The organism is Ruegeria sp. CK2 (assembly GCF_056536585.1).
This window is the reverse complement of record NZ_JBQFPW010000008.1, coordinates 1-57,671: the sequence shown is the minus strand read 5'-3', so window position 1 is coordinate 57,671 and position 57,671 is coordinate 1. Positions and strand designations below refer to the sequence as shown.

At 54.6% G+C, this 57,671-nt stretch carries 55 protein-coding genes; 32 read left to right on the top strand and 23 right to left on the bottom strand.

The features are described from left to right. Nucleotides 1–70: 70 nt before the first annotated feature. Entirely contained in the window at nt 71–1,558 is a 1,488-nt protein-coding gene (locus ACR0BU_RS13495; protein ID WP_480737840.1) for a cryptochrome/photolyase family protein, read from the top strand. Nucleotides 1,559–1,891: 333 nt separating this feature from the next. Here the strand turns inward: ACR0BU_RS13495 and ACR0BU_RS13490 are convergent, their stop codons facing one another. Next, nucleotides 1,892–2,200, bottom strand: a complete 309-nt coding sequence (locus ACR0BU_RS13490; protein WP_480737959.1) for a DMT family transporter — start codon at nt 2,198–2,200, stop codon at nt 1,892–1,894. A gap of 576 nt (nt 2,201–2,776) precedes the next feature. Beyond that, on the bottom strand, nt 2,777–3,724 hold the full coding sequence (locus ACR0BU_RS13485) for an SDR family oxidoreductase (protein ID WP_480737838.1): 948 nt from the start codon (nt 3,722–3,724) through the stop codon (nt 2,777–2,779). A gap of 169 nt (nt 3,725–3,893) precedes the next feature. On the opposite strand from ACR0BU_RS13485, the gene ACR0BU_RS13480 reads away from it, so the two are divergent. Beyond that, a complete protein-coding gene (locus tag ACR0BU_RS13480; RefSeq protein ID WP_299083053.1) occupies nt 3,894–4,787 on the top strand; it encodes an AraC family transcriptional regulator in 894 nt (297 codons plus the stop codon). Between the two features lie 307 nt (nt 4,788–5,094). Here the strand turns inward: ACR0BU_RS13480 and ACR0BU_RS13475 are convergent, their stop codons facing one another. Further along, a complete protein-coding gene (locus tag ACR0BU_RS13475; RefSeq protein WP_480737837.1) occupies nt 5,095–5,313 on the bottom strand; it encodes a hypothetical protein in 219 nt (72 codons plus the stop codon). A 105-nt stretch (nt 5,314–5,418) separates the two neighbouring features. Next, on the bottom strand, nt 5,419–6,036 hold the full coding sequence (locus ACR0BU_RS13470; protein WP_480737836.1) for a TetR/AcrR family transcriptional regulator: 618 nt from the start codon (nt 6,034–6,036) through the stop codon (nt 5,419–5,421). Nucleotides 6,037–6,223: 187 nt separating this feature from the next. On the opposite strand from ACR0BU_RS13470, the gene ACR0BU_RS13465 reads away from it, so the two are divergent. From ACR0BU_RS13465 to ACR0BU_RS13455, 3 genes are all read left to right on the top strand, one after another. Then, a complete protein-coding gene (locus tag ACR0BU_RS13465; protein WP_480737834.1) occupies nt 6,224–7,168 on the top strand; it encodes a homocysteine S-methyltransferase family protein in 945 nt (314 codons plus the stop codon). Nucleotides 7,169–7,204: 36 nt separating this feature from the next. After that, nucleotides 7,205–7,882 carry a hypothetical protein gene (locus ACR0BU_RS13460; RefSeq protein WP_480737833.1) on the top strand — a complete coding sequence of 226 codons (678 nt, stop codon included), beginning with the start codon at nt 7,205–7,207 and terminating at the stop codon, nt 7,880–7,882. Between the two features lie 69 nt (nt 7,883–7,951). Further along, nucleotides 7,952–8,560 carry a GNAT family N-acetyltransferase gene (locus tag ACR0BU_RS13455; protein ID WP_298934636.1) on the top strand — a complete coding sequence of 203 codons (609 nt, stop codon included), beginning with the start codon at nt 7,952–7,954 and terminating at the stop codon, nt 8,558–8,560. A 95-nt stretch (nt 8,561–8,655) separates the two neighbouring features. On the opposite strand, the gene ACR0BU_RS13450 is transcribed toward ACR0BU_RS13455, so the two are convergent. Continuing rightward, nucleotides 8,656–8,844, bottom strand: a complete 189-nt coding sequence (locus ACR0BU_RS13450) for a hypothetical protein (protein ID WP_480737831.1) — start codon at nt 8,842–8,844, stop codon at nt 8,656–8,658. 54 nt (nt 8,845–8,898) lie between these two features. On the opposite strand from ACR0BU_RS13450, the gene ACR0BU_RS13445 reads away from it, so the two are divergent. The 5 genes from ACR0BU_RS13445 to ACR0BU_RS13425 all read left to right on the top strand — a co-directional run bounded on the left by ACR0BU_RS13445 (nt 8,899) and on the right by ACR0BU_RS13425 (nt 13,908). Further along, on the top strand, nt 8,899–10,389 hold the full coding sequence (locus tag ACR0BU_RS13445) for a cytochrome-c peroxidase (RefSeq protein WP_480737830.1): 1,491 nt from the start codon (nt 8,899–8,901) through the stop codon (nt 10,387–10,389). A gap of 397 nt (nt 10,390–10,786) precedes the next feature. Continuing rightward, a complete protein-coding gene (locus tag ACR0BU_RS13440) occupies nt 10,787–11,038 on the top strand; it encodes a ParB N-terminal domain-containing protein (RefSeq protein WP_300074344.1) in 252 nt (83 codons plus the stop codon). A 378-nt stretch (nt 11,039–11,416) separates the two neighbouring features. Continuing rightward, entirely contained in the window at nt 11,417–11,815 is a 399-nt protein-coding gene (locus tag ACR0BU_RS13435; protein WP_300074341.1) for a hypothetical protein, read from the top strand. A 467-nt stretch (nt 11,816–12,282) separates the two neighbouring features. Then, on the top strand, nt 12,283–13,296 hold the full coding sequence (locus ACR0BU_RS13430) for an autotransporter domain-containing protein (protein WP_480737829.1): 1,014 nt from the start codon (nt 12,283–12,285) through the stop codon (nt 13,294–13,296). A 12-nt stretch (nt 13,297–13,308) separates the two neighbouring features. Further along, a complete protein-coding gene (locus tag ACR0BU_RS13425) occupies nt 13,309–13,908 on the top strand; it encodes a hypothetical protein (RefSeq protein ID WP_480737827.1) in 600 nt (199 codons plus the stop codon). Nucleotides 13,909–14,238: 330 nt separating this feature from the next. On the opposite strand, the gene ACR0BU_RS13420 is transcribed toward ACR0BU_RS13425, so the two are convergent. Then, nucleotides 14,239–15,273 carry an AraC family transcriptional regulator gene (locus ACR0BU_RS13420; protein WP_480737825.1) on the bottom strand — a complete coding sequence of 345 codons (1,035 nt, stop codon included), beginning with the start codon at nt 15,271–15,273 and terminating at the stop codon, nt 14,239–14,241. 491 nt (nt 15,274–15,764) lie between these two features. Here ACR0BU_RS13420 and ACR0BU_RS13415 point away from each other — a divergent pair, with 491 nt between their 5' ends. From ACR0BU_RS13415 to ACR0BU_RS13390, 6 genes are all read left to right on the top strand, one after another. After that, nucleotides 15,765–16,118, top strand: a complete 354-nt coding sequence (locus ACR0BU_RS13415; RefSeq protein ID WP_298934628.1) for a MerR family transcriptional regulator — start codon at nt 15,765–15,767, stop codon at nt 16,116–16,118. Then, entirely contained in the window at nt 16,115–16,714 is a 600-nt protein-coding gene (locus ACR0BU_RS13410; RefSeq protein WP_480737824.1) for a short chain dehydrogenase, read from the top strand. The genes ACR0BU_RS13415 and ACR0BU_RS13410 overlap by 4 nt, the downstream gene beginning before the upstream one ends. A 10-nt stretch (nt 16,715–16,724) precedes the next feature. Continuing rightward, nucleotides 16,725–17,432, top strand: coding sequence for a transporter substrate-binding domain-containing protein (locus ACR0BU_RS13405; RefSeq protein ID WP_299083076.1), 708 nt, complete (start codon nt 16,725–16,727; stop codon nt 17,430–17,432). A gap of 319 nt (nt 17,433–17,751) precedes the next feature. Then, complete coding sequence (locus tag ACR0BU_RS13400; protein ID WP_480737823.1) at nt 17,752–18,879, top strand: efflux RND transporter periplasmic adaptor subunit; 1,128 nt, start codon at nt 17,752–17,754, stop codon at nt 18,877–18,879. Between the two features lies 1 nt (nt 18,880). Continuing rightward, entirely contained in the window at nt 18,881–22,024 is a 3,144-nt protein-coding gene (locus ACR0BU_RS13395) for an efflux RND transporter permease subunit (protein ID WP_480737822.1), read from the top strand. 175 nt (nt 22,025–22,199) lie between these two features. Continuing rightward, the gene (locus ACR0BU_RS13390) at nt 22,200–23,810 is read left to right on the top strand and encodes an FAD-dependent oxidoreductase (protein ID WP_480737821.1); all 1,611 of its coding nucleotides are present in this window, start codon (nt 22,200–22,202) and stop codon (nt 23,808–23,810) included. A 140-nt stretch (nt 23,811–23,950) separates the two neighbouring features. Here ACR0BU_RS13390 and ACR0BU_RS13385 read toward each other — a convergent pair whose 3' ends face one another. Continuing rightward, nucleotides 23,951–24,853: a LysR family transcriptional regulator gene (locus ACR0BU_RS13385; protein ID WP_299083084.1), complete on the bottom strand. Its 903-nt coding sequence runs from the start codon at nt 24,851–24,853 to the stop codon at nt 23,951–23,953. 99 nt (nt 24,854–24,952) lie between these two features. On the opposite strand from ACR0BU_RS13385, the gene ACR0BU_RS13380 reads away from it, so the two are divergent. The 8 genes from ACR0BU_RS13380 to ACR0BU_RS13345 all read left to right on the top strand — a co-directional run bounded on the left by ACR0BU_RS13380 (nt 24,953) and on the right by ACR0BU_RS13345 (nt 29,742). Next, a complete protein-coding gene (locus ACR0BU_RS13380) occupies nt 24,953–25,261 on the top strand; it encodes a hypothetical protein (protein WP_480737820.1) in 309 nt (102 codons plus the stop codon). A 4-nt stretch (nt 25,262–25,265) separates the two neighbouring features. Continuing rightward, nucleotides 25,266–25,652, top strand: coding sequence for a YybH family protein (locus ACR0BU_RS13375; protein WP_480737819.1), 387 nt, complete (start codon nt 25,266–25,268; stop codon nt 25,650–25,652). Nucleotides 25,653–25,721: 69 nt separating this feature from the next. Further along, nucleotides 25,722–26,153 carry a DUF4440 domain-containing protein gene (locus tag ACR0BU_RS13370; RefSeq protein WP_298934619.1) on the top strand — a complete coding sequence of 144 codons (432 nt, stop codon included), beginning with the start codon at nt 25,722–25,724 and terminating at the stop codon, nt 26,151–26,153. A 27-nt stretch (nt 26,154–26,180) separates the two neighbouring features. Continuing rightward, entirely contained in the window at nt 26,181–26,567 is a 387-nt protein-coding gene (locus ACR0BU_RS13365) for a YybH family protein (protein ID WP_480737818.1), read from the top strand. Between the two features lie 24 nt (nt 26,568–26,591). After that, a complete protein-coding gene (locus ACR0BU_RS13360; RefSeq protein WP_480737817.1) occupies nt 26,592–27,542 on the top strand; it encodes a pyridoxamine 5'-phosphate oxidase family protein in 951 nt (316 codons plus the stop codon). A gap of 4 nt (nt 27,543–27,546) precedes the next feature. Further along, nucleotides 27,547–28,419 carry an NmrA family NAD(P)-binding protein gene (locus ACR0BU_RS13355; RefSeq protein ID WP_480737816.1) on the top strand — a complete coding sequence of 291 codons (873 nt, stop codon included), beginning with the start codon at nt 27,547–27,549 and terminating at the stop codon, nt 28,417–28,419. Between the two features lie 4 nt (nt 28,420–28,423). Then, nucleotides 28,424–29,047, top strand: a complete 624-nt coding sequence (locus ACR0BU_RS13350) for a glutathione S-transferase family protein (protein WP_298934615.1) — start codon at nt 28,424–28,426, stop codon at nt 29,045–29,047. A gap of 26 nt (nt 29,048–29,073) precedes the next feature. Then, complete coding sequence (locus ACR0BU_RS13345) at nt 29,074–29,742, top strand: DsbA family protein (RefSeq protein ID WP_480737815.1); 669 nt, start codon at nt 29,074–29,076, stop codon at nt 29,740–29,742. Nucleotides 29,743–29,859: 117 nt separating this feature from the next. On the opposite strand, the gene ACR0BU_RS13340 is transcribed toward ACR0BU_RS13345, so the two are convergent. The 4 genes from ACR0BU_RS13340 to ACR0BU_RS13325 are packed head-to-tail and all read right to left on the bottom strand — an operon-like array spanning nt 29,860 to nt 35,360. Continuing rightward, entirely contained in the window at nt 29,860–32,241 is a 2,382-nt protein-coding gene (locus ACR0BU_RS13340; protein WP_480737814.1) for a 1-deoxy-D-xylulose-5-phosphate synthase N-terminal domain-containing protein, read from the bottom strand. Nucleotides 32,242–32,264: 23 nt separating this feature from the next. After that, nucleotides 32,265–32,816: an OsmC family protein gene (locus tag ACR0BU_RS13335; protein WP_299083102.1), complete on the bottom strand. Its 552-nt coding sequence runs from the start codon at nt 32,814–32,816 to the stop codon at nt 32,265–32,267. Further along, nucleotides 32,816–34,132, bottom strand: coding sequence for a trans-sulfuration enzyme family protein (locus ACR0BU_RS13330; RefSeq protein ID WP_480737813.1), 1,317 nt, complete (start codon nt 34,130–34,132; stop codon nt 32,816–32,818). The genes ACR0BU_RS13335 and ACR0BU_RS13330 overlap by 1 nt, the downstream gene beginning before the upstream one ends. A 22-nt stretch (nt 34,133–34,154) precedes the next feature. Further along, a complete protein-coding gene (locus ACR0BU_RS13325) occupies nt 34,155–35,360 on the bottom strand; it encodes a methionine gamma-lyase (RefSeq protein ID WP_480737812.1) in 1,206 nt (401 codons plus the stop codon). 92 nt (nt 35,361–35,452) lie between these two features. Between ACR0BU_RS13325 and ACR0BU_RS13320 the strand changes: the two genes are divergently transcribed. Continuing rightward, nucleotides 35,453–35,932, top strand: coding sequence for an Lrp/AsnC family transcriptional regulator (locus tag ACR0BU_RS13320; RefSeq protein WP_480737811.1), 480 nt, complete (start codon nt 35,453–35,455; stop codon nt 35,930–35,932). Here the strand turns inward: ACR0BU_RS13320 and ACR0BU_RS13315 are convergent. Genes ACR0BU_RS13315 through dctP form a run of 8 tightly spaced genes read right to left on the bottom strand, consistent with a single transcriptional unit; the run spans nt 35,929 to nt 44,514 of the window. Next, nucleotides 35,929–36,618: a TetR/AcrR family transcriptional regulator gene (locus ACR0BU_RS13315; protein ID WP_480737810.1), complete on the bottom strand. Its 690-nt coding sequence runs from the start codon at nt 36,616–36,618 to the stop codon at nt 35,929–35,931. The two genes, ACR0BU_RS13320 and ACR0BU_RS13315, sit on opposite strands and share 4 nt — an antisense overlap. 28 nt (nt 36,619–36,646) lie before the next feature. Beyond that, complete coding sequence (locus tag ACR0BU_RS13310) at nt 36,647–37,255, bottom strand: hypothetical protein (RefSeq protein WP_480737809.1); 609 nt, start codon at nt 37,253–37,255, stop codon at nt 36,647–36,649. Then, a complete protein-coding gene (locus ACR0BU_RS13305) occupies nt 37,248–40,043 on the bottom strand; it encodes a 2Fe-2S iron-sulfur cluster-binding protein (RefSeq protein WP_480737808.1) in 2,796 nt (931 codons plus the stop codon). The genes ACR0BU_RS13310 and ACR0BU_RS13305 overlap by 8 nt, the downstream gene beginning before the upstream one ends. Next, nucleotides 40,040–40,306, bottom strand: coding sequence for a sarcosine oxidase subunit delta (locus ACR0BU_RS13300; protein WP_480737806.1), 267 nt, complete (start codon nt 40,304–40,306; stop codon nt 40,040–40,042). The genes ACR0BU_RS13305 and ACR0BU_RS13300 overlap by 4 nt, the downstream gene beginning before the upstream one ends. Before the next feature lie 14 nt (nt 40,307–40,320). Continuing rightward, complete coding sequence (locus tag ACR0BU_RS13295; protein ID WP_480737805.1) at nt 40,321–41,574, bottom strand: sarcosine oxidase subunit beta family protein; 1,254 nt, start codon at nt 41,572–41,574, stop codon at nt 40,321–40,323. A gap of 18 nt (nt 41,575–41,592) precedes the next feature. Next, nucleotides 41,593–42,882, bottom strand: a complete 1,290-nt coding sequence (locus ACR0BU_RS13290; protein ID WP_480737804.1) for a TRAP transporter large permease — start codon at nt 42,880–42,882, stop codon at nt 41,593–41,595. Next, nucleotides 42,882–43,463 carry a TRAP transporter small permease gene (locus ACR0BU_RS13285; RefSeq protein ID WP_480737803.1) on the bottom strand — a complete coding sequence of 194 codons (582 nt, stop codon included), beginning with the start codon at nt 43,461–43,463 and terminating at the stop codon, nt 42,882–42,884. The genes ACR0BU_RS13290 and ACR0BU_RS13285 overlap by 1 nt, the downstream gene beginning before the upstream one ends. 58 nt (nt 43,464–43,521) lie before the next feature. Beyond that, nucleotides 43,522–44,514, bottom strand: coding sequence for a TRAP transporter substrate-binding protein DctP (gene dctP, locus ACR0BU_RS13280; RefSeq protein WP_480737801.1), 993 nt, complete (start codon nt 44,512–44,514; stop codon nt 43,522–43,524). Nucleotides 44,515–45,168: 654 nt separating this feature from the next. Between dctP and ACR0BU_RS13275 the strand changes: the two genes are divergently transcribed. The 3 genes from ACR0BU_RS13275 to ACR0BU_RS13265 all read left to right on the top strand — a co-directional run bounded on the left by ACR0BU_RS13275 (nt 45,169) and on the right by ACR0BU_RS13265 (nt 48,758). Continuing rightward, entirely contained in the window at nt 45,169–46,125 is a 957-nt protein-coding gene (locus ACR0BU_RS13275; RefSeq protein ID WP_480737800.1) for a GlxA family transcriptional regulator, read from the top strand. An 801-nt stretch (nt 46,126–46,926) separates the two neighbouring features. Next, nucleotides 46,927–47,865 (top strand): alpha/beta fold hydrolase, encoded by a 939-nt coding sequence (locus ACR0BU_RS13270; protein ID WP_480737798.1) that lies wholly within the window; start codon nt 46,927–46,929, stop codon nt 47,863–47,865. A gap of 104 nt (nt 47,866–47,969) precedes the next feature. Then, a complete protein-coding gene (locus ACR0BU_RS13265; RefSeq protein ID WP_480737797.1) occupies nt 47,970–48,758 on the top strand; it encodes an MOSC domain-containing protein in 789 nt (262 codons plus the stop codon). Between the two features lie 60 nt (nt 48,759–48,818). Here the strand turns inward: ACR0BU_RS13265 and ACR0BU_RS13260 are convergent, their stop codons facing one another. Next, a complete protein-coding gene (locus ACR0BU_RS13260; RefSeq protein WP_480737796.1) occupies nt 48,819–49,715 on the bottom strand; it encodes a LysR family transcriptional regulator in 897 nt (298 codons plus the stop codon). Nucleotides 49,716–49,843: 128 nt separating this feature from the next. On the opposite strand from ACR0BU_RS13260, the gene ACR0BU_RS13255 reads away from it, so the two are divergent. Genes ACR0BU_RS13255 through ACR0BU_RS13245 form a run of 3 tightly spaced genes read left to right on the top strand, consistent with a single transcriptional unit; the run spans nt 49,844 to nt 52,656 of the window. Then, a complete protein-coding gene (locus ACR0BU_RS13255; RefSeq protein WP_480737795.1) occupies nt 49,844–50,320 on the top strand; it encodes a nuclear transport factor 2 family protein in 477 nt (158 codons plus the stop codon). 25 nt (nt 50,321–50,345) lie between these two features. Next, a complete protein-coding gene (locus tag ACR0BU_RS13250) occupies nt 50,346–50,969 on the top strand; it encodes a glutathione S-transferase family protein (RefSeq protein WP_480737794.1) in 624 nt (207 codons plus the stop codon). Between the two features lie 58 nt (nt 50,970–51,027). After that, entirely contained in the window at nt 51,028–52,656 is a 1,629-nt protein-coding gene (locus tag ACR0BU_RS13245) for an FAD-binding oxidoreductase (protein WP_480737793.1), read from the top strand. Nucleotides 52,657–53,538: 882 nt separating this feature from the next. On the opposite strand, the gene ACR0BU_RS13240 is transcribed toward ACR0BU_RS13245, so the two are convergent. From ACR0BU_RS13240 to ACR0BU_RS13230, 3 genes are all read right to left on the bottom strand, one after another. Further along, complete coding sequence (locus tag ACR0BU_RS13240; protein WP_366871117.1) at nt 53,539–53,688, bottom strand: molybdopterin-dependent oxidoreductase; 150 nt, start codon at nt 53,686–53,688, stop codon at nt 53,539–53,541. 971 nt (nt 53,689–54,659) lie between these two features. Then, nucleotides 54,660–55,553, bottom strand: a complete 894-nt coding sequence (locus ACR0BU_RS13235; RefSeq protein WP_480737792.1) for an SDR family oxidoreductase — start codon at nt 55,551–55,553, stop codon at nt 54,660–54,662. 22 nt (nt 55,554–55,575) lie between these two features. After that, on the bottom strand, nt 55,576–56,220 hold the full coding sequence (locus ACR0BU_RS13230) for a DsbA family protein (RefSeq protein WP_480737791.1): 645 nt from the start codon (nt 56,218–56,220) through the stop codon (nt 55,576–55,578). A 101-nt stretch (nt 56,221–56,321) separates the two neighbouring features. Between ACR0BU_RS13230 and ACR0BU_RS13225 the strand changes: the two genes are divergently transcribed. Then, on the top strand, nt 56,322–57,212 hold the full coding sequence (locus tag ACR0BU_RS13225) for a LysR family transcriptional regulator (RefSeq protein WP_480737790.1): 891 nt from the start codon (nt 56,322–56,324) through the stop codon (nt 57,210–57,212). Nucleotides 57,213–57,671: the final 459 nt, after the last annotated feature.

Here is a 57,671-nt window from a genome sequence, read left to right as displayed (position 1 = left end):
CTCCTGGCCAATCTTCGAAAAACGAAGGCCTTAGTCGGCCTGATACTTAAGTGAACGTGCGAGCCTAACCATGCCCTCAGCCACAATCCTACTGCCCAATCAGCTTTTCGCCGAGCATCCTGGTTTGGCAGAGCCTCCGGACCGGGTGGCTTTGTTTGAGGACCCGCTGTTTTTTGGCGATGCCCAATATCCGATGCGGATGCACAGACAAAAGCTCGGGCTCCATCGCGCTAGCATGGCGCGATACCATCAGGATTTGATCGCCAAGGGCATCAATGCCGAGATTTATCCCTATGAAATGCGAAAGGATGCGTGCCTGCGTATGTTTCGGCTGCTCGCCAGCGACGGGATTGAACGCGTGGTGATGGCAGACCCTGTTGATTTCATCGCGCAAAGGCGGTTGGAAAAGGCCGCGAGCGTTGTGGGCGTTACGTTAGACATACGCCCATCCCCCGGCTTTCTGAACGCGCGTGCCGATAACACAGCATGGATGAGGGGTCGAAAACGGTGGTTCATGGCCGAATTCTACAAAAGCCAACGCCGCCGCCTGGATGTGTTGATGAATGATGACCAACCGGTTGGTGGCCGGTGGAGCTTTGACGAGGACAACCGCAAAAAGGTTCCCAAAGCTTTGCTAAACAGCCTGCCTTGGGTTGATTGGCCAATGCCAGACGCGATTGACCGCGCGGCACAAGAGCAAGTACGCGAAGAGTTTCCAGACGCGTTGGGAGCGCTGGACGAGTTTTATTACCCGACGTCTCACAAAGCGGCTGGGGAGTGGTTGCAGCAATTCCTGGAACGGCGCTTTGACCGTTTCGGTGATTTTGAGGATGCCATCGTCGAAGGGGAAAGCTGGCTTTGGCACGCTGTTCTGACACCCGCCCTGAATGTCGGCCTGTTGACGCCAACGCAAGTAATTGCGGAGACACTTTCGTATGCGCAGGACCGAGATATCCCTCTCAACTCGGTCGAAGGCTTTGTCCGCCAGATCATTGGCTGGCGCGAGTTCATGCGTGCGACATATGAAGACCTCGGCGTACAGATGCGCACCTCCAATCACTGGGGCCACCGCCGCAGAATGCCGGCATCTTTCTATACCGGCACAACCGGTATCGACCCGATCGACGATACGATCCGACGCATTCTGAAAACCGGCTATTGCCACCATATCGAGCGCCTGATGGTCTTGGGCGGCTTCATGTTTCTTTGCGAGATTGACCCGGAAGAGGTCTATCGCTGGTTCATGGAGATGTTCGTGGACAGCTATGATTGGGTCATGGTCCCCAACGTCTATGCCATGAGCCAAAATGCCGACGGCGGGCTTATCACCACTAAACCCTATTTTTCCGGCTCAAATTACGTCCGGAAGATGAGCCATTGGGGTAATGGGCCTTGGGCGGAGGTCTGGGACGGGTTGTATTGGCGATTTATCTTTAAGCACCAGAATGACCTTGCCCGAAACCCGCGCTGGTCAATGATGTGCAGAACAGCTGCGCGGATGGATCCGGGTACAAAAGAGAAGCACCTGAATGCGGCCAACGCGTTTTTGGGTCAGTAGCTCTGAATGCTTGCTTTGCGCCCAATTTGAAGTTTTCGCCACTAGAGGGAACTTAAGGGGGCGACTAACAATGTCCGCTTTGGAGAATGCAGCGCTGCAGAGACCATTGACTGAGCGAACCGCGGCTTTGGGCCGTCGTGGATCGGCGAACACATGATAAGACATTGATTGCGCTGCCTCCGATATTCGGAGCGGTTTCCCCATGGACGAACCGGTGTTCACCCGTAGCGAATGACACCGAAGCGTCCAGATCGCATAAGTGAACTGACCATCACGACGCGGCTTAAGTGCACCTGCCGACGCATTAGGGTTCTAAGAGTGATCTTTGGCCCGTCACCCAACCATGCTGACAAAATATACCCCCGCTACCATCATCACCGCGCCAGCGATCTTAGCGAAAGTCAGTTGTTGTGGCACTATCCCGAAAACCCCGATCTGTCCAAATGCTAGACCCGCGAGGATCTGGCCCGTCACAACCAGCACGACGAACGCGCCCAATCCAATTCTCGGGATCAGGACGGACGATCCGATGATCAACCCAGCGCTCATTACGCCCGCGATCAGAAGAACCGGGGGATTTGCGTGAACTTCCCGAAATCCGCTAGTCGGCTGCCCGAGGAAAACGCGATAATCACGGAGGATACAAAGGCTATTGCGAAGAACGGTAGGTTTGCCAGAGGTGCCGAGCCCAGGATCTGAGCAGACTTAGAAATCATCGGAAAGTAAATTGCTACAATGGCGCCGAGCGCAAATCTGAGTGATAGGTTTTGCGGTGTTATGGACTGTCCCCCCAACAGTACGTTGTTTGCGATGCTCCGATCGTGGCGCAGTGCCGGATGTAATCACACACTGATCTAGACACGTCTTTTGCCGCAAGTGTTTACCGCTTAGCGATATCGCGACCTTGGGCCATAGATCACCTACCGCTGCAAGGGCCGTGGCTCAGTGGACAAAGAACATAGTTAAGTCGGCTATCGGATTGCGCCGTGCAGCGACCCGTAGTTCTGTCCGCAACGTGCCAATTCGCTAGATCGATAGCATTTCCGGGGCAGCGATTGTTGGGCATGCGGGCTGCGCTCGCAGTATATAGATTCATCGGCCAAAGGCGGCATCGGGCCGCCCTTTATGATCGATACTTCGGGGCTGATCCGGACGCTGCGAGATGGATAAATGTCCGTGGCTGCGAGCACTGCTAAGCACAACGCATCGGTGAGGCAATCAGAAGGCCCAGCTGAACCCCGTCGCCTCTTCCGACACATTCCAGAGCTTTGCCATGACCGTCTTATCATAAGCATGAGGATTTAGCGTGCCTTTCCCAACCGGTCCGCCCGTTTGCATCAACCCCGTGGGGCCATAGAGCGCACGCTGTTCCAACCCGTCCTCGGTCGCGCACATAATTTCTGGGTAAGCACCTTTCTCGGCGGTTTGAACCAGCGGCGTCTTACTCATAAGCCACCACGCCATCCGCGTCAGGACACCGCCACTCGTGCTGATCAATGATGTCGCGGAGGCGCCGGGGTGGCAAACGTAGACCTGGACACCCTTGCCTGTTCCCTCAAGGCGATCCTGCAACTCATAGGCAAACATCATCTGTGCCAGCTTACTCTGGCTGTAAACAGGGTTGGCGCTGTAGTTCTTGTCCCAATTCATGTCGTCAAACTGGATGGTTTTGATCCCCAAGTTGTAGCCCAGGCTGGCGACAACTACGATGCGGCCTTTACTGGCTTCGATCCTGTCAAACAACATCCCACAAAGCATGAAATGACCGTAGTGGTTCGTACCAAGCTGGCTTTCGAAACCATCAACGGTCAATTTCTGTGTTGGCACTTGTGCGATAGCTGCGTTGCAGATCAGCGCGTCGATTTGCGGAATAGTTTTGATCACCTCTTCTGCCGCAGCGCGCACGCTTGTAAGATCAGACAGATCCATACGCACAAAACTTACATCAGCATTTGCGCCAAACTCTGTTTTCAGTTCCTTGACAGCGGTGGTTGATTTGTCTGCGCTGCGGTTCAGCATCACCACCTTTGCGCGTTTTGACAGAAAGGTGCGCGCGGCCTGGAAACCAGCACCTGCGTTGGCACCGGTTATTACGTAGGTTTTGGCTGCGAGTGATCCGAGGCGCTCTGGCGTCCAACCTCTCGGTCCAAATGTTGTATCTGCCATGGTGTCTCTCCTTACAGCGCCGGTACGGTAGTTGCGCGGCGCATGTTGGTGTCTTAAAAATATACGTATCTCTCACCGACTCTCAAAAATAGGCTGGATCGTCGCGAATACTTGCCTGATTGTATCATTTGGGTTGTCAGTGTGGGTTCTGCCGAACTAGATTAGCCACATGTGCAAAGAACGTATCAAACAACTTATCGAGCGCCGCACTGATCAAGAGGGTTTGACGGAAACCGGCATTCAGGGCGTGCGCTTGTTTCGGGCGACAGAAGCAATCCCTTGTGTTCCGGCGGTGTATGAGCCCAGTGTCGTTGCCATCGTCAGCGGTTCTAAGGAGGCCGTTCTGGATGGCCACAGATACATCTACGACGACAGCCAATACTTGTGCTGCCCAATGTCGATGCCAGTGAAAGCCGGGACGCCTGCTGCATCAATTGATGACCCACTCTATGGTGTTTTCATTTCGTTGAGCCAGCGGGTCATGACGGAGCTGGCGCTAGAGATGGAAAATGTGGGCGGCGCACTCCCTACAGTCAAAGGTGGCTTGCGCGCGCAGGGGATCAGACTGGCAAAGTGGGATGAAGGTTTCTCCGATGCGCTGCTGAGGTTGTTGATGCTTGAGGCAAATCCAATGGACGCGGCAGTTCTTGGGGACGCCAGGTTGCGGGAACTCTACTATGCGATCCTTCAAGGCGAGGCGGGCAAGTTTGCTCGGCAGGCTTTTGGTGCCGGTAACGCCATTGCGCGATCCATCGCGCATGTGTCATCTCATTTGGATGCGCCCATTTCGATTGATGACATGGCGTCCCGTGCGGGCATGAGCCGCGCCGTGTTTCATCGCAAGTTCAAACAGGTCACAACAATGGCCCCGATCCAATTTGTGAAGTCAATGCGCCTCAACAACGCTGCCATGAAGATTGCAGCGGGCATGACCGTGAACGAAGCGGCAATCGACGTGGGGTATGTAAGCCCGTCTCAATTCAGTAGAGAGTTCAAGCGTATGTATGGGCAGTCACCACGGCAGTGGAGCAGCGGCCATCAGGTTGCGATTGGAAGTGCATGATCGGTGGCGATGTCTGCGCATTCTGTGAGTTCGCCCTGCAACAGATTTCGCGCCGACGGTGAACGTCTGCTATGCGGGCTGCAACCGCAGCATAGAGATGACATGGTCAACGGCGGCAATGGGCCGTTCCCATCCGAGCCAGGTAGGCCTGCCAGCAAGATGCTGCGCTTTTTCCGATGACCGCAGTGAGCCCGAGGCAGACATTGATGCCTCCTGAACTTACCCGATGACCTGCAGAAACTACCAGATGACTGATTAGAGCCCGAAGTTTCAGATGCTGCGTCTTTAACGAATGTTAGCTCTCGGACTACGCAGCGATTACTGTAAATTCGAGCAGCGCCAACACAGACCCTTTGCCCAGACGTGCTTTGGTTTCAATTGTCGCTTCTGACCTACGATCCTGCCCGTGTTCCAGGTTGGTCGAAGCGCGCGAATGGTAGGTAAGTTCGGTGTTTCCATGACTGGTCGTCCGATCCGCCATGCCCTTCCACGACAACAACCCGGCGTTGACAGATCGCCATATCACGAGATGGTGCGTTGCATTCGACGTCCGGAAGGAGCCCATATCTGCAAATGCTGTAATCCGAAGGAATGTCGGCTTTGGTTAGCCGATCGTTTTCGTCGGCAATGGTCAAGAGGGCTTTGGGGCAAACAGAAGTTTCAGATACGTCCTGAACAGCATGATCTGTTCGGACGCATTGTTGTGTTCTCGAAGAGCGCGCTGAAGCACTAGGCCGCCCTCGACGACCCCTGACACCATGTCTCCCAAGGCATCCATATTGACGAGTTCCCGGGGCTCATACACAGTAGCGATCTCTTCAAACATACCGCGAAAGCGCTTCCGCCACCCTAAGATAGCCTGGCGGTTAAGGTCGCGGACGCCTTCATCGAAGAGCCTGTCTTGATACGCTGTGGAGGCGATCACGCATCCGGGGTGACCGGTCGGCATTTCCTCAAGCATTTCAGCCAACAGTTTCAATCCGATCAACATACAGTGTAGCGGATCATCGTTCAGCTCTCGTGCCCGAGCGAACAAGTCATCATAAAGCGCTTCTTCTTTTTCGATGTACCGTTCCAGCATCGCGCGGGCCAAAGCGTTTTTGTCCTTGAAGTGATAGAAAAATCCACCGCGCGAAATCTCTGCTCCCGCAACTATCTCCTCGATTGAGGTTGCTTCAAACCCTTTGTCCAAAACAGCCGCCTCGGCGATATCGAGGATTCGGCTTCGCGTATCAACTTTTTGATCCACTGTCGGTCTCCCAGTGTACCGCGAGTCCAGTTGACTATACGTTGGCAGGTGGCGCGGCCGTCGAGTTTCGGTTTACCCCCTGAAATTACAGCAAAAACGGAAGTGACACAACCAGACCACGCGGCAACTATCAGCTGACCCGTTAGAAGAAGTATCCCCTTCTCATCAACGCACCAGGAGAGCTTCGATGCGTATTCAGACACTTAAGGAGGCCCGGCGCTTCTTCCTCTCTGACGGAGGACTAGAGACATTCCTGATCTTCGACAAAGGCTATGACCTGCCATGCTTCTCGGCAGCGGTTTTGTTGGAGACCGATCAGGGCCGCGCTGATCTGCGGGCATATTTCGAGCGGTTCATTGGAATCGCGAAGTCTTCCAGTCGCGGTTTCATCCTTGATGCGCCGACCTGGCGCGCGGGCACGGCTTGGGCGGGACCGCTTGGTCAGACGCTCAAAGACGTGATGGAGACCAATCAACGGGCTGTGTCCTTCGTGTCCAAACTTCGGGCGCAGCAAGAGACCGAAAGCTGCCCTATCCTTATCAACGGGCTCGTCGGACCGGCAGGAGATGCCTACGCGCCGGATACCCAGATTTCCCGGCAAGAAGCGCTGCTGATCCATGCGCCACAGATACATACACTTGGCAATGCCGGCGTCGACATGATCAGCGCCATGACACTCACCCATGCGGACGAAGCCGTTGGTATCGTGCAGGCAGCGAAGGAAATCGACACGCCCATTGTTGTCGCCTTCACATTGGAAACCGATGGGCACCTGCCGTCCGGCCAACCGCTTGGCGAAGCCATTGCAGAGGTCGATGCCGCGACAAATGGCGGGCCACTCTACTACATGATCAACTGCGCACACCCGGATCATTTCCGCGAGGTGCTGGATACCACGGCTGCGTGGGCCCTCCGCATTGGCGGGATCCGATCCAATGCATCACGACAAAGCCATGCCGAACTCGACGAAGCCGAGATCCTCGACAACGGCGATCCGGTGGAATTTGGCAATCTCAACGCGGAGCTTCTTTCGCGCCTTCCAAACATCCGGGTGCTTGGCGGATGTTGCGGCACCGACCACCGGCATGTGCGCTGCATAGCGGGTCATGACCACCCTCTGACCGCAGCCTGAATTCTCAACAACCAAACCTCCCTGAAAGGACTTATTATGTTCAAGACATTCATCACGTCCACCGCCATTGCGCTGTCTTCGGCAACCTTCGTCCGTGCCGAGGCCCCCATGGCCTTTGACGTGGCCGAAGACCACACCCGCATTCATATGGCGGCTGCTCCTGTGCATGAAAATGGCATGCCGGCGCATGGCAACGCCTTTGTCAGCCAAGGCTATATCTATCCCGAAGGCACCTTGGCTGACGGCACCATGGGTGTCCTCGAAGATGGCAGTCCCGCTTTCCCCGATCTCATTCTGGGGACATGGACGTGCGACGGATATTTCGTCGGAGAGGGTGGCAACGCCACCACAGGCGCCTGGATCATCAGCCGTCAGACCTTCGCGTTCAACGATGGTGCAACCGTCGTAACGCAAGGAGCCGAGATCGCCGATATCGGTCAGCCAAACTTGCGCCCGGTTACAGGGGCAACCGGCGAGTTTGCTGGCATCGAGGGCGGACTGATCCAGACAACGCTGGGGTTCAACGACTACTGGGGACTGAGCGCGACTTACATCTTCGAAGCGGCCGCTATTGACCAATCAAATACTCAGGACGCTGCGTTCCGCAGCAATAGCCATCAATCGATACCGGTCGACGAAAACGACCACCTGGAATGGGATTCCGGTGCTCCGGTCGGTCCAATCTTTGGCGAGCGCATCGTCCCGTCAACGTGACCCGTGGTGCAAATGGTCGGGCGGTACCATTGCCCGACCCGACACCCAAAAGTCTATAAGGAAAGAACGATGAACACGCAGAACACACCTTTGATCCGGCAAGCAGAGGCTTCGGATGCGGAAAGCCTCGCCAAACTTATCAACCTCGCGGGGGAAGGCATCCCGAATTGGCTTTGGGCCCGCGCCTGTGTCGAAGGGCAAACACCGCTCGAAATCGGTATTGAGCGCGCTAGGCGCACAATCGGCGGCTTTTCCTACACTAATGCGCTGGTTGCAGAGTCTCACGGATATCCGATCGGCATGGTGCTGAGCTATCCAATTACCGAAGCGCCAACTGAGAACCCTGACGATCTGCCAGCACCCATTGCCCCCTTTGTTGCGCTCGAAAAGCTGTCGGTGAACACTTGGTTCATCAACGCGCTGGCTGTACTCGCCGAAGGGCAAAACCAAGGCTTTGGATCACTGCTTTTAGCTTCGGCAGAGCATAAAGCGCGTGCCAATGGGTTCAATACGATAAGTATTCAGGTCTATGCACAGAACTCAGGCGCGATGCGGCTTTATGAACGATTTGGCTACTCGCGAGTGGCAAGCAACCCCGTGCGCCTACACCCAAGCCCGCCCTACTACACCGGCGACGTTCTCTTGCTGATGAAGCCCCTCGAAGGCCCTGCTGCCTGACATGGTGTTCAGACCTTTCCGAAAGATGTAATCATGACATCCTACTGCGCGTTCTCTCCGCTGCCGGTGCCAGTTTCACACTGGGTAGCGTACCGCTAAAACAGTTCGCTGACACCGGTGTAGGCTATGTCCTGCTTCTCGCCATTTTCACGCTTGGGGTTGGCAATCTGGTCTATGTCCGCCTGCTCGCGCACGGTCTCGGAGAAGGCGCTGTCTGTCCTTGGGGCGGTGTTCTTTGGAGAACGTCTATGGCTACCGCAATTGGCGTGGTTTGGACTCGCCATTGCCAGCATCTGGCTCTTTTCACAAGCGCGTTGAAAATTCACTGAGTAAGCAAAATGAACTTTCGACCTCCAACCCTGATTATTGCTGCCGCACTTTCTGGTAGCTTGTTGCCCGCAGTTCTGGCCGATGCTTCCAATGAATCGAGCGAGGACGGCATATCCTTGCCGCTACCTTTGACGGACCAGGATTTTCTCTATGACAGCGCGCCCGATCCAACGCTCGTCGAGCTTGGGCGCAACCTCTTTTTCGATCCAATCCTGTCCGGCAACCGCAACATCTCTTGTGGCACGTGCCATGATCCTGCGTTCGGATCAGGCGACGGCCTGGCGCTTGGCATCGGAGAGGGTGGTGTTGGTGCGGGGCCGGAGCGCGTAACGGTTGACCCGATTACCGGGCGGGTACCCCGCAATGCGCAACCGCTCTGGAACATCGGAGCACGCAGTTATGTATCGCTATTTCATGACGGGCGCGTTGAAGCGCTGGACCGCGACGATGCTACCGGTGCGATCCGAAACCCGGCCGGATCGGATTTACCCACTGACATTTTCGACCCGTTGGCCGCACAGGCTTTCTTTCCAGTCACCTCACCGATCGAAATGGCTGGTCAACATGGTGAGAACCCGATTGCCAATGCCGCGCAACATGAGGACCGGCGCGAGATTTGGAGCATACTGGCGGGCCGCGTCGCCGCAACGCCCGAATTTTTGGACATGCTGCGTGGCGCGTTCGCAGAGATCAAGACAACTGAAGACGTCACCTACAGCCATATCGCAAAGGCCCTTGCAGCCTTTCAGACAATAGCATTCCGATCAGACGAAAGTCCTTTTGATGCCGTTTTGCGCACGGGTGATCTGTCTGCGCTGCCAACGAAAGCACAACAGGGTCTGAGTCTCTTCTTCGGGACAGCAGGGTGTTCAAGCTGCCACAGCGGCCCCTTGCTAACCGATCATCAATTTCATGCTATTGCAGTCCCGCAGATAGGGCCCGGCAAAGGGCATGGCGGCGACATGACCTATCTCGCGACAACTGGCTTACCGAGCCGCGCAGAAGATGAAGGGCGCTTTCGCATAACGGAGAATTCCTCAGACCTCTTTGCCTTCCGTACGCCGTCCTTACGCAATGTCGCACTGACAGGCCCGTGGGGGCACAGCGGCGCTTACAGTTCTTTGGAGGACATGGTGCGCCACCATCTCAATCCGGTTGCAAGTTTCGCGGCCTTCAACCCTTCTGATGTCGCGCTTCCGCCTATTGAGCACGTCCAACGCATTGCCGCGCGCGGCTCCCAGTTTCGCTTTGAACCGTTGGAAGTTGCTCGACGCCATGCATTTGACCTGCGGGACACATGGGTGATGGCTTCCCCTCAATTGCGCCGACGGATTGTCGACTCCAACAGGCTTGCGCCTATCGAACTCACCTGCGAAGAAATCGACGAACTCGTTGCGTTTCTTCATGCACTAACGGACCCGACGGCCGTGGACCGAAGCGAGATGATCCCAAATCGAGTACCTTCCGGTCTGCCGCCACAGCCAGCAGCAAGAGACTGAGATGGAACTCGAAGACATCATTCTTTTCGTGAGGGACGAAGCGACCGCGTGATCAATGGTGCAAGTGATAGGCATTGCCAATCGTGACCATTGACTCGATTGCCACAAACGACAAGTGCGTCCGCTCTGTGGTCATCTGACAACGTGAACACCGCTTAGGTGCGGTCAATGTCCGCTATACAGGCTGCGAAAGCAGCATCGAGACTACGTGTCGGATGTCGGATTTGGGCCGTTCACCAAGACGTCCTCTACCTGATTAAATCTCGGCAATTTACGAACTCATGACCACTATACGTAGCCTGTTAGCTAATGGCTCCATGAGACATGGTTTAGAAATCTGTGGATGTCATGGCTCGAGTGCTTGCCTAAATGTTGCGGTCTGGTGCACGTTGACGTCATGCCTGTAAAAGAGAAATTTGCCATTGCTGACGTTCGCATTCCAGTCAAACGCAAGAAAACTCTGGACCCGACCAAAGTCGATGACATTGCTTACGATATACTAGAAAACGGCCAAACCACGCCCATCCGTTTGCGCGCCGATAAAGGCGGCGGTTACATTCTTGTCGAAGGATATCACCGGCTAGAAGCCTTGCGCGCCATTGGTGAAGATGAAGTCGAAGGATATTTGGTTCACGCTCAGTTGCACTGAATGTGTCCAAATATCAGGTTTCATTCGGAAAATATAACCACTTGATATGCTGATCGTGAAAGTCCGCTCTGCGGAAGCTGCACTGCGTCGCAGCGAATTCAACGACTGAACCCTTTCTGTTGATGCTGCATTTTGCCCCAATGTCGGCTGTTTGCAGTGTGTCCGCGTCTAAGCAATCAGCTTACGTCAGTGTTCGAATTTCTAGGGGTAGCTCATAACTGGGGCCACCCCGCTTATCGAACGCAAAGCGAACCGGCGCTAAAGTGATGACTTTTCTCAAAACCTTGACCTGTCAGCGCAATAAATCTGAGCTGCGGCTTGCCAAATTGATTGCACACACAGCGTTTCAGACACGCTTAGCTGAAAAGGAACCAAACGATGAAAAAAGTACTGATTGCCTCCGCCACAGTGTTCGCGATTGTCGCAAGTGCAGGGATGTCCATGGCCGGCCCGTTGCGGGATCAAGGCCAGCGTGGGTTTGGGCAGAAAGTCCACGCTTCGGCCTCACAAGCAATTGGCCACGCCAGTGAAAAAGCCAAGGCCCACCAGACCACTTATATGACCGGCTCTGGCACCCATTCGACGTCAAAATACAATCTGGGCCAAAAGAACCAGTCCTCGGCACAGCAGACTGGCGCATATGGCGCGAGCGGGGGCTCGCAAGCCCCCAATGTGGTCGTGATCCCGATTCAGCAAGACGGCAGCTACACATTGGTCATTGGCAAGTCGTCGGGTTCGGATCTGACCCCATACCCACGCCTCAACTACTACTGGTAAACCTGTGTTCATCACGGCAGGTCTTGTCAAAGAAAACGTGACCTGCCGCCATCAACCGCCAGGCCCCGGATAAAAACTCCGGGTCCTGGCTGCACTGACCTCACGACGACGATGGGTCAGCGGGTTTTTCTCGGGCCAGCCTGCACTGACATCAACCATGGTCTAAGCCAGTTGGTCGGTACGGATGGTTCATTGCCGTTGTGGTGAAAGACATACCGAGGCCTGCATTTTGGGGGTTACGAGCCGACCGTGAGCATTGCCGTCACGCGTATTCGGAGGGTGGTTTTCGCGACGCCAATGCTTGCCTGACAGAGGCCGCCCTGCTGCAATAGATGCTGCGAACCGGGGCGAACTTGATGCTTTTTCTCAAAACCTTGACGTGCCAGCGCAATCAATTTGAGCAGCAGATTGCCAAATTGATTGCACACACAGCGTGACAAACACGCATAGCTGAAAGGCGCGAGAAGATGAAAAAGGCAATGGTTGCATCCGCTACAGTGTTCGCGCTTGTTGCAAGTGCTGGGATCTGCATGGCCGGCCCGTCGCGTGGCCTCGGCCAACGCGGGTATGCACAGGATGTTCGCTCATCTGTTTCGCAAGCACGCAACCACACTGCGACGCAAAGCAACGGTTCCAAAGCCTTCACCGTCAGCCAGGCGCTGACTGACTTGCCGACAACCGCAGGACCATTGTTCTGGGTTGAGGCCGAAGGTGAACGCGACAGCTATGATGTCGGTGAAGGCGAGATGACGACGAACAGCGGCAGTCTGCGATATGGCGCGAATTTGCCTTTCGGTGAGGTCGCGGGCGGACAGCTGTTTGGCGGATTGGAGTTTGGCATCGGCAGCCTGTCATCGGACGTCGGCACCAGCTTGGCCAGCGCCAATATCTCGGCCGACGCTTACGACGCAACCCTGAGCGCGCTATGGGTAGCGGACAGTCGATTTTACATCGATGGGCAGCTTCGTTATGGGTATTTCAACGGCGAGATACGTCCGAATGGCGGGGACGCCGTGGATGCCGACGGCAGTGGGTATGAGGTATCTGTTGAAGTTGGTAAGCCCTTCACGTTGCTGAACGAATGGACTCTCACCCCGCAAATGCAGCTCATTTACAGCGATATTTACATGGACGATGTTCAGGATCGCGTCGGGGGCGGTCGGATCGGATCCCTGGTGGAAGGTGATACGTTGATGGCTCGGGTCGGACTGCGCGCTGAACGTGCCTTTGCATACAATTCGATACTGTATGGTCAAGTCGATTTCTACCATACGTTCGACACCGCGACTTCGGTTGTGTTTGGGCAAAATACAGTGTTCACCGAGCGCGGTCAGAACACTGCGTCCCTCAGCATTGGTGGCGATCTCGCCCTGTCCGATCGCTCGTGGCTCTATGGTGAGATCACTACTGAAACCGGATTGGGAAGCAACTCGGACAGCCACACCTTCAGCTGGAACATCGGTGTAGAGATCCAGTTCTGAGGCGTTTGGCGTTTGACCCGAAACGAAACGGGTTCGGGCGTTCCTTTGATGAGTTTTCTCAAAACCTTGACCTGCCATCGCAATAAATCTGAGCCGCTGAATGCCAATTTGAATGCACATACAGCGTTTCAAACGTGTTCAACCGAAAGGGACCAAGAAATGAAAAAGACATTGATTACATCCGTCACCGCCTTCGCCATTGTTCTGAGTGCTGGAACGTCCATCGCCGGCCCGTTGCGCGACCACGGCCAACGTGGGTTTGCGCGTGACATTCGCTCATCAGTTTCGCAAGCACGTAACCACGCTGATGGGATGGCCTATACCCACCGAGCCACAAAAAGGCCTGCTGATGTTGCAGTCGGTGAGCAGCCCACGGCTCTTTCGTCAGCGCCTGTCCAAGGATACCCCAAGGTAGACTCCGACTTCCTTCTAAATCGGTTGGGTCTGGTTTGGTTCAATCTTGCAATGGTGAACTATCCGTATCCAGCCAATTTCTATGCCAATCTCCCCAGATCAGGGATTGTCGCTGAATCGTTTAAAAATGAATTTCAGAACACGGCCGATGACGCCAGAGCACAATGCAGCGTCACCCCCGGCTGCCCGCTGAACTGACGTCTTCGCGACCCCAACATGTTCAACCAAAAAGGAACCAAACGATGAAAAAAGTAATGATTACATCCGCTACTGTGTTCGCACTTGTCGTCAGTGCTGGAATGTCCGTGGCGCACCCATCGGGTGGATACGACCAACAAACCGAAAAACTGTCTGGCACCGGCTTCCAGGTGACATCAGAGTTTTCGAATTCCGACCCCTGTGATTCATGCACTGATGCCTGGTCTTAAACTTTAACAGCGGATGCTTTGGGCTGCGTTTCAGTTGATGAGCATCCGCTTTCTTGCCCGAGCTTTCAGTGTCAACCGATCTGCACATCCTGAGATCACCCTAAACGGTTCGAACACTACCCGGAGATTGGCCCGTCCAGGTCTTGTAGGCATTGGTAAACGCAGCTTGATCAGAATAACCGAGCGCAAAAGCGATCTCAGACAGACTCAGCTTGGGGTCATCAAGATACTGCTCTGCCAGCCTTGCCCGAATGTCCTTTAGCAGTTGTTTGTAGGTTGTGCCTTCTTTGGCAAGTTTGCGTCCAAGTGTACTGATACTCATCCCGAGCATCTTCGCGATATCATCTTGTGTTGGAGCACTAAAAGACAGTCGCGAAGTTATTTCGCCCTGCACCAAAGAACTTGTTTCACCGATGACTGGCGGTAAATCCTTCATCAAAGTTTGCACATGTTTTTCAAGGTGCAATAACAATGCAGGGTCCGTATCTTTGATCGGAACGTTCATAACAGCCTTGTCAAACAGGATACCTGGAACTCTTTGACCTTGCTTGATATTGACAGACAAGGCACCGGAGATTTGAGATTGCCTGTCTTCGCTCAATTGATGCGGAAATCGTATCTCTAGGACTGGCAGGGGCGTCTCGGCTGCGATTTGAAGACTGGTTAAAAAGGCAGAGATTCGGAACTCATTATGAGCGCCATCAGAGCGCATCAGCTGGGCGGCAGAATCGACTTCCAAAAACATACCAAGTTCTTCCTCATAGAATGACAGTTTGGCAAAACCCCGCGCCAGGCGCGCGTAGGTCACAGCCTTTTCGATTGCCTCGCCAACGGTTGGAGAGTTCAAAACGACATAGCTGAGAAGTGTTGTTTTTCTGGGATTGAAGGTCATTCCCGCCGAGATCGCAAATAGGGGATCGCCGGTCTCTTCAGTGGCTAGCTCCAGGAGTCGGATCTCATTCCGAACATCTATGAAATTCGGGGGAGCTTCGTGAATATCGATGGGTAGATTTGCAGACCTCAGAAGCGCAACAACATCTGAACCACGGTTTTCCAGAAGCTTGGCTATGTGATGCACACCAAAACCTGGAACATTCCAAGAATTACTATCAGAATTCACTTTGTTCTCATTCATGCAGAAATGTCGCCCGAAATTGAAGCAGCCCGCTCAATTGAGGCGCTTTGTGTGCTGAGCGATAATAGACAGGGTACAAAAGCGATGCCAAGCAATCGTTTAGTTGTTACCGGAAGGGGTTGCGAATGCGGCTGTTCACGCCTGCAATCTAAATAGCTCTCACTGGTTAAGTGCAGGTTCTTGGTGGGTTCGAACGCCAGCACCTTGTCCACAAAGACTGTTGCGCAGAACAGACACTACCAACTTCGGCTGGCTCCAATCGGTGACATTCGAACACGCTCAGCGAAAGCGTGCTTTGTTCGCGATTTATGAGTTCGAGCGGCTTCAGATTTTGCATACGCGGCGAATGTCGGCAATGCGGGCTGCGACCGCAGCATCTTGATCCATTGGCCAACGGCAGGAATGGGCTGGCGACGAGTGTTTTCGCAAATTACTTCTTGACCTTGAGTTACTCGAGGCCGGTATCTGCCTTGTCGAAGGAGTAAAATGTCATGCGCATCGCGGAGGCCGCGTCTCGGTCGGGGCTCAAGATAGATACGATCCGTTACTACGAAGCGGAGGGGTTAGTTCCCAACGTGGCACGGGGGCCGGACGGGCAACGGCGTTTTTCGTCTGAGAATGTTGATTGGCTGACCCTGCTATACTGGCTGCGCGAAACAGGTATGCCGATGAAAGTGATGCAGCGGTTCGCGGCGCTTTATGCGCAAGGGGATGAGACCATCCCGGATCGTAAGGATATCTTGCTTGATCATTCCGGACTCTTGGCAAAGCGGCGCAACGATCTTGATCGATGTGACGAAATTCTCTCAAGAAAGCTCGAAATCTATGAGGAGTATCTGAGATGAAAATCGTTCTCGTTGGTGCATCTGGCGATGTGGGGCAGGCCGCCTTGGCAGAGCTTTCGCAGCGACATGACGTCGTTTCCGTTGGCCGTAGCACGGGCGACGTGAAGGTCGATATCTCCGACAGTGGCTCTATCGAAGCAATGTATGACGAGATCGGAGTATTCGATGCACTCGTCTCAACCGCGGGCAGCGTGTGCTTTGCGTCGCTGTCTGAGCAGACGGAAGCGTCTCTCAAAATGGGTCTCGAGAATAAGGTCATGGGACAGATCAACCTGGTCCTTTCGGGTTTGGGACGGATTTCGGACAACGGGTCGTTCACGTTGACCAGTGGCGTCCTGGATCGTGATCCGGTTGTCTGGGGAACTGGTGCTGCCTTGGCAAATGGTGCCTTGGCCGGGTTCGCGACAAGTGCTGCGATCGAAACGCCGCGTGGTTTGCGGATCAACGTGGTCAGCCCGGGTCTGCTTGACGTCTCTGAACAGCGCTACGGTGCGCTATTTCCAGGTCATGAACGGGTTTCGTCGGACCGCGTCGGACGGGCTTTTGCCAAATGCGTTGAGGGCGCGATCACTGGCCAGGTCGTGATTGTTCAGTGAGGGTTTCAGAGTGAAGGTCGCATATCTTATTGAACCACCGTTTAACTATCTGGACAACACCGGAGCAGTAACGGGCTGCGACATCGCGCTTGCACGGTATGTCTTTAACCAACTTTGCATCAGCAACGTGGAATTCATCGAGACCGAGTTCGCTGAGCTGCTGCCGGGCCTCGCACGCGGTGACTGGCAGATGACAACGGGCTTATTCGCGTCACGTGAGCGGAAGCAACGTGCTTTATTCAGCAGACCAATCTGGGTCTTGCCTGATGGATTGCTTGTCCGGGCAGAGGATGCGACCGGCATAACCGGATACCTTAGCGTGGCCACCGCCGGTGATCTGAAACTCGCGGTCATACGGGACCAATTGCAACATGAAACCGCCCTCGAACTTGGAGTCCCACCGGAACAGATCCCTGAATTCGAAACCTACGCTGATGCGGCTAGGGCGGTTCAAGATGGCCATGTTACTGCGTTTGCCAGCGTCTGCCGGGCCCACGAGGGCTTCCTCCAGGAACGATGTGTTCGAGACCTCGATGTGGTTGAGGTGCCACCATGCGAGAAACCACCGGGCTTTGGCTGCTTTGGTTTCGCACGAACGGCAACTGACCTCAGAGACCGAGTGAACCAGGTTCTCAACCAGTTTATTGGCGGATCAGAACATCGACAATTGATGAGAGAGTTTGGATTTTCAGGCGATGAAATTAAACGTCTCGTATGATCTGGCAAAAGGCGAAGTCTATATTGCCATCGTTGCGTTGTCGGACACACGTGCATCTACTTGATGTAGCTGCCTACTGGGAATGTCCGTCAAGCGGGCGCAATCGCAGTGTCTTAAAGGTCAGTTGGATGTCCAATATGTGCCGAAACCTATACTCCACCAACCGCAGGCAAATTAGTCATCTACTGCTGGAATTAGCCCAAAGATTGAGCAAACCGATCATTAACATCAAACGAACTAGACCCGACATGTTGAACTGCTCTAGAGTGTTCGACGGCAGATTTGACCATAGTTCACCGTCAATCTCGGGGGCACAAACATGAACAACAGAGTTTTTCCCATCGCCACTGTCCTTTTGATCGCACTCTCTGACGTTCTTACGGCTCAGCAGGGTCCTCCACCCGTCACAGTTGCAAAACCGGTTGTGAAGTCAATAGTGGAAGATGATGAATTTGTTGGTCGTTTTGGCGCTGCGGCTGATGTAGATATTCGCGCGCGGGTTTCCGGTTTTCTTGACCAGGTGCACTTCAAAGACGGAAGTCTCGTTGAAGAGGGTCAGTTGCTTTTTACGATCGACCAGCGTCAGTTTCGCACTGCTTTGCGACAAGCCCGGGCGCAGATCAGCATTGCTGAAGCTACAAGCGCCTTCACAACCGATCAGCTCGAACGAGCCGAAACTCTGATTAAGAACGGAAACATCGCGGAGAGTGTGGTCGACCAACGTCGCGAAGCCTTTCTCGCTGCACAAGGCGCGTTGGAACAAGCGCGCGCTGCCCTGGAACTCGCCGAGCTTGATTTGGAGTATTCTGAGATCCGTGCCCCAATGTCTGGGCGTATCGACCAAGCCCGGATTGACCCTGGGAACCTCGTAACGGCCCAAGACACCTTGTTAACATCGATTGTTTCCACCGACCCTATCTATTTCTATTTCGATATCGATGAACGTTACTTCCTGGCGTATGCGCGGGATGCGCGTGCACGGGGTTCTGTTTTGCAAGAAGGTGCGGACAGCCTTGAGGTTCGTGTCACGGTTGCTGACCGCAGCATACCCCCTCAGGTCGGAATCCTCGATTTCTCGGAGAACCGAATTGATGATGAAACGGGCACCATGCGCGTGCGCGCTGTTCTGCCAAACCCGGATGAGCTTTTGACACCTGGCTTGTTCGGGCGTGTGAATGTTCCGGGGTCGCTTCCCTATGAGGGCATCTTGATCCCAGATGAGGCGATCGCTTCGGATCAAAATCGAAGGCTTGTGATGACAGTGGATGCCCAAGGCAATGTCACCCCGAAGCAAATCCGGCCGGGGCCAAGGATAGATGGCTATCGTGTCGTCCGCGAAGGTTTGGATGGTTCGGAGACGCTTGTGATCGAAGGTCTAGTTCGCGCCCGCCCAGGCAGTGTTGTCACCGCAGAGATGGTCGAGCTGCCACTAGTCGCAGAAAACTGATATGGGACGTTTCTTTGTCACCCGCCCCATCTTTGCGATCGTGGTCGCGGTCGTAACGACTATTGTGGGATTGCTCGCGTATTTCGAACTACCCGTCGAGCAATATCCGGAAATCGCACCGCCATCGATTGTGGTCAGGGCGAGTTATCCCGGAGCGGATGCAGAAACAATTGCCGCCACGGTGGCGACACCGCTTGAACAAGAGATCAACGGTGTTGAAGGTATGCTCTACATGTCGTCTTATTCGACGGCAGACGGCAGTATGTCGCTGACGATCACGTTCGAACTGGGTACCAATCTCGACGCTGCCCAAGTTCTTGTCCAAAACCGCGTTGCCATTGCAGAACCGCGCTTGCCGCAAGAAGTCAGAGCGCTCGGCGTCACGACCAATAAGTCTTCACCTGACCTGATGATGGTGATCCACATGCTGTCGCCGGATGAAACTTTCGACCAGCTCTATGTGTCCAACTACGCCCGCTCGCGGGTAAGGGACCGCCTTGTGCGCCTTGATGGTGTCGGTGATCTGATTATCTTCGGTGAGCGAGAGTTTTCGGCGCGCGTGTGGCTGGATCCGGATCGGCTTGGCTCTCTCGGATTGACGTCAGGAGACGTTGTCGCGGCGCTGCGCGAACAGAATGTTCAGGTTTCAGGCGGTTCGCTTGGATCACCTCCCAATGCGACGGACAGCGCCTTTCAGGTGACACTTACAACACAAGGCCGGTTGGAAGATCCGCGCGAATTCGGTCGTGTTATTGTCAAGTCGACCGATGACGGGCGCGTCGTGCGGGTGAGGGATGTGGCGCGGGTTGAAATCGGAGCGCGGTCTTACGTGACCAACTCTTACCTGAACAACAAACCAGCCGTCGCGCTTGGGATTTTCCAGCGACCGGGCTCGAACGCGTTGGCGTCGGCGGATGAGATCCTGGCCGTGGTTGAGGAACTATCACAGGATTTCCCGGCCGGGCTTGAGTATCAGGTGGTCTACAACCCCACGGAATTTATCGAAGCCTCGGTGAACGCAGTCTATCGAACACTGTTTGAAGCCGTATTGCTGGTCGTTGTCGTGATCGTTGTTTTTTTGCAGAGCTGGCGGACGGCAATCATACCGTTGATCGCCATTCCGGTATCACTTATCGGGACATTTGCCGTGATGCTGGCACTTGGGTACTCGCTGAACTTGCTGACGCTCTTTGGGCTCATTCTGGCGATCGGAATCGTCGTGGATGATGCGATTGTTGTGGTCGAAAATGTCGAACGAAACATCAAAAATGGCATGTCTCCCAGGGATGCTTCTGCGCGCACAATGGACGAGGTCCAAAATGCGATCCTAGGGACGACACTGGTATTGATCGCCGTCTTCGTGCCAGCCGCGCTGGTGCCAGGCATCACTGGCCAATTCTACCGGCAATTTGCTGTCACGATTTCCGTCGCGACGGTGATCTCAACCATCAATTCGCTCAGCCTTTCACCAGCCATGGCTGCCGTGATCCTAAAGCCAAATGTAGGTGTTCCAACAAGAAACCCTCTGGCATTTGTCACCGACCCGCTCAGCAATGGATTCAACAAGGGGTTTGATGCGATGGCGTTCGCCTATGGTCGCAGTGTGCGCACATTGGCCAGTTCAAGTGGGATGCGAAGCATGGTTTTGCTGGTATTTGCCGGATTGATTGGCGGAACATACTGGATCACGACTAAGGTGCCGACCGGATTCATCCCGGAAGCGGACCAGGGGTACGCCATCGTTGTGGTGCAACTACCAGACGGAGCAGCACTGGACCGGACCGACGATATCATCAAACAAGCGACCGAGATTGCATTGGAAACACCCGGGGTTACAAATGCCGTGGCGTTTGCGGGCTTTTCAGGAGCGACCTTTACCAACGCGAGCAATCAGGGTGTAATTTTCACCACGTTCGAAAGCTTTGAAAATCGCCAAAAAAGCGGGCTCACTGCAGGTGCTATTGTGGGCCAGCTTTTTGGTCGGATGCAGTCCCTGCGCGAAGCCTTCATCATCGCCATCGCACCTCCGGCGGTTCGTGGGGTTGGCACTGGTGGAGGGTTCAAGCTGCAGCTTCAGGACCTTGAAAGCGCGGATATGTCCCGGGTGCTACAATCCGCTTACTCCGTTATGGGCAGCGCAAGCCAGTCGGACAAGGTGCAGGGCGTGTTCACGACCTTTTCTTCCGGATCGCCCCAGCTCTATCTCGAGATCAATCGCGTTCGGGCGCAAATGCTCAATGTCCCCATTGGAGAGGTATTCGAAGCGCTCTCAATAAACCTCGGTTCAGCCTATGTGAACGACTTCAATGCCTTTGGGCGTCTGTTTCAGGTGCGTGCGCAGGCGGATGAGCCGTTCCGCCTAAGCCAGAGTGATATTCGAAGTCTGCGGGTCCGCTCTGCGACGGGTGCGTTGGTTCCATTAGGGACCTTGGTCACGGTTCGCGAAACTGCAGGCCCGGCCTTGGTGCAACGCTACAATCAGCAGGTGTCGGTTCCGGTACAGGGGTCGCCAGCGCCCGGCGTCTCGACGGGCCAGGCATTGCTGGAAATGGAAAACCTCGCCGAAGCCGTCATGCCACCCGGTTTGGACTATGAGTGGACCGAACTCGCCTTGCAGGAACGCAACCAGGGCGACACGGCGGCCTATATTTTTGCCTTTTCGGTGCTGTTTGCGTTCCTATTTCTGGCGGCGCTATACGAAAGCTGGGCGCTCCCAGTTGTCATTATCCTAATTGTCCCACTCGCCGTGTTGGGCGCGATGCTGGGGGTGATGTTTCGAGGGATGGATAACAACATCCTGACACAAGTGGGGTTGATTGTTCTGGTAGGCCTTGCGGCTAAGAATGCGATCCTAATCGTGGAATTCGCCAAGCAAGCGCAGGAGGAACGCGGTTTGACAGCTATTGATGCCGCCGTCGAAGCCAGCCAATTGCGCCTGCGTCCGATATTAATGACGGCTTTTGCATTCATACTTGGAGTTCTGCCCTTGATGATCGCAGTCGGTCCCGGTTCAGAGATGCGGCAGGCTCTTGGAACAACCGTGTTCTTTGGCATGTCGGGTGTGACTTTGCTGGGGCTGTTCTTCACACCTGTTTTCTATGTTGCCCTGCGCACCGTTTTCCCAGGTCGACAAGTGACGGTGTGAACTTACCGCATCGCGACAGCCTCTTTGGCGTAGCGCAAGGATGTTCGTATTTGCGCATCAGCATACATATCGCCAGCGGATCTAAGACCAAAGAAATGGCGCCAATGGAACAAGTGAAAATCTCGAACTGACTGCTAGTTAATGCCAAAGACCCATTTTCTTAGGAGAGCCTGACATGGAAAGCCTGGCGGCCGATCTTCGCGAAATGACGCGAACACCATTGCATCAGAGCCACGTAGAAACGTTGAAAGCGTTAGGCACTGAAGTGAGTTTCGAAGCGGGTCAAATGATCGCCGAGGCTGGTGATCCAATGGACCAGTTCATCTACATTGTCGAAGGCCGGGTAGAAGTGATTGATCCGCACACTCGGGAGGCCTATTTGCCGACGTCTCTTGGGCCGACCCAGTTTCTGGGAGAGATCGCGTTTCTCAGTGGTGGGGTGTACTCGCTGCCGATGCGTGCACGCGAAAGCACGCGTGCCATCTCTGTTCCGCGTGAGAAAATGCTGGACGCAATGTCTCGCATTCCAGAAATGTCCGATATCATCATCACTGTTTTTTCTGCGCGTCGCCGACGTCAGATCGAAGACAACGACAGCTCTCTGAAGCTGATCGGTGCAAACCTGAACCGCAACATCCGGCAAATCGAGGAGTTTGCAATTCGAAACAAGATCCCGTTCCAGACGATGGATTTAGGTTCTGAGGACGCCAGTGATGTTGCGAGAAGCTGCCACCTGACGGGGCACCAACCGGCGGTAATCTTTGGCGACAGCTTGGTTGTTGACGATCCGACTCCGGCCAAGGTCGCACGATTACTTGGTCTTGAGCAATCGTACGATTGTCGCGAGGTCATAGATGTTTTGATTGTGGGAGGTGGTCCGGCCGGAGTAGCGGCCGCGGTCTACGCCGGCGCCGAAGGGCTGTCTGCAATTGTTGTAGAAGACCTTGCAGTCGGTGGCCAGGCAGGTACATCTAGCCGGATCGAGAATTACATGGGTTTCCCTACAGGGATTTCAGGCGCAGACCTTGTATGGCGCGGTGAAGTCCAAGCTGTGAAGTTTGGCACCCGATTTGTCCGCCCGAAGCAGGCCACCCAACTGCAACCGGAATCTGACGGAGTATTTTGTGTAACGCTGGATGATGGACAAAAGCTGCGAACACGCTCTGTTGTAGTCGCCACGGGGGTGCAGTACCGGCGTCTGCCGCTGCAAAGGTTGAAAGATTTTGAAGGCTTGGGCATCTACTATGCGGCGACCGAAATGGAAGCGCGTTATTGCAAGGGCACGGATGTGGTCGTGGTGGGAGGAGGCAACTCTGCCGGGCAGGCAGCGATGTATCTGTCGCGATCGGCAAAACATGTCCATGTGCTGGTGCGAGGAGAGAGCTTAGCGGCGTCGATGTCCGATTACCTGCTGTCAAGGTTAGAGGCCGACCCGGCGGTCACCATCCACTACAACTCCCAGCTAAAGACACTTATCGGGGACGAAGCGATGTCCAGTGTCATCATTGAGCGTAACGGATCAGACTGGCAACTCGACTGCAGCGCCGCCTTTGTAATGGTCGGGGCTGCACCCAACACTGAGTGGCTATCGCAAAGCTGCCAACTGGACTCGCGCGGCTTTGTGGTTACGGGTAATGAGGCCGGTGCGGGATCATCTTTTGCAACTTCCTGTCCCGGGGTTTTTGCCGTAGGCGATGTTCGCGCAGGGTCGGTCAAGCGCGTGGCCTCTGCTGTGGGGGAAGGATCGGTGGTGATATCTCAAGCTTGGGATTACCTGCAAATCTGAACATGGTGATGTTCTTCTGACCAGTTCCGTTGCCTCGTAGCGGAACATAGCCCGTCGTATGCCCGCAGCTTTCAGCGGCTATTCGATAGGCGCTGGCTCAAGTCCGAATACTTTGTGGCTGACGAGGTTTCTCTCGCCGTCTACTGCAAGCGAGTTTGGGTCTTGGCTAGATCTATGAACGCACGCAACCGACGCGGCATATGACGCTTGCTCTGATAGTTAATCGAGTAGCGGGGCATAGGTGCAAGATGTTTGCCCAAAACCTTCACAAGATCACCATTGGCAACGTAAGGTGCTGCAATCTCACCATAGACATAGGCGAGGCCTAGCCCATGGGCTGCGTAACTCAGCAGCGAACGCATGTCATTTGCCACCATCCTTGGTTTGGGCTGCATAACATAGGCTCCTTCTGGGCCTGTGAATCCCCAAGGAGCAAGCTGGTCGCCGCGACCGAAGGCGTAACAGATCGTGTCGTGAGCCAAAACATCACTCGGGTGCCTTGGCGTGCCGCGTTCATTGAGATAGCTGCGCGACGCAGCGATCGTCATGTTGAGTTCTGGCCCAACAGGTAATGCGTGTGTATCTGCGGCCATCATAGTCTGCGACCTTATCGCCGCATCGATGCCCGAGGTCAGAAGATCCACCTTTTTATCATCATATATGACTTCGACCCGGACGGTCGGATAGGTTGCGGCGAACTCTGCAAGTAAATCGTCAAGAAAGAATGGGCCTGCGCTATACGGCGCTGAAAGGCGCAGTGTGCCGCTTACCTGGTCTTTTTCTTCGTCCAGAGCGCTAAGTGCGCCTTCGAGATCCGTGACGGCCGGGAGGCTGCGTGCGTAAAGCTGCTCGCCGATTGGGGTCAAGGCAACTGATCGGGTTGATCGTTCAAACAGACGTACACCAAGCCGATCCTCGAAGCGTTGGATGGCCTCACTCACTGATGCAGGTGCTTGGTGCAGATGTTCAGCTGCGGCGCGGAATCCGCCGCGGCGTGCAACTTCGACAAAGACGCGGACTTCTCCGAAATTGTTCTGGCTCATTGCTCGATAATCCGATCAGAGTGTCAGGCAAATAGGCGGTTATCCTTACGATATCAGCGGATTAAGTTCTCCACAAGCCAGAGAAGCAGGGAACCTTCCATGACCATGATCACCGAGATTTTCGTTCTCAAGATGAAAGAGGGAGCTGAGGTTGATGCCATCCGCGAGGCCGCACGCGCTGACTTTGTAGCGCTTGAGGGCGTCACATCCTGGGAAACGCTGGTTACGACCGACCCGTCGCGTGACACGCTTTACGCTGACATTTTCACCTTCCCGGATCACGAGACGGCAAAGCGCGTGAGGCCCCAATTTGCCGAACGCCCTGCGACCAAGGCGTTCCTTGGCCAGATCGAAGAGATGATCGTTGGCCAGTTTTTGACAATCCATCAACCAAAAACACCGGAGTAAGACCATGACTGAACGTGAAGAAATCCAAGCCGCAATCAACGAATGGAACGAAGGCCTCGACAGTGGCGACATCGAGCGGATGGTAGCTTCCTGTCACCCAGACGTCATGACGGTCAATGAACTCCAGCCCGTGACCGTTGGTACTCAGGCGATCCGTGACAAATACAATCCGCGCATCGCTGCTGCAGAAATCACCTCCGGCTACGACATCGAAGACCTGCAGTTTTACGGCGACACGGCAATCGTGTCTGGTCGCTTCTACGGCACCATGAAGATGCGCGATACCGGCGAAGTCAAAAAACCAGAAGGTCGGTTGGTGCTTGGATACAAACGCGATGAAACCGGCGCGTGGAAGATGTTCCTCGACATTGACAACAACGGCCCCGAATAAACCACGCTGGCCGCGTCGAACCCGGCGTGGTCTCTTCTCTGTCCCTTCAACATCTTGCAGGAGACCAACATGTCCACGCTCGAAATCGTCACCAAAGAGATCGTCGATCTGCATGAATTCTTCACCGAATGGTTCAACGGGACAGCTGACCGTGATCAGCTTGGATCACAGTTCTTGTCGCGCCTGGACGAAAATGTCGTGTTCATCCCACCAGAAGGTCACATCCTGACCGGAGAGATGCTGAAAGGCGGGTTCGATAGAGACTTTGGGACGAACAAGGATTTCCGTATTCAAATCCGCGACGTGACCATCCGACGGGAAGTCGGGGATCTGGTGATGGCCACCTACACCGAATGGCAGGTGGGCGCCACGCAATCCGAGCGCGAGAATGCCCGTGTCACCAGCGTCTTGATGAAGATGACCAGCCCCGTCACTTGGCTGCACATCCAGGAAACTTGGCTCCCCGACAGTGCGCGCGACGTTGGCTCTTTCGACTTCTGATCACTCATCAACAGGACAATCTTCAACATGACCCAACATATTGCAAAACGCCCCCGCGACATCGCCGATTGTGTCAGCGCCTATCTTCAAGAAGGCGATCTTGAGGGCATCACGTCGCTCTTTCACCCTGACTGTCAGATCTTCTTTCCACCGGACCAGCCACCACTCATGGGGGTAGAGGGCGCGCGGAAGGCCTTTGAAGGTTTCCTGGACCTGAAACCAGAGATCAAGAGCGATGTCTTCTGCGAGGTGATCAATGGCGATGTGGCCATGTTGCGCGCCAACTGGAGGGTGATCGGGCCCGATGGAACGGTCATGGCCGAAGGACAATCCATGGAAGTTGCGAAAAAACTAGAAAATGGAGGCTGGGGCTACTTGATCGACTGCCCGAACGGCCCGCCCACAGTTTCTTGATCCACGCAAGCCCAGAGGTTTTCCATGACCAACAAGCATTTCCACGCTGGTGAACTGCGCCTGCAAAACCATGCCGGCATGCGCGCGAAAATCGACGTGATGACGCAGCATTTGATGCGAGACTTCATACCGGATCAGCATCGTGAGTTTTTTGAGGAGCTGGAATATATCTTCTTGGGAACTGTGGATCAACGGGGTCTGGCGCACGCCTCCATCGTCACTGGGTCAGTTGGGTTTGCTTCCTCTCCAGACCCCAAGACGCTGATTGTCAGAACGGGCCCTCGCCAAGACATTCGCGCATTTGATGCGTTGGATATCGGCCAGCCAGTCGGCGTCTTGGGGCTTGACCTATCAAACCGCCGACGCAATCGGATGCATGGCCGAATTTCTGCCATTGACGAGATGTCGATCAACATCAACGTCGTGCAGAGCTACGGCAATTGCCCTAAATACATCAACCTCCGTGAAATTGCCGAACGTAATCAATCATCCGGACGCATCGGGATCACACATACCGCCATGTTGGCACCTGTTGATGCTGACCTGATCATAAACGCGGACACCTTCTTCATTGCGTCTTATTTACGGGATGGATCGAACGCGCCTTACGAAGGTGTCGACGTAAACCATCGCGGCGGTCAAGCAGGCTTTATTTCAGTGGATACAGCCTCTCAGATTACGATCCCCGACTACAAGGGCAATGACCTTTACAACACCTTTGGCAATCTTCTTTTGAACCCAAAAGCAGCGCTTCTATTCGTGGATTTTGAGACCGGGGATCAGCTGCATATTCATGGGAGCGCAAGCCTCGTTGAAGACGCTGATGAGGTCTCACGTTTTCCTGGCGCGCAAAAACTTCTGCGTATCGAGGTGACTGGTGTCACACGAAAGACGGCCAGCACAGCACTTATTTGGCGGTTCATCGAAGCATCGCCGGTTAGCCCTGAACTCAGGCCACGGCCCCAGGGGGACTGAACCCATGACACACAGGATTCTTGCCTATGGCGCAAATGGTTCACAGATGGCGGCCGGCACTCAGGCATCGGTCGATGCGGGTCACCAGGTGCGGGCCTTTACCTGCTCTACGAATGGCGCAGAACGCTGGCAAGCCGCAGGCGTCAATGCTGTCACAGGCGATATGAGTGATCTGGACGCGCTGCGTCGCGCGAGCGAGGGGCAGGATGCCTTATTTCTGCGCGTACCGCTCATCACGGACCCGAATGATGATCGCAATATCTATGGATTTAATGCTCTGCAGGCCGCGAAAGAAGCGGGCACTGAACGGGTTGTTTGGAACACGGGCGGACCGATCATGGACCCATCATCGGAGACCGAGACCGGCGCTGTTGTGCTGCGTGCCCTGCAGGAAGGCGACTTTTCCTTTCTTGGGCTGGCGCCGATTACTTACATGGAGAATCTGCTTGGGCCTTGGACTGTCAAGGGAATCACGCAGGGTAAGCTGCCATATCCGACACCGAGCCGTTTCAAGATGCAATGGGGCGCAGCTGCCGATTTTGGCCGCTTAGCAGATAGGGCCCTCCAAAGCGATCTTCCCAACGAGGTTTTGCCTCTTGGTGGACCTGCAGCCCTGGATGTTGAGGAGCTCGCTGATATCATGGGGGAGGTGCTCGGGCGTAGCCTTGCATACGATGTCATGACGGCACCAGAGTTCGCGCGTCAGCTTGGCGTGCTGGCGGGAGCTCATGTCGCGGGCATGTATGGCGGCGTGCAGGCCAATCCAGATCAATTCCAGCCCGATCCCTCGCATATTGAAACGCGGTTCAACCTGAAACTGACATCTTTTGCGGACTGGGTGTCAGATCATCGCAACCACTTCACCCAACAAGGATAATCTGATGAAGCTATACACACACCCTCTGTCTGGTCATGCCCATCGGGCAACTGCCATGCTTTCGCTACTGAACGTTGATCATGAGGTCGTCGTTGTGGATCTGCAAAGCGGCGCGCATAAGCAACCTGACTATCTGAATATCAGCCCTATGGGTCAGGTTCCTGCGCTGGTGGATGGAGATGTGGTTCTGCGGGATTCCACGTCTATCCTGACCTATCTGGCGTTAAAGCACGACGCCGACCGCACATGGTTACCCGCAGACCCGGCCATTGCGGCGCAGGTTCAGGAATGGCTGACCACCAGTGTCAAAGAAGTATTCGAAGGCCCGTGTGGTGCACGCATCTCCAAATTCTTCGGCGCGCCTATTGATTATGACGGAGCGGTTGAGAAGACACACAACTTGATGAGAATCATGTTCGAACCGCGTCTTGCGCATAACGACTGGCTGGCAGGTGATGCACCGACTATCGCGGATGTGGCCAACTACGGTTACATCGCTGCGGTCGAGGAAGCAGGCGTATCGCTGGCTGACTATCCGAATGCCCGTGCATGGCTTGCTCGGATCGAAGCTCTGGACGGATTCGTGAGAATCCAGTCCGTCGCCGAAATCATGGGTTCATCCGCTTGAATCTGTCCCGGAGCAAAGGATTTGCCATGAGCAAGATCAAGATCATTTACGGACATGACACCCTGTGCGGATGGTGTTTTGGCTTTACGCCGACGCTTGATGCTTTCGTGAAGTCGCATCCTGATGTCGAAATCGATATCGTTCCCGGCGGTCTGGTCAAAGGGAACCGGGTTGGAAGCTACGCTGATATGGCTGAATACATCGCCGAGGCAGAGATCAAAATGACGCGCGTGACAGGGCGCGCAATCGGTCAACCGTTCCGCGATATGTTGCAACAAGAGGACGCACCTCTCAGCATCTCGGCTCCGCCCAGCCACGCCATCCTGCAAATGAAGGACCTGGCCCCGGACCGGGCATTGGAATTTGCACATATCCTGCAAGACGAGCACTTCCTGAACGGAAAGGATCTAAACCTCGCTGCAACATATGACGAGATATGTGAGGCTTATGGCTTCCCCAAACTTGATACGGACGCGATCGTTATTGCCACCGAGGAAACACCCGTCGTCGATGAGAGTTATGCATTGTCAGCGTCGTTAGGAATTCAGTCTTATCCGACGATCCTCATCTTCTCCGAGGACGACACGTTGCTTGGCCAGATCAACTCTGAATATGAGTCAGAGGCGTTCCGTGCGCGGTTCGAGCAGATCGTCAAGACAGCTGCGGTTAGTGAAATGGGTAATGTTTCGAGCTAATTCGGCGTTCAGCAAGCCTTGAAGCCGTCTGTCGTGGCCGCGGTTGGGCCACGACAGGTCTGCTTCACAAACGTTTCCCGTAGGAGAGCCGCGATCTGTCAAAGGACAACAGGCTCATCACATTGCAGCGTGAATTCGGATGTGACGACCTAGCGTCAACCCTTGCACCTTCTCCACAATCGAGCGGGCATCAATCCCATGGTGCTTGTAGAGATCGCCAATGGTTCCGGTTTGGCCAAAATGCTCGACCCCGAGCGAGATCGTCTGGTGCCCAGCGACTCCCCCAAGCCACGCAAGAGTGGCCGGGTGGCCGTCGATGGCGGTGACGATCTTGCAATGCGGTGGGAGCTCGCCCATCAGGGTTTCGGCATGGGAGCGGGCATGCGCGGTGCCACGTGAACGGGCCCGCTGCGCAGCAGTCCAGCCTGCGTTAAGCCGGTCCGCAGAGGTGACCGCAAGCACACCAACGTCACGCCGACCCTCACTGATGATACCCGCCGCCTTTATCGCTTCAGAAGCCACCGCCCCCTGATAGGCGATAACAACGTCGCAATTGGGCCCCGGCTTGCGCAACCAGTAGGCCCCATCGATGGCCCCCTGTCGAAAGGCGTCATCGTGCCGTTTTCCAGGCTGTTCGATAGGGTTGGTGGTCAGGCGCAGATAGACACTGCCGCCAGTCTCATCGCACAGCCATGTCCGTTCATCGGGATCGCCTTCGCCATCCCGCTGCATGTAGTCGAATGCCCATTCCATGATCACCGCCAGCTCATCAGCGAAACCCGGTTCAAATGCGGCCAGCCCGTCCTGGCTCATTCCGATGAGCGGCGTACCGATGGATTGGTGGGCACCGCCTTCGGGCGCAAGCGTCACGCCCGATGGCGTGCCCACGATCATGAAGCGCGCATCCTGATAGCAGGCATAGTTCATCGCATCGAGGCCACGGCACACGAAAGGGTCGTAAACCGTGCCGATGGGCAACAAACGTTTTCCAAACAGAGAATGTGAAAGACCAGCGGCCCCCAACAGCAGGAACAGGTTCATTTCAGCGATGCCAAGTTCGATATGCTGTCCTTCTGGCGTAAACGCCCATTTCGCTGTCGATGGAATACGGTGTTCAATGAAGGCATCCGCCTGTTCGGATCGAGCGAAAAGCTTGCGCCGGTTGACCCAGGAGGCAAGGCCCGTGGTCCCGGTCACGTCGGGTGATGTGGTCACGATACGCGTGGCAAGTTCGCTGTCGCCTTTCGACAGATCATCAAGGATCTTGCCAAAGGCCGCCTGGCTCGAGATTTCGCGATCACTGCTGAACTCGACGGCAGGCACCGGCACCTTTGCATCGCTGAACCTGCGCGGTCCATCCGCGAAGAACGGAACGGTCTTCATGAAACGCTCCAGATCGGCAGCATTTTCTACCCCCGCAAACCGCTCCCATTCCTGACCTTCGGTGACACCCATGTGCTTTTGCCATTCAGCAAACTGGGTTTTGTTCATCAGCCCACCGTGATTGTCTTTGTGGCCTGCGATGGGTGTGCCCCAGCCTTTGACCGTATAGGCAAGAAAACAGGTTGGGCGGTCGTGGTCGATGGCATCGAAAGTGTCGGCCATTGTCTCAACGCAGTTGCCGCCGAGGTTTTCCATCAATGCGGCCAGTTCGTCATCACTGCGCCGTTCTATCAGGGCGGAGACATCGCCTTGATCACCCAGATCATCCATGAGCCGTTCGCGCCATACAGCTCCGCCCATGAAGGTCAGGGCCGAGTATTCCTGGTTCGGGCAGGCATCGATCCAGTCACGAAGCTTCTCGCCACCCGGTTCCTCAAATGCAGCCCGCTGTAGTGCGCCGTGCTTGACGCTAACGACCTCCCAGCCAAAAGCGTCGAAGATTTTTTCGATGCGCTCAAACAGACCTTCACGAACAATCCCGTCGAGCGATTGCCGGTTGTAATCAATGATCCACCAGGTGTTGCGCAGGTCGTTTTTCCAACCTTCCTGTAAGGCCTCGTAGATGTTGCCTTCGTCTAATTCTGCATCGCCGACAAGCGCCACCATGCGGCCCATAGGGGAATCTTTGCCCCAGTCTTTTGCGGCGATATAGTCCTGAATAATCGAAGCGAATGAGGTAATTGCGACGCCCAAACCCACAGAACCGGTGGAGAAATCAACGTCGTCAATATCCTTGGTTCGCGAGGGGTAGCTCTGAACGCCGCCCAGACCCCGGAAATCTTCCAATTTTTCGCGGGTCTGGTTGCCCATCAGGTATTGGGCTGCATGGAAAACGGGTGAGGCATGGGGCTTGACGGCCACCCGGTCTTCTGGTCGCAGTGCGGAGAAGTAAAGCGCCGTCATGATCGACACCATCGAGGCGGATGATGCCTGATGCCCGCCGATCTTGATCCCGTCCACTTTGGGTCGGACGTGGTTAGCGTGATGGATCATCCAGTGTGAATGCCACAGCAGAAGCTGTTCGATGGTTTTCAGATGCGTACGCGAAGCGGTCATGGCAAAGCTCCCCATGTCGGGTATTAGTCTTCTATCTCTGTGGTGACGATCTCGCCAGACAGAGAGACTGGATTGATGATCGTTTGTGCGTTGGGGCTGTGTTCGACGGCCTTTTTGTGCAGCTCTTCGAACTGTTCCGGGGTGCCGTCGCCTGTCACGTGAATCGTATAGCGGATTTCCGGGAAGCCCACCGGCGCATTGGTGCCAAGACCCATGAAACCGCGCAGATCCAGCGTGCCGTCAAAGTCGATCTTGACCGATTCCAGTTGAATGCCTTCCGCCGTGGCACCAGCCACAAACGCAACCATCATGCAAGAGCCAAGGCCAGACAGGAGCAGTTCCTGTGGGTTGGGTCCATGGTTATTGCCCATCAGTTGACGCGGTTCATCCGCCTTCCAGGTAAAGGAGCGGCTGACTCTGTGTGGGCCAACCAACATCGGTTTGGTCGACGACCGGGCGCGTGTGCCGCTTTCCCAGTCGATCTCGATGCCATAGCTCATCAGGCCCTCTTCAGGATCGCCCGAAACTTCATTGACGAATTCGCTCAGGGCAGCGGTTGGGATAGAGTTGCGCATTAAGCAGCACCTTTCATGACAGAGATGGCGTTGAGAGCTTGATCAAAGTCGGCGATCAGATCGTTTGCGTCCTCGATTCCGACAGACAGGCGGACACAGCCGGGGAAGATGCCGATATCTGCGCGTTGGCGCGCCGTCATAGTAGCCTGCGAAGAGTTGAAGGGCAGGCTGATGAGGCTTTCAATGCCGCCTAGACTGGTTGCCTGTTTTGGCAGGCGCAGATGATCCATCAGGTCGAGAGCTGCTTGATCGCCACCTTTGACAAAGAATGTGACGTTGCCAGTGCCCATCTTCATTAATTCCTTGGCACGGGCATGATCGGGATGACTGGGCAGCATCGGGTAGAGCACTTTTTCCACTGCAGGATGTGTTTCCAGGAACTCAGCCAGCGCTGTCGCCGAGGCCTCGTGTGCCTTCATTCGAATGTCGAGCGTTTTGAGACCACGCTCCAGCAGGAAGCAGGCGTGCGGATCAAGCGAACCGCCATAGTTCAGCAGTCGTGGCCAGATCATGTCCACAAGCTTGCGCGGACCGCAGACCACCCCGGCAATGAGATCAGAGTGGCCATTGAGGTATTTCGACGCAGAATGCACCACCAGATCCACACCCAATTCCAGCGGCTTCATGACCGGGGGAGGAGCAAAGGTGCTATCAACGATCAAGCGCAGGTTATGACGCTTGGCGATCTCGACAAGTGCAGGTATGTCCACCACCTTCAGAACCGGGTTGGTGATCACTTCGAAATAGAGGATCTGGGTGTTGGGCTGGATCGCCGCTTCGATTGCTTCAAGATCATAGCTGTCCACCAAGGTGGCAGACATGCCAAGCGACGGGAATTCCTGATTAAAGAGGTTATAGGTGCCTCCATAAAGGTCGCTGGCTGCGACTACATGCGCACCTTTATCGACAAGAGCCATAACCGCGGCCGTGATTGCCGCCATACCTGAGCTGAACACGATCGCGCTTTCGGCGCCTTCGAGTGTTGCGAGTTTTTCCTGTACCGCCCATTGAGACGGGTTTCCGTAGCGGGTGTAGATGAAACGATCCCGGCCAAACCCTTCCTCGATGGATCCATAAGTTTCCTCGTGCAGGATGAAGGTCGAGGTCTGGTATATCGGTGTCCCTACGGCGCCGGTGCGGGGGTCGTCATGTGTGCCAGCATGAACAGCCTTGGTCGACATGCCCATGCCGTCCATCGGATGCGCATCCAGAAACGGTCCGGATTTGCGCGCGCGGTCCAGTTCGTCGATCCAGCCGCCTACTTTGCGTGTCGCAGCTTGGCTGGTTGCATCGCCATAAAGTGGTTTCTTAGTCATCTTATCCTCCAGTCAGGGCGTGCTATTCTGTTGCAATGGCGTTGTGTTGAGACAGGGCCGCCATCAAATCGTCGATCAGGTCGTCCAGGGTTTCCAACCCGACAGAGAGGCGAACGAGGCCTTCCGCAATACCGTGCTCCGCGCGTTCTTCAGGCGTGTATGTGGAGTGGGTCATGCTTGCGGGGTGTTGGATGAGGCTTTCCGCATCACCAAGGCTGACCGCTCGTTGAATGAGCTTCAGGCGGTTCATCATGGCGATACCGCCTTCCTTGCCGCCGACGACCTCAAATGGGATCATGCCGCCAAAGTCAGACATCTGACGACGTGCTAGATCAGCTTGCGGGAAACTGTCGAGACCCGGGTAGTGCACCATGGCCACCGCGGGATGGTCTTCGAGCATTTTCGCGATTTGCATCGCCGACCGACAATGCCGCTCGACCCGCAGTTCGAGCGTTTTCAATCCCCGCAAGAGCAACATCGCTGTGAAAGGGGACATGACCGAGCCCGTCATGTCTTTCAATCCTACCAGCCGGACATGTTTCATGTCTTCGGCGGAGCCCGCGATGAGACCAGCCACCAGATCTCCATGACCGCCCAGATATTTCGTGGCCGAATGCAGAACGATATCTGCGCCATGTTCGAGGGGACGCGTCAGTACAGGTGTCGCGTAAGTGTTGTCGATGACAACTTTCGCGCCGTTCGCTTGGGCGATCCGCGAGACCGCCTCGATGTCCACAAGACGGTTGTTGGGATTGGCCGGTGTTTCGAAATACACAATCCTTGTGCGGTCAGTAATCGTACTGGTCAGATTTGCGGGGTCGGTAAGATCTACGGGTGTGACCTTAACGTCGAACTTAGTCAGCCCGTGACTCAGGAAGGCAAACGTGCAGCCATAAAGCGTTTTGTCGATGATGACTTCATCGCCAGCCTCGACGAAGGTCCAAAAGACGGAAGTAATCGCACCCATGCCGGACGCAGTGGCCAGCCCGGCTTCGCCGCCTTCCAGGTTGGCGATGCGTTCTTCAAGCTGATCGAGTGTCGGGTTTGAGATGCGGCTATAGAAGTGTCCTTCCTGTTCTCCAGCGAACATCGCACCGCCAGCTTCAGCAGTGTCGAAAGTGAAGGTTGAGGTCAGATAGACGGGCGGGTTCAGCGACCCTTGGTGCTCTGAGGCGTCATACCCGTGATGGATGGCGCGTGTTGAAAAGCCAGCAATGTCTTTCTTCATGAGAAGCCCTCCTGATTGCATGGCACTTTAGGATAGATCGGAGGGCATTAGGTTGCTATCTTCGCCCTTGTAATAACTTCAGTTGGAATATTATGCCAAAACCAGCGAAAATAGACGCCACAGATCGCAAGATGATCCGAGCCTTGCAGGAGAACGGGAGAATAACGAATCTCGATCTGGCAGAAGCGGTCAACCTGTCACCGTCGCCCTGTTTGAGACGGCTTAGAAACCTCGAACAGAAAGAGGTAATCAGAGGTTACAGCATCGACGTTGACTCCGCAGCTTATGGTCTTCCGATCACTATTTTCGTCCGCGTGACATTAGATGGGCATACGGCAAGTGTTGTCGGTCTGTTCGAAGAAGAAATACGTAACATCCCGGAAGTTCTCGAATGCTACGTTATGACGGGGGCCGCCGACTACTTGTTGCGGGTTGTGGTCTCGGATCTCGAAGACTATGAGCGGTTCGTCCGGCAGCGCCTGCATAAAATTGGGCACATCAGGTCAATCGATACCAGTTTTGTCTACGGTATTGTGAAGAAAACGCAGGTTTTCCCTGAGCTTGATGTTTAGTCTACGGAAGACAAGGGACGACGCGCCATCCGGTCAGCCAGGCTTTCGCGGCGTGGAAACTCGGCCAGCGCACACCTTATCTCGTCTGGCGTTGTCAGATGTTTCAACCAGGTATCGCCAGCAATGATCTCTGCATAGTACGGGATTTGCATAAGCCGCTTGTCGGAATCTTCTTCAATTCGCATCGTGTAATAGCCGATCTGGTGATAGTACATCGTGCGCGCTCTCACCAACGCCGACATCGCGTCGTGACCAAATCCTTCGAAAACCCACTGATAGAGCGAAATCCGTTTATGATCGATAAATCGCAGGGTGCGCGCTGCCAGCTTTGATGTTTTGCTCCACTCCCGAACCGCCACATCAAGCGGGGCATCGAATTGGGGGCTCAGAACCCAGACATAGGCCAGTGCCAGATATTGGGCGCGGGGTTCATCAGCTGCCTCTTCAAGTGCTTCAAAAAAAGGGTGAACGTTGGTCGCTAACCAATCCTTCAGCAGAGCGCGGTACAGAGCATCTCGGTTTTTGAAGTGCCAATAAAAACTTCCGGGCGTCACTTTGAGCTTGCGCGCCAGCGGCTCTACTTTGACAGCCGAGATGCCACGTTTGATCAACACCTCCCGCGACGCTGAGATCCAGTCCTCTGCGGAAATAGACCCTGCCTTTGGTGCTCTTTTCTTGGCGCTCAATTAGGTTTCCAATCCATAAATCTGCTGACTAGCTTGCTTTCCTTTGACAAAGCCCATCGTAACGGGTCTCGTTAGCTAGGTCTTCGCGGGCTAATACCAAATCTGAAGCACTATCCAATGCTGAAACTTGCCGCCCGATCATTTCCCACACGGCTTCCAGTTGGGCAGCTCTAACATGCATTCGATAGCTCTGAGGTTGATTATGGCGATAGAGAAGCGTGCCAAACCCGTGCCAGAGCCGTGAAACTGAGGGCGATGGAGAGTCACCCACAAATTCCGTCCCTGTTGCGATCAGTCGTTCCGCATTTGGTCCGGCAAGGGATATCACCGCGTATGCCGCGCTGAAGTCTGAGACGGCTATGTTTCGGTCAGCATGCCATCCATCAGTCAAACACAGCCCGTTCACGACCAAAAGACGATCGCGTCTTTGACGCAATGCATAAACGTCCCCCACTGCAAGATCTGCTCCGCCTGCGGTCGCAGCATCCATGTCACAGGCCGCGAGGCAGTCGTTAAGCGCACCACTGATCACAGTTTGTCGTTTCAATGTAACAAAGCGGGCTTCGATGTTTTCTCCTGTCAATTCAGGGCGGGCATTACCCAAAGCCGGTGGCCATTTGTGGCGATCATCACGCATCGATCCGAACTCCTTCAATATCAAACGCACAAGAGGACGTTATTGTTGCATGGCGGGAACTGCCCATATGACTGATTTCTACCTTCTCACCCATGGCCGCCAAACCGCCGCTTACCAGAGCAAGTGCGATCGGGCGTTCCAATGCCACACTGTCGTGGCTCGACGTTACGTACCCTAGCGAACGCCGATCAGAACCTTGTCCCGTAACGATGTGCGCGCCGACAGGAAGCAAAGGTTCACCGTTGTCTACTGAGAGGCCTACCAACTGCTTGCGGTCCTCTCGGTTGGCATTATCGGTGTGAAGGCTCCGGTCACCAACAAAGGCAGCCGACTTGCGGAGGCGAGGGGCACCAAAGCCAAGGTCATGGGGCATTGTCTCACCTTCGGTGTCTTTGCCGACCAATATGTATCCTTTTTCGGCGCGCAATGCGATCAGCGCTTCTGCCCCTACAGGGCCAGCCCCATGAGGCTTGCCAACGGCGATAGCCCGTTGCCACAAACCTGAGACGGCGTTGTTGGGTACTGATATCTCGAAGCTGGTATCCCCGGTGAAGCTGACCCGCGCGACACGGGCCGGAGCACCTTCGAATGCGCCAAGTCTAAGTGACATATGTGCAAATTCTTCCAGCGTGTCCAAGACAGCCAGCTCTTCAACAATGGCGCGCGCCTTTGGCCCGGCTATCGTCACGGTGGACCAATTTTGCGAGGCATCATGGATATGGACACGATAGGGATCGAAACTGTCCTGCCGCCAGTGTTCGAGATGCGCCATAACCCCATCCGCATGTGATGATGAGCATGAGATGATGAAACGCGTGTCGTCCACACAAGCCATGACCCCATCGTCAAAGACAAGTCCGCAATCGGTCAGCATAAACCCATACCTGATGCGGCCCGGTTTCAGGTTAGACATTGTGTTGTAGTAGATGAAGTTCACAAAAGCACGCGCATCGGGGCCGATCACTTCGATTGCGCCGAGGGCCGAGCCATCCATGATCGCGGCCGCTGATCGGGCCATCTGACATTCACGCGTCACGGCGCTTTTTTCATCGTCCCCACCATACCAAGCAGGGCGCAGCCATCCGCCATATTCTCCAAGGGCGGCTCCAAGAGCGCGATGGTCAGGCTCAAGCGTCAATCGTTTGAGCGGCGCAACCTGTGTGTCGCGATGCGCACCTCGGTAGGCTTCAAGCGGAACGGGCACAAAAGGTGGGCGGAACGTGGTGGTTCCTACTTCCGGGATTTTCTGGCCCTTCAACTCAGCCATGGCTGCCAGCCCGGCGATGTTGGACGTCTTTCCCTGATCGCCTGCCATGCCTAGGGTGGTATAGCGTTTCAAATGCTCGACCGAGACCATGTTTTCGCGATGGGCCAACGCCACATCCTTGAGCGTGACATCGTGTTGGAAATCAATCCACTGACGCCCCTCAGTGTTGTTCGTATCGGGCAGCAGGGACGGGATGCTATAGATCCGGCGCTTGGGCGATGGAGCATTGAGGGCTGCGCTTCTCGCTTCCTCTTCAAGCGCGTCCCTTTCAAATGTTCCGTTCGCGGCGCCGATCACACGCATCCAATCCGGTCCGGTGGAGGGCACAAATGTCTGTCGACCGTCATCCCAGTCCAACTTCCCGCCTGCATGGCGCCAGAGATGAACCAACGGTGTGAGCCCGGCTGACGCCAGGATGGTATCGCAAGTGTGGGTGTGTCCGGCGAGTTGGAGACCTTTGATAGCCTGAGCCCCGATTGTTTTAGCTGCACCCGACTTCGGATCCAGCAAGTCCACATTTGCACCAGCGTTTTCCAGTTGTGCAGCCACATTTGCGGCGTCCGGGCGATTTGTCAGGATAGCAATCCGACGCCCGACCAGGATGCCATAGCGGGCAAGAAACTCCGCGCCTGCATCCAGTGACATTACACCAGGGCGGTCATTATCTGAAAAGGTGATAGGGCGGTCCACCGCGCCTGTGGCAACGATGACATTTTCAGGACGCAATTTTCGAACGACAGGCGCAACTCCAACCCCGCGATCCGTTAAGATCGAAACCGCCTGGTGATCATAGACGCCAATCGCAGTGGTATTGCTCAGAACCCGACCGCCGGCATCCTCAACCGCAGATAGCTGTTCATCAACCCAATAAGACGGCGCGTCAGCGGTGTCATTGGGATAGCGATAAGAGCTGCCGCCAAATTCGGGATGATCATCGATCATCAAGACCGACTTGCCAGCTTTGGCAGCGGTTCGCGCTGCCATAAGTCCAGCGGGCCCACCGCCTATGACAAGTGTTTCGCAGTGATCGTGCAATATGGTCGCTTCAAAGGTGTCCTGGACATCTGCGCCAAGCGTACCAATCCCGGCCATCTTCCGGATTATTGGTTCAAACAGGTGCCAGTCTGGCCACATGAATGTTTTGTAGTAGAATCCGGCAGGTAGGAACCTGTGTACGAAATCCAGCACACCTTTGAGGTCTTTCTGCGCCGTCGGCCAAGCGTTGACCGAGCGGACCACCATTCCTTCAATCAGTTGAGTTGTGGTCGCCTGACAGTTGGGATAGGCGATGCCGCCAAATTCAATATCGACAACCGCGTTCGGGTCGTCAAACCACGCGCCCCAAACACCGCGTGGCCGGTGGTATTTGAAGCTGCGGCCAAAGATGCGAACACCGGACGCCAGCAGTGCTGACGCGACGGTGTCACCTTGAACGCCATGATACGTTTTGCCATCAAAGCGAAAGCTGAGCGGCTTTGAGCGGTCGATGAACCCGCGCGTTTCGATGCGATGCCCGGTCATGCCACATCCTTCCGCATTGGTGTAGTATCCAAGACTTCCATCGTGGCGCTGTCGCGCTCCATGACGAAGTATTCCTGACAGGTTGTATGAACCCAGATCTCGCGGGTTGGACCCTTGGCGTTTTTGCAAAAAAACAGATAGTTGGCCCACTCTTTGTCGCTGACCTCTTGAGTGGTGTCAGGACGTGTTTTTCCGGCCTCGCCCGCGAAACGGAACTCTCGTTCGTCGCGAAGACCACAAAATGGACAGGGGAAGCGTTGCATTCATTTCTCTTTCTTCAGTGTGCAATGCCTGAACCAGCGGCCTCGTCCAGGAGGCGACCGGTGCGAAAACGATCGGGATCGAAGGGGCGGCTGGTATTGTGGTGTTGGCCGGTTGCAAGCAAATGGGCAAAGACGTATCCGCCACCCGGGATCGCCTTAAATCCACCCGTGCCCCAACCGCAGTTGATGTAGATACCCTTGGTGCCAGAAGGCCCTATGAGCGGCGAACTGTCCGGACTGACATCCACATTGCCCGCCCAGTGGCGAAGCAGTTTAACTTTGGCCAACGCGGGCGCCATCTCGATGATGCCGGACAAGACCGTCTCTTGCATTGGCGTATTGCCACGTTCGGCATAAGACGGGATACGATCCAACCCACCGCCAATGACCAGCCCACCCTTGTCGGACTGACTAAAATAGCTGCCTGTCATTGGTGAGAAGGCGACGGTATCCATCACCGGCTTGATCGCCTCGGTGACAAAGGCCTGAAGGGCATATGAATGGATGGGCAAGCTGTACCCGCCCATTTCGGCTAGCACCGAGGAATGGCCGGCAACGGCGACCCCAATTCGGTCAGATCGGATTTTTCCCAGCGTCGTCTCGACACCTTTGCAGACACCGCCCTCAATAAGAAAGCCGGTGACTTCGCAGTTCTGAATGATGTCAACGCCTTGCTGATCAGCTGCACGGGCATAGCCCCAGGCCACTGCATCGTGGCGCCCGGTGCCACCGCGCCCTTGATAGATTGCGCCATTGATCGGATAGCGGGCATCGCTGCGATAGTTCAGGATTGGCGCTTTCTTCTGCACGTCTTTGACGTCAAGTAGCTCGGCATCGACCCCATTGATCTGCATCGCGTTCACAGTGCGCGAAGCGATTTCCATCTCGGCCTCGGAATGGGTCAATACCATCATTCCGCGTTGCGAGAACATCACATTGTAATTGATGTCTCGCGAGAGTTTTTCATACAGCCTGACCGACAGATCATAGAGCTGGGTGCTTTCCGGATAGAAGTAATTCGACCGGATCACCGTCGTGTTTCGACCGGTATTGCCGCCCCCCAACCAACCTTTCTCGATCACGGCGACCTTACGCACACCGTGATTTTTGGCCAGATAGTAAGCGGTCGCCAGACCATGGCCGCCCCCACCAATGACTATTACATCGTAGGCGTCCTTGGGGGCTGGGCTCCGCCAGAGCGGAGCCCAGCCCTTGTGGCCCCGCAAACCCTCGCGAAAGACCGAAAATGCCGAATAGTGGCGCGACATTGTGTGTCCTTTGTGTTGTCAGCCCAGCAGAAGTTCCGGCAGCCACAATGCGACGCCGGGGATGAATGTCGTCAGAAGCAGGGTCGGCAACCACGCGAAGCCGATGAAGATCATGGTCGGACCAAGCATCTTCTGCACGGGTGCATCGGTGACGCGCGCGCCAAGAAACAGCAAAGGTGCTGTCGGTGGCGTGATGTTTCCCATGCCCAAGTTGACGCCAAGGATTGCGGCAAAATGGATCGGATCCACGCCGACACTTTTCGCGATTGGCAAAAGCAGCGTCGCACTCAGGATCAGGCCGCTGAAATCGTCCATGATCATGCCGATCAAGATCATTGTAAGATTGATCATCAGCAAAACCACAATCGGGTTTTCTGAGATCGAAAAGATCAAGTCCTCAGCCATACCGGGAATGTCTTCGAAGATCAGAAACCGGCTGACGATCAGAACCATGAAGATCATGACCATGACAACACCGATGGTGACACCGGATTCTTTCAGAGTTTCCAAGAATATTTTCCAGGTCAGGCCTTTGTAAACGAAAAAGCCGATTGGGATCGCATAGATCACCGCAACGCCTGCCGCTTCGGTTGGGGTCATAATACCACCGTAGATGCCACCCAGAATGATAATGGGCATCATCAGCGCCGGAAAAGCGACCAAGGTTTTGCGGCTGAAAGCAAGGATAAGCTGCTCGCGCTCTTCTGGTAATACAATATCGGTCTGCTTACGCATCATGATCAGGTTGATGATCACAAGCAGCGAGGCGACGATTATTCCAGGCACGACGGTAGCCAAAAAGCACTTGAGGACCGATTGCTGGGTGATCCAGGCATAGATCAGCTGCGCTGAGCTAGGCGGGATAAGAAGCCCTAGCGGGCTTGCCGCCACTAGAAGCGCCGCAGAGAACCCCTCAGGGTAGTTGGCTTTGCGCAAATGAGGCATCATGACCGAACCGATGCAGGTCAAGGTCGCAGCACCGCTGCCGGAGATGGCGCCAAACATGGCACTTGCGACCACGGACGCCCCGGACAGACCGCCCCGGATGCCGCCCAGCAGCATTTCGGCCAGATCGACGATCGGAGAAGCAATCTTGCCGTTCTTCATGATGTCGCCCGCAACAATGAAGAGAGGAATCACGAGGATCACGACCGTGTTCATTTTCCAATGGCCGGTTGGCAAGAAGCCCGACACATCGTGGCCACCGGTGTAAGCCAGAAAGATTAGAACGCCGCCAAAGGCGATTGGAACAGCAACACCCGCAAACAGCAGGGCGCAGATGAGTAATACTGAAATACCGATAACCATTATGGATGTCCCTTCCCAGGATTGCCGGTAATGCCGCTCTTATCCATCTGAGCAATCACGCCTGCAGTTCCGAATTTCAGAAGTACGTAGAGGTGGAGCGCGCTGTAAAAGGCCATGAACGAAAACCCGACGAATATCCCGAGCCGTGGGACAAAGAAGGGAATGCGCAAAGCAATCGTGGTTTGCCACTGGGGATACGAGGCGATCTCATCCCGTAGCATCAGGATCGCCCAATAAACCAGAAAACAGGTTACAACTAACTCAACCGAAGTGATGATGACCTTTCGCCACCAGACGATTGTTGGGTTGGTTAGCCAGCTTTCCAGAATATCGGCTTTGATCTGACTGTCTTCGTATGTGCCGACAGCGCTACCAAGAAAGAACAGCCAAAAGCACATTGGCATCAGCCACTCTTCATAGGCAAAGAGGTCGCTCTTCAACACGTAGCGAAGGAGCACGACCATGAAGAAGGTCAGTGCTAGGATGAAGGTCGAGAGCATCAGGAAGGCAGACTTTATCTTTATCAGCCGCCTGACGGTTTGCCCCAATTTGGGGGGGAGTTGATCGGCAAGTTCTATCACGGTAACCACTCCAGAATTGGCAAAGTGGGCCAAGGAGAAAGGCCCACGTCGCTGGGCTTCAATTGGCGGTCAGGCGGTCAAGAATGTCCTGTCCGACGACGTCCGCCACATTCGGCCACACGGTCGCCTGTATGTGCGCCTTAATGGCATCCCGCTCTTCTTGCGTGAATTCTACGATCTCCCAGTTCGCATCGACCAACTGATTCACAAAGCCCTGGCTGCGTTCCCAGGCCAGTCGGCTAATCTCTGCAGCAGCTGCGGCGGTTTCCTTTTCAACGACGGCACGCTGTTCATCATTCAGCTCATCATAGAAGCCCTGGTTGGCGTAGATCATCGTGCTTTCAATGAACGCATTGTAAGGAACATAAGTGTTGCCCACGTCGCTGGCCGCAAAGGTTGTGTAGGCCCATTCCGGCGTACAACAGATAGCACCATCAATGGTGCCGGCCTGTACGGCTGGGAACACTTCAGCCCAGTTCAGGGTTGTTACCTGATAACCCAGCTCTTCCATGGTTTGCTTCGCGATCTGTGAAGACCACGCGCGCACGTTCATTTCCTGGTTGCCCAAGCCGGTTGGGTCCGCAGGCCGCTCGGTTGCGATCATGCCGATCAGGCCCTCGCCAATGGTCGCTAGCGGCTGGATACCAAATGACGTCAGGATCTCTTCAAGAATTTGGTTATATGTAGAATTTGGATCGCCATAGACCGCATCCAGTTCTTCCTTGGTGGTGACAAGGAAGGGGAGGCTGTTGATCTCCAAGCGCGGATCTTTCTGCGCATAAACCGTGGCATGAACCATATCCACGTTGCCGCGTATGGCACTCTCGAGAAGCTCTTCACCGGACCCGAGCTGGCCCGCCGGGAAATATTTGACTTTGAGGCCGACACCGGCGTTTTCCATGTTCTCCGCCATTTGTTCTAGCACGGCGTTGCCGAAGTGTTCTGCAGGTACTGTACCAGCGATGCGAAGGCGCACATCTTGAGCAATAGCGGTTGATGCGGCCAGCGTCGCGGCGGCGGTCATCATCATCAGACGTGACGTGAAATTCATTTCTATTCTCCCGTGGTTTAAGAATTTGGCTAAACAGCAACTCTTGAACATAGGTTGCCCTATGGTCAAACACAGGGATGCAAATTACGCTATGGCAAGTATTAGTTTTTTCGCGGGCTTTGACACAAGTTGCGCTCGTAGAACGGATAGGGCTCCGAAATCCTGTCATTCTTGACTAGGTTATTGATAGAAAGAGCTATTCTCGAACGCGGGTGAAAATGCCGTTGGTACCGCGGGAGTCAGCGTCGCAATGGGTGAAAGTCCGTTTGCGGCGTCTCTTTCTTCCGAGAGCCCGAATCAATTGCGCGGCATTCAGGCGAGGTAGCCGGACGTCGAGATCTATGTTTCGCTTAGCAGGTTTTGGACAACTGGTCAGTCAGCATCAGGCGCATCAGACTCATCCGAGGTCTGGTGGCAGTCAATTTGATAAATCCAATAGCATAGCTGATTTGCTATAGTTTAGTTTTCAGGACTCAAAGCCGGCCACGGGATCTGATTGTGACCAGCCGAGTACAATTGGCTAAGAAATGACGAGTCTCAAAACGCTCCGAAGGCCTAAGCAGCATCATTACTTGCAACATGCTCAGCACAAAGACATATGAGCGTCGAACCCGGTTGATAACACCGATACTCATGCCCGCAATACTTTGAACGATGGATGAAGCTACAACAACATTTGAAATCTTTGTTCAGAATAAGTTTTCTGATCTCGAAGTGTCTTCGGTGGCAACTGTTCTATCAACAGCCAACCAGGTCTTGAATCGGAAATGCTTTCGTTGGGTTTTTGTATCGGACACACCGGGTTTGGTACAAAGTCGCAACGGGATGATCGTAAGGGCTGAACCGTCGGTTTTTGATCACAACCTGAAAGAATTTATGGTTGTCGTCGGTGGTGACCGAATAAATTCAAGTGCGTGGTCACCAAGGGCCAGAGCGATGCAACGAAGCAATCGTCATGTCGTGATGCTGTCAGAGGCGGCAACCGCATTTATTCGTGCCTATCGAAGTAGAAGCTTTTGCGCGACCACTCATTGGCGCGATGTTCAGATTTTGGAGGAATTGGGTGACTTTCCAAATGTATCGCTTCGATATGCTGAGGTCTCTGGAAGTCTAGTCACGTCGACAGGGGGAAACTACACAAGCGAGTTGGTCATTGATCTCATCGCCAGTAGTTTATCACACCAAGAAAAAGCGGAAATCGGCAGTCGTCTGGTTCTGCAATCGATCCGCGACAGAAGGTCCAAACAGCCCTGCGGTACAACCTATTTGATGAACGCGTTCGGTCCACAAATTCTTAGGGCTATTCGGATTATGGAAGATAACGTCGAATGCCCGATTTCGACACGAAATATCTCCATGAGGTTAGGATTGTCGGTTCGTCAGCTTGAGCGAGTGTTCACGAAATACACCGGAACTTCTCCAGGTCGATACTACAAAAAGATTCGGGTCGGGAGAGCACACAACCTTGTCACAGAAACCAACATGACACTGGTCGATGTCGCGCTGGCCACCGGTTTCGGATCTGTTGCAAGCTTAACCAGCGCGTATCGAACCGAATTTGGGAAAAGCCCGCGCGAGATACGAGTTAAGGGTGGGCACAGCTTAGAATAGGTATGATTTCAATCCTGTCCTGTCCTGTCCTGTCCTGTCCTGTCCTGTCCTGTCCGAACCTGCGGCTCAAATAAACAAAAAAGGCTGCGCGAACTATCGTTTAGCGCAGCCCGTTCCTGATTGAAGGAATTGGATGTTGACCTTTGCCGAAAGGTCTACCCAATGCCCACTCTCTGAGGATTACAACATCATGAGGGCGACGTTGCCGGCTACGACGGCGATTGTCAGCGTGATCATGATGGAAGCATCCTTAATAATTTTTACGCTGTTAGACATCTCGGTGACTCCGGGGTTTGCAGGTGTTTCTCAGGCGCAGCTAGACTTCATTTTGAGTCTGTAGAAGTGCCATTTTTGCATGCCTGATATGCAGTTTCGAGATAGAGGCCGCATTAGGCGAGCTGCAAAAAATGAAGCGTATTGAGTCGTAAGACTGGCGCGTGTCAAAGATTGAAAACACCCAAGACGCAGGTTCAAGACCTTCGGTTATTCACATATCACAAAGTAACAAAGTCAAGATTTGCTCAATTGTTTTGAAGTGAGGCGCCGCGTGAAGATCGTGGCTGTCAGATCTTCATCTGGTTTTCGGATGCGACTTAACAACACCAGTGTGATGATCGCCAAGCATATTGAGACAACCTTATTACCATCATTCAACAAATCAATGAATTTTGAAATACCAGAATTGTTTCAAGAAATAGCCTAAACTACGTCCTTTTGGCACGAAACACCACCTTTCCCGGTCTGCGCTCAAACACGATTTAGATGTGGCAGCAGACCACGACAAAACCACAGGAGACAACCATGAAACATCTACTGATCAGTGCTGCTGTTGCGGTTGCAAGTTTAAGCTTCACACCGGCGTCTGCTGATGATGTCCGTGTTGGCTATGAGACCGTCGACGGCGTCAAGATCTTCTATCGGGAGGCAGGGGACCCTGTCGATCCGGCCATCGTTTTGTTGCACGGATTTCCCAGCTCCTCTCATCAGTACCGAAAGCTGCTCGCCGAGCTGTCTGACGATTATTATCTGATCGCGCCTGATTATCCTGGGTTCGGGTCCAGCGACTTCCCGTCGCCCGACAGCTATAGCTATACGTTCGACAATATTGCGGAGACCGTAGACACTTTCCTTGAGCAGATGGGCGTCGACAATTTCTCGATGTATATGCAGGACTATGGCGCACCCGTTGGGTTTCGGATTGCTACAGCTAGTCCCGAAAAGATTGAAACGCTGATCATTCAGAATGGCAATGCCTATGCTGAGGGCGTTAATCTAGAGACCTGGGCCCCAGTGACCCATCTTTGGGAAAACGGGCGCGATGCAGAATACGAAGCAACGCTGATCCCTAACATCTTCTCGGTTGAAGGCCTGCGCTGGCAATACACGCATGGCACGCGCAATCCGGATGGCATCCTGCCGGACAACTGGCTGCTGGATCACCAGGCGATGAGCCGACCAGGGATGCATGACGTCCAGCTTGGGCTGATTTACGACTATCGCAACAACTTGGCCAGATACCCCGAGTGGCAGGCGTATATGCGTGAACACCAGCCTCCTGCTTTGATAGTTTGGGCCAAGAACGATGCGTATTTCCCGGTTCCGGGTGCCGAAGGCTACCTTCGTGATTTGAAGGATGTGGACTACAACATCCTTGATACCGGACATTTCGCGTTGGAAGAGGATGGCGATGTTATCGCACTGCGCATGCGCAACTTCTTGTCAAAGCGGTTGGCACGTTGACGTGTTCGCAACTCTGTCTTTGAAACAAACTGCCGCGCTGGCAACATGTGGTGCCAGCGCGGCTACGCGGAAAACAAGAAGAACACTGTCTAACGGAGCGACCGGTGACTGAGACATCTATTATCATCAGAGAGTTGAACCGATTTCCTGTAAAAGGCCTGTCCGCAGAGTCGCTTACGTCAGTGAGTGTTGTCGCGGGTGAGGGAATACCAGGAGACCGGCTTTTTGGGTTTGCGCGATTCAATTCGGGCTTCGATCCCGAAGACCCCAAGCCGTTGTCCAAAGATCGCTTCGTTGTTCTCCTGAAAGTTGCGGGTCTGGCGGGTTTGCGAACAATGTTCCATAGCGAGACCCAAGAACTGGAAATCCGGAAAGGCAGTGACACCCGGATCTTCGATATGCGCGATCCGGAGGCCTCCAACGGAGCGGCCGGGTATTTGCACCGCGCATTGGAACTCTCTGATCCACACCCTCCCACTTTTGTGTCTTCGGCACCGCATCGCTTCACTGACGTGTCGGTGGTTTCGCCACAGATGATGAACGCGATCTCGGTTCTAAACCTCAACTCCGTGCGGGACATGGAAAAACGGGTTGGTGCAAAGATACATCCTGATCGGTTTCGGGCCAATGTCGTAGTCGATGGTTTGCCATCATATGCCGAGCTTGATGCGGTCGGCAGTACTTTGAAATTCGGAGAAGTCGCGTTTCGGATTTTGTCTCGCACTAAGCGATGTGCGGCGACTGAAGTGAACCCGGAGACGGCTAAGCGCGATTTGAAAATGCCGTATCTGCTCCGTAAAGAGCTGGGTCACATGGATATGGGCGTCTATGTCGAAGTTGTCTCGGGCGGAACTTTGAACGTGGGGAAGGCCGGGGAACTACAGCTCCCGTAACACTGGCACGACTGTCAACGTGTGTCTGAGCCTCAGCACTCGTAGTTAGTTTCCGTGCGCCTAGTTCAGAACGGATGTGGCTTTCAGGCGATCCTTCGCGAGATCAATAAAAGCCCGGATTTTCGCTGGGGCTCGACGCCCTTCAACATGCACCAGATGGATGGGCAACGGAGCGGGTTCGTACGCTTCAAGAACGGCCTCCAATGTACCGTTCTCAAGATCAGGTCCAACTTGATAGGACAGAACACGGCACAGCCCCCAGCTGCGCTTGGCAACAGAAATCGCTGTTGCCACACTACTGACCGTCAAACGGGGTTTGATGCGCACTGTATCCTGCATGTCATGGCCGAAGCGCCATTCAGTCGTGGGACTGACAGGAGAGGCGGAGACGATTTGATGGGCTTGCAAGTCGGCTGGAATACTCGGTCTACCGTTTGCTTCAAAGTAGCCCGGCGTGCCGCACACTATCCGGCGCACCTGTCCAACACGAACCGCAGCCAGACCGGACGAAGGCAGCTCGCCAATTCTGACGGCGAGATCAAAACCTTCCTCAACCATGTTCACAATCCGATCAACCATCAATACGTCGGCGGTCACGGCAGGGTGTGTATCGAGAAATTCGGTGAGGATGGGCGCTACATAGATGCGTCCAAATTCATTTGAACAGGTTATCCGAAGCTGCCCAACTGGATTTGTCGCCGCACCTTTGGCCGCATCATCAGCGGCCTGCATCTGGGCCAAAACATGGCGCGCGTCCTCAAGATAGGTCTGGCCAAGCTCGGTGAGCCGTACTTTACGTGTTGTCCGGGTAAAAAGGCGCACCCCCAAACGTGCTTCGAGCGCATTAACGCCCCGCGTGGCTGATGGCGCGCTCAGTCCGCTTTTGCGCGCACCGCCCGCGAAGCTCTCTGCTTCGGCAACAGCGATGAAAACTTCAAGACTTTGCAGTCGATCCATATCGGAATCCGCCTCACAATGATCGTTTCATGAAATAATGTCTTTCACACTCGAGTTATTAATTCATTCGATGGCAGAGGTTATCAATACCGAAAGCGCAGATCTTTTTAGACAAAGAGGTACTGGACATGTCAACTGAACCGCCCCGACACCCGTTGCCACCGTTTAGCCAGGCGACGGCTATTGAAAAGGTTCGCCTCGCAGAGGACGGCTGGAACGGCCGGAATCCAGCAAAGGTCGCACTGGCCTATACGGCCGACAGCAAGTGGCGAAATCGGGCGGAGTTCCCGCAGGGCCGTGCCGAGATCGAGGAGTTCCTGACCCGCAAATGGAATAAGGAACTCGACTACAGGCTGATCAAGGAGCTCTGGGCCTATACCGATAACCGTATCGCGGTCCGCTATGCCTACGAGTACCACGACGACAGCGGGAACTGGTTTCGCGCCTATGGCAACGAGAATTGGGAATTCGATGAGAACGGCTTCATGGCCTATCGTCACGCGTCCATCAACGAAAAACCGATAACGGAAGCCGAGCGCAAGTTCCGCTGGCCTTTAGGTCGGCGTCCTGATGATCACCCTGGTCTGAGCGACCTTGACCTATAAGACTTGAAGAGAACGGAAAATCACAATGACACCGATTAAACTGTACCGTAACCCTAAATCCGGACACTGCCACCGCGTCGAACTCATGCTGGCGTTTCTGGATCTGGCCTATGAAACCATTGATCTGGACATGGCCAATGGCGCTCACAAAGCACCGGATTACCTGAAGATCAGCCCTTTCGGTCTCGTGCCAGCAATTGATGACAACGGCTACACCATGGCCGATTCCAACGCGATCCTTGTCTACCTCGTGCAGACCTATGCCAAAGACTCCAAGTGGATGCCACAGGACTCCAAACAGGCAGCCGAGGTTCAACGCTGGCTCACGGTGGCTGCCGACAACATCTATTCCGGTCCATGCGCTGCGCGGTTGGTTAAGGTATTTGGTGCGCCGCTTGATCACGAGGCGGCCGTTGCCAGAGCCCATGCCCTTTTCAAGATGATGGACGCGCATCTGGACGGTCGGGACTGGTTGGCAACCGACAGTACCACGATCGCTGATGTGGCGGGCTACAGCTATATCGCACACGCGCCCGAAGGCGGCGTTGATCTTGCACCATATCCAAATGTCCGTGCATGGCTCGCCCGGGTCGAAGCAGAGCCAAAGTTCGTCGGCATGGCGACCTCGCCGATCCCGGCATTAGCATAGCTCAAAGGACCGCCGCTGTGGTGGCGGTATCCACTTTAGGATTGGAAAGGCAAGTGACATGGCTGATGCATTGGTAGAAAATCCCTTTCACACGGGCGAACGCGAAGCGCAAGAACGGGCCGGTGTTGGCGACATGTCGGAATGGGCTGGAGGGTTTATCCGCGACTACTTGCCGGAGCAGCACCGGGAGTTTCATACGTCACAGCCTTTCCTTGTGGTCGCCGGCGCGGATTCCGATGGCCGAACCTGGGTCACGCTTGTGGATGGCGATGAAGGATTTATTCGCTCGCCCGACAAACGATCATTAACGCTCAACACGCAGATCGACGACCAGGACCCGCTGGCCGATGTATTCAATGCAGGCACAGATGTTGGCGTCGTTGGGATTGAACTGGCGACGCGACGACGCAATCGGTTTAGCGGACACATTCGTAAATCTGCCGACGGCTATGACATCGACATTCGCCAGACCTTTGGCAATTGTCCGCAATACATTCATGAGCGAGCCTGGACCCGTGTTGAACGCGGGATACCTGTCGCGGCAGAAAAAAGTTCACAGCTGTCGCGTTCCCAGATTGCGCTGATTCAGCGTTCGGACACGATGTTCATTGGCTCAGGTCACCAACAGGGCGCGGATGTGCCTTCGCGAGGATACGATGCCTCGCACCGTGGCGGCGCTCCCGGTTTTGTCCATGTTTCTGATGCGGGGCACCTGCACATCCCGGATTACGCAGGCAACAATCTCTTCAACACTATCGGCAACCTGATCACTGACCCGCATGTCGGATTGGTCTTCGTCGACTTTGAGACAGGTGGCCTGTTGCATGTTTCCGGACGTGCAACCGTCGATTGGCAGCCCAAAAACGCGCATGACCCCGATGCATGGCGCATGATCAATGTCGAAATTGACGCCGTCGTTGCGCGTCCTGGCGCAGTTTCTTTGCGATGGGCGAAACAAGATCATCTGACTCGCCGGTTGAAAGTGGCTCGTCGTGTGAAAGAGGCGAAAGACATCACATCCTTTTACCTCAGCCCAGTTGACGGCAAACCGTTGCATTCCTTTGAAGCAGGGCAGCACTTGCCGATTGAAATCCAAATCCCCGGTCAGGTCGGGACCTCTAAGCGCAGCTATTCTTTGTCCGGTGCACCGGGCTCCACGTCCGGGTATCGCTTAAGCATCAAACGAGAAGAGAAGGGTCTCGTGTCTCGGTTCTTTCACGACGAACTCCGGGAGGGTAGCGTCATTGAGGCCTCAAACCCGGCAGGTGACTTCGTGATCCCCTGCAGCAAGTGCCCGCTAGTCCTTGTCAGTGCGGGCGTTGGTGTGACACCAATGGTGTCGATGTTGCACGCAGCAAAGGCGGCAAATGGTGCGCGCCCGGTCTGGTTTGTGCATGGCGCGCGGAACGGACAGGAGCACGCCCTACGCAATGAAGTTGACTGGCTTCTGGCTGACTTCCCTGCAGCACAGCAACACATCTTCTACAGTCGCCCCAACACTGGTGATACTTTTGACACGAACGGTCGGATCACTGCTGCTGCACTACTGGAGATGGTGACTGGACCTGACGCACACTTCATGCTTTGCGGGCCAGCGCGCTTCTTGTCTGAGATCACAAGTGATTTAGAGGCAGCAGGTATACCTGCTGCAAACATTCATTCCGAGATGTTTGGGCCGTCGGCCTAAGCAACCAAGCTCAGAGCGTTTCACCGTTGTTCAAACAGAAGCGCTGGGCGTCGCTCGAGCGTTCTAGATTCCTCGACACCAATGATCATTCTTCTCATTCGCCAAATCTATGAGTCCGCAGAGCCGTGTCGGCATGTTGTGCTTGGCAAGGTAGTTGATGGCGTTTGGCGGCCGAGACAGAGCCATGCAACAGGCTGCATAAACTTGCGGGCCAAATCTGGTGGATCGGTAGGTTTTGTGTAGCCACTGAGCACATGACGAGCAATCTAGATGTGATCGTAGGCAACAAACCACGCAAGCTTTGTGATCTTGTGGTAGCACTCTTCTGCCGCCCCAATCACGCTGCATGCTGGGTCAGTGATCAGGTCCCGCTCTTTCACGATGTAGACTGAAAGCTCCGCTTCTTCGTGTCCTTTTACCGGAATGCCAATTCGCTCAGCAACAGTTCCGACTGACGCAGCGCGAGGTCAACTACTGGCTGCCTTATCCCGCCAGGGATACAGTTCCCGATCCGGCCGGGATGTAAGCGGCGATCCTCCCGGCCTGCTTCGCCAGACGCACTATAACGGGCAGACCATCGGTGGAACGTTTCCACCGCGGCGTCATTTGAGCGGGTGGCACGGTACGCAGTCGAATGTCCTCCATGGCTTCTGAAGCAAAGAAGTCTTGTAACGGATACGATATTTGAGAGTACTCAGCGGGAAACGGGCGCAGCGCCAAACGAGGGTGTCGTGATTATGGATTTCATCCCAAGTTCGAAAGTGAACTGCCGGGCAAGACCATTCTTTTGCAACAAGGTTTGTTTCTAAGTTTCGTCTTTGAGTACGTGGCTTTTGAGGTGACTTTGATCCTGCGCAGCCATTTGATACTCATACTTCCTTGTCATCCTGGGACGACGAGGCGCATCTGATAACCCTGCTCCGGATGCAACCAATTTCCGTTCTGGTAGAACGCAATCATTACATCCCCCTCCAAAGCCTTTGAAACCGGGGTATTTCGGGATTTCTTTGCCGAATCAGCACCTTCCGCCAGTAGTCAAGAGCCCGCGGGATCGACGGCGGCTTCTTCCAAAAAGTGCTGCGAATGGAATACCGGTCCACTCCGCGTTGCCTACCAACCCGTGCAGTTCACCAGCGCTGCGCTGTTGCGAGCACATTCGATAAACGCGGCGCGGTTTACATCGGATACGCCAGTAGATTTGAGATGGAGAACTGCAATGGCCGATCGACCAAGCCGTGAGTGACAAATGGTGCATCTCCGGGTTGATTTTGGGAATGCCAATATGGTGGCGCTCAAAAAACAGACCGTCGGATGTGATGGTCCCGGCAAGCTTTTTATGCGGTATAGAGAAAACGCCCGACCCATCTCCGATGCCTTCAGGAAAAAACCAAGAACGGGAGCTTTCGAACGGTGAAGGTTGACCGCATTGGCTTTGGAGTAGGCCGGGTGCCGAGCTCCAATTAGGAACTCGAAGTGGATTTGAGGGCGCCTAGGTTGTGATCATACCGGCAGGGAAGGCAAGAAGACTATTCTCAAGAAGCCAACGGTGGATGATCAAACTACCTTTTGCAGCGCGGTCTTCGCCCTTTGGGTAGGAATAGGATGAAGACATAGTAGCCTCATATTACAGGTGATTGGGAGGATGATCGTCCTCGGATCGACAGGAATTGTGTCTAAGTGTCTTTGGCGTGTGTGCACGAAAAATCCTTCCCATCGCACTTGCTGTTGTAATGATAGTCCATTTCTAGCCCCCCTGGACCCAGTTTAGACGCTGGTCTCATTCTTGATCGACGAGGCGCCACTCAGTGTGAGATCATTATGCGTCTTAAGAGTTTGGCAGGATTTCGAGATCCGAATATGTATTCAAGAATAGTGATTGTGCTTCGCTCAATGCGCTAGGTAGTCAACAAGAAAGTTGCCGCATGAGACCAAGCGGAACCTCTGGAATTGGCATCCTCAAAATGCTCAAGTCTCCTGCGCTGCATTTGGATATGTCGCAGAAGTTAAGCCCAGCTGTTGATATGATCTGCAACGCTTGTCAACTTGACCCCCAGAATGGCTTCGAGTGAGCCGGTGTCGATGGACATCGCGTCGCCATCCAGCTGTGCGATTGCACCATAAAGATCACCAAGCGCAAAGGCTGCACCTGGGCTTCCCAGAGCATCGCCGACCCGCTGTCCAAACTCCTCGGGCGTTATTGGATCAAAGGCGACATCGCGACCGACCCAGCCGCTAAGCAGCGTCGCCAGCTCAGCGCCAGTGAGCGCGTCCGGTGTGCCAATTTCGAATGACTGTCCGGCCAAGTCGGGGCGAGACAGAGCAGCCACGGCCAACGTGGCTTGGTCCTTGTGCGAGGTCCACTGCATCTTCATGTTGGGCCCCACCGGTGGATAGTCGAGTTTGCCTTCGGACCGCAGCAGCGGCAGGAATATCTCCGGCTGAAGGTTTTCCAGATACACCGCCGATTGCAGAACAATCGAAGGGATACCTGAGTTCAGCACCGCGTTCATGCCTTGGGTCGTAGCATCGACGATCACCGATGAGGGAAACCGGTCGCCAGACGGGCCTCCGGTCACAAAGACCAGTAAGGGCAGCCCAACCTTATGCGCCGCACCAAAGAATGCGGCAGCCCAGTTTTGGCTGTCGTCTGGTCCACTGGGCATCGGGAAGTGAAGGAATGCTGCGTCGACGCCTTCAAGCGCCTTTGCCACGGCGTCTGCATCCGCAAGATCTGCGGCCACCGCAATGGCATCAGGGTGGATTGCTTTGATTTTCTCAGCGTCCCGTGCGATCGCACGGACATTATGGCCTTTGGCCAAGGCTTCGCGAACGACCGGGGCACCTTGTGCGCCGGTTGCCCCAAAGACTGCGACGGTTTTTGAGGTATCGGATGTCATTTCTGGGTCCTCTCCAGTTGGGTTAGTTGCTGGGAAGCTGAGTTGGGTCAGAGGGAACGGTCTCGGGTCGAGCGTAAAAGGCTTGGTGATCCAGTTGTGCCAGTGTGTCGCCCTGCACTCTGAGAACGGTGGGCACTCCACACGATCCAACGGCCTCCATCAGGGCATCTGCCTTTGCGGCGAGGTTTGCTGCTTTTTTTTCAAGCTCGGGCGATCCGATGCGCTCCGCCTCGCCGCGCGCAACGCCTTCTGCAATCAGTGCTTTGACGATCTCATTCCGGTTTGCAGAAGACATACCTTCTCGAAAATGAAGGTTCTCCAGGCGTCGCCGTAAAGCAAACTCTCTCTCCGGCCCCTGATCATGGATCAACGCTGCGGCTTGCGCAGACAGTGCCGATTCCACCACTTCAGTTTCGGGTTGGGCGATGTTGGTTTTGAATGCCTCGCCAAAAGCCCGGCCTGTCAACGCCTCAACGTGAGGTATGGTTTGTAGGATTTGCGCCCCTTTTCCGTCGCTCATCCGGGGCGCATTCGCGCCCTGGAACAGGTGACGATGAAGCACTTCGATTTCGGTTTTGGACTTAGCCAAGGCGTCAAACACCGGTGAAGCCCCGTAGCACCAGCCGCAGAATGTGTCGTAGATCAAGATGAGCTTTTCGTCTGTCATCACAGCCTCCAGTCTGGTTCTCAGCACAGGTAACAAGCTGCTAATGTCAACGAAAGGCAAAGTATATTGAAATACTGTCAGCAAAAAGCTAACAACTTGGAATGAGCCGTCGATACAACCTCAACCGTCTGAGCCACTTCGTCGCTACAGTGGATGCTGGGACAATCACTGGTGCCGCTGAGGCGCTTGGGATTAGCAAGGCGGTGGTTAGCAAACAGCTTCAGTTGCTGGAAGAGGATGTTGGGACGCCTTTGCTCTTACGCAATACACGTCACCTTCAACCGACTGCCGCAGGTCGGCAGTTTTATGAAGATGCAAAATCTGCGCTAACGCAGGCCAACAACGCGTTTGAACGTGTTCAAGATCGGGACAGGGCCCCAAAGGGCACGCTACGCATTACGGCACCGGTGGATTTTGGGGTCTCTTACGTTGCACCATTTATGGCTAAGTTTCAGGATACCTATCCTGAAGTCATGGTGGATTTGCATTTGTCAGACGGTCTGGTCGACATTATCGAAGACCGCTTCGACCTTGCTTTCCGGATCGGCTGGCTCGCCGACTCAAGCAATTTGGCGCGCAAGCTGCTCGATTTTGAGGTGATCGCAATCTGTTCCCCCGCAACGGCCGCACGCGCCGACATCGGCGAACCGGATGACCTGGTTGGTCTTCCGTTCGTTCAGAGTAGCGTCATGTCCGGAAGGACAGAATGGGTGTTCGAGAAAGACAGCCAATCCAAGCCCGTATCTCCGAATGTTGTGTCGGAAATCAACATCACACTCGCGATGGTTGCCCATGTCATGAACGGGTACTGCTATACGGTGCTGCCGGATTTCTTGCTGAAAGACGATCTGCGAAAAGGGTGGTTGAAACGCCTGTTGCCGGATTGGTCTTTAGCGAAGGGTGGCGTTTACACTGTGACACCACCAAACCGTGTTCGCTCAAATGCGCTTCAACGATTCCTTGAGCTGGCTCATCAAAACATCTCGTTATGACGAAGCTAGATTGTTCGTACTTAACTGACGCTCATTCCCGATATGCTCTGTTTAGTTGACATCTCTAGTCTCGTATCCCTGAAACGACACTTACGGCATCGTTTAAGGGAGACGAGAGATGACACAGAATCAAGTACACCTGCCAACTAGCGTTTGTCGTTTGAGAGGCCAGCGGTTCGACGCTATCCGGCACGTTCTGGCTTGCGTTCTGGTAGCTCCGGGTCTCGCTATGCAAAGGCGCTGTCACGCACACCTCCCCCAGATCAGGACAGGATGAGCCAATGGAACTGGCAGGTTGGAACCGTGAGACTTCCCCCTTTCACGCAGGAGAACAAGAGTTGCAGGAACGGCTGGGTATTAAGGACTGGTGAGCAGCCTCATCTGAATGGTCCAATTTGATTGTTAGTGCATCATCGGCCTGTGATCCATCGGGATGATGGTTTCGGGCGCTGGCGGGCG

Bases quoted from the DNA above. Each gene is read 5' to 3' on its own strand.
- ACR0BU_RS13495 (WP_480737840.1), top strand. From the start codon at position 71: ATGCCCTCAGCCACAATCCTACTGCCCAATCAGCTTTTCGCCGAGCAT.
- ACR0BU_RS13485 (WP_480737838.1), bottom strand. From the start codon at position 3,724: ATGGCAGATACAACATTTGGACCGAGAGGTTGGACGCCAGAGCGCCTC.
- ACR0BU_RS13480 (WP_299083053.1), top strand. From the start codon at position 3,894: ATGTGCAAAGAACGTATCAAACAACTTATCGAGCGCCGCACTGATCAA.
- ACR0BU_RS13465 (WP_480737834.1), top strand. From the start codon at position 6,224: ATGCGTATTCAGACACTTAAGGAGGCCCGGCGCTTCTTCCTCTCTGAC.
- ACR0BU_RS13460 (WP_480737833.1), top strand. From the start codon at position 7,205: ATGTTCAAGACATTCATCACGTCCACCGCCATTGCGCTGTCTTCGGCA.
- ACR0BU_RS13455 (WP_298934636.1), top strand. From the start codon at position 7,952: ATGAACACGCAGAACACACCTTTGATCCGGCAAGCAGAGGCTTCGGAT.
- ACR0BU_RS13450 (WP_480737831.1), bottom strand. From the start codon at position 8,844: ATGGCGAGTCCAAACCACGCCAATTGCGGTAGCCATAGACGTTCTCCA.
- ACR0BU_RS13445 (WP_480737830.1), top strand. From the start codon at position 8,899: ATGAACTTTCGACCTCCAACCCTGATTATTGCTGCCGCACTTTCTGGT.
- ACR0BU_RS13440 (WP_300074344.1), top strand. From the start codon at position 10,787: ATGCCTGTAAAAGAGAAATTTGCCATTGCTGACGTTCGCATTCCAGTC.
- ACR0BU_RS13435 (WP_300074341.1), top strand. From the start codon at position 11,417: ATGAAAAAAGTACTGATTGCCTCCGCCACAGTGTTCGCGATTGTCGCA.
- ACR0BU_RS13430 (WP_480737829.1), top strand. From the start codon at position 12,283: ATGAAAAAGGCAATGGTTGCATCCGCTACAGTGTTCGCGCTTGTTGCA.
- ACR0BU_RS13420 (WP_480737825.1), bottom strand. From the start codon at position 15,273: ATGAATGAGAACAAAGTGAATTCTGATAGTAATTCTTGGAATGTTCCA.
- ACR0BU_RS13415 (WP_298934628.1), top strand. From the start codon at position 15,765: ATGCGCATCGCGGAGGCCGCGTCTCGGTCGGGGCTCAAGATAGATACG.
- ACR0BU_RS13410 (WP_480737824.1), top strand. From the start codon at position 16,115: ATGAAAATCGTTCTCGTTGGTGCATCTGGCGATGTGGGGCAGGCCGCC.
- ACR0BU_RS13400 (WP_480737823.1), top strand. From the start codon at position 17,752: ATGAACAACAGAGTTTTTCCCATCGCCACTGTCCTTTTGATCGCACTC.
- ACR0BU_RS13395 (WP_480737822.1), top strand. From the start codon at position 18,881: ATGGGACGTTTCTTTGTCACCCGCCCCATCTTTGCGATCGTGGTCGCG.
- ACR0BU_RS13390 (WP_480737821.1), top strand. From the start codon at position 22,200: ATGGAAAGCCTGGCGGCCGATCTTCGCGAAATGACGCGAACACCATTG.
- ACR0BU_RS13385 (WP_299083084.1), bottom strand. From the start codon at position 24,853: ATGAGCCAGAACAATTTCGGAGAAGTCCGCGTCTTTGTCGAAGTTGCA.
- ACR0BU_RS13380 (WP_480737820.1), top strand. From the start codon at position 24,953: ATGACCATGATCACCGAGATTTTCGTTCTCAAGATGAAAGAGGGAGCT.
- ACR0BU_RS13375 (WP_480737819.1), top strand. From the start codon at position 25,266: ATGACTGAACGTGAAGAAATCCAAGCCGCAATCAACGAATGGAACGAA.
- ACR0BU_RS13370 (WP_298934619.1), top strand. From the start codon at position 25,722: ATGTCCACGCTCGAAATCGTCACCAAAGAGATCGTCGATCTGCATGAA.
- ACR0BU_RS13365 (WP_480737818.1), top strand. From the start codon at position 26,181: ATGACCCAACATATTGCAAAACGCCCCCGCGACATCGCCGATTGTGTC.
- ACR0BU_RS13360 (WP_480737817.1), top strand. From the start codon at position 26,592: ATGACCAACAAGCATTTCCACGCTGGTGAACTGCGCCTGCAAAACCAT.
- ACR0BU_RS13355 (WP_480737816.1), top strand. From the start codon at position 27,547: ATGACACACAGGATTCTTGCCTATGGCGCAAATGGTTCACAGATGGCG.
- ACR0BU_RS13350 (WP_298934615.1), top strand. From the start codon at position 28,424: ATGAAGCTATACACACACCCTCTGTCTGGTCATGCCCATCGGGCAACT.
- ACR0BU_RS13345 (WP_480737815.1), top strand. From the start codon at position 29,074: ATGAGCAAGATCAAGATCATTTACGGACATGACACCCTGTGCGGATGG.
- ACR0BU_RS13340 (WP_480737814.1), bottom strand. From the start codon at position 32,241: ATGACCGCTTCGCGTACGCATCTGAAAACCATCGAACAGCTTCTGCTG.
- ACR0BU_RS13335 (WP_299083102.1), bottom strand. From the start codon at position 32,816: ATGCGCAACTCTATCCCAACCGCTGCCCTGAGCGAATTCGTCAATGAA.
- ACR0BU_RS13330 (WP_480737813.1), bottom strand. From the start codon at position 34,132: ATGACTAAGAAACCACTTTATGGCGATGCAACCAGCCAAGCTGCGACA.
- ACR0BU_RS13325 (WP_480737812.1), bottom strand. From the start codon at position 35,360: ATGAAGAAAGACATTGCTGGCTTTTCAACACGCGCCATCCATCACGGG.
- ACR0BU_RS13320 (WP_480737811.1), top strand. From the start codon at position 35,453: ATGCCAAAACCAGCGAAAATAGACGCCACAGATCGCAAGATGATCCGA.
- ACR0BU_RS13310 (WP_480737809.1), bottom strand. From the start codon at position 37,255: ATGCGTGATGATCGCCACAAATGGCCACCGGCTTTGGGTAATGCCCGC.
- ACR0BU_RS13305 (WP_480737808.1), bottom strand. From the start codon at position 40,043: ATGACCGGGCATCGCATCGAAACGCGCGGGTTCATCGACCGCTCAAAG.
- ACR0BU_RS13300 (WP_480737806.1), bottom strand. From the start codon at position 40,306: ATGCAACGCTTCCCCTGTCCATTTTGTGGTCTTCGCGACGAACGAGAG.
- ACR0BU_RS13295 (WP_480737805.1), bottom strand. From the start codon at position 41,574: ATGTCGCGCCACTATTCGGCATTTTCGGTCTTTCGCGAGGGTTTGCGG.
- ACR0BU_RS13290 (WP_480737804.1), bottom strand. From the start codon at position 42,882: ATGGTTATCGGTATTTCAGTATTACTCATCTGCGCCCTGCTGTTTGCG.
- dctP (WP_480737801.1), bottom strand. From the start codon at position 44,514: ATGAATTTCACGTCACGTCTGATGATGATGACCGCCGCCGCGACGCTG.
- ACR0BU_RS13275 (WP_480737800.1), top strand. From the start codon at position 45,169: ATGGATGAAGCTACAACAACATTTGAAATCTTTGTTCAGAATAAGTTT.
- ACR0BU_RS13270 (WP_480737798.1), top strand. From the start codon at position 46,927: ATGAAACATCTACTGATCAGTGCTGCTGTTGCGGTTGCAAGTTTAAGC.
- ACR0BU_RS13260 (WP_480737796.1), bottom strand. From the start codon at position 49,715: ATGGATCGACTGCAAAGTCTTGAAGTTTTCATCGCTGTTGCCGAAGCA.
- ACR0BU_RS13255 (WP_480737795.1), top strand. From the start codon at position 49,844: ATGTCAACTGAACCGCCCCGACACCCGTTGCCACCGTTTAGCCAGGCG.
- ACR0BU_RS13250 (WP_480737794.1), top strand. From the start codon at position 50,346: ATGACACCGATTAAACTGTACCGTAACCCTAAATCCGGACACTGCCAC.
- ACR0BU_RS13245 (WP_480737793.1), top strand. From the start codon at position 51,028: ATGGCTGATGCATTGGTAGAAAATCCCTTTCACACGGGCGAACGCGAA.
- ACR0BU_RS13235 (WP_480737792.1), bottom strand. From the start codon at position 55,553: ATGACATCCGATACCTCAAAAACCGTCGCAGTCTTTGGGGCAACCGGC.
- ACR0BU_RS13230 (WP_480737791.1), bottom strand. From the start codon at position 56,220: ATGACAGACGAAAAGCTCATCTTGATCTACGACACATTCTGCGGCTGG.
- ACR0BU_RS13225 (WP_480737790.1), top strand. From the start codon at position 56,322: ATGAGCCGTCGATACAACCTCAACCGTCTGAGCCACTTCGTCGCTACA.